The following is a 56414-nucleotide window of genomic DNA, read 5'->3' on the forward strand; positions in this document are numbered from 1 at the left end:
AACCCAGCGCATCCTTGTGCCTGCGCAGCGCTTCGCCGCACAGGCGCACGGCCTCACCGCGGCGCGGGGCAGGCGTGGTGCGCCAGACCTTGAAGGCTTCCTGCGCGCGGGCGACGACGGTCTCGTACTCGGCCTCGGTGGTCGCGCGGACCTGTGCGATCGGCTCGCCGGTGGTCGGGTTGACCGGGGTGATCAGCTCACCACTGGTCGCGCTCGACCACTCCCCGTTGCCCAGGTACGTGCCAGCGTTGATCGCGTCCAGGCCAAGGGACTTGAGCAGCTCGGAAGACATGCAGACTCCTGTGTTTCGTTACGTTGTTTGGCGCCATCGCGGGCAGGTGGGGGACGCGATGAACAGAACCGCCGATGGTAGCAGAGGGTGGTGGTTGGGCTTTGGTGCGGTGCGGGGTGGCCCCCCGGCGCCAGCGGACCGACATGAGGCGCGCAATCGCGTTCCTTTATTGACGCGAAATGACGCATGTTGATTCAAATTGACACAGTTGGGATTTTCATTTTTTTCAATGGCTTAGGTCCAACTGATGACGCCTTTCCAGGTCTGTGTCTTAACGGAATTCCTATCTTTTGGTCAAAATTTCATCCACAATTCCTCCACATTTGATTGAAACAACCTCGATGATTCCGTGCTGGCTGGGGAGTCCATGCACGTGGGCACTGGTTCCGCGCCCCCTCGAGCCGAGATATGGAGAAGTGCATTGCTACATGGATCAGTAGAAGACCTTCCCGCAGAGCGGGCCCGGGCGGGCCGCCGCCGTGTTGAAGCGCGCGCTGCCCTGGAGTTGGGGTTGCGCTTGGGCGACATGTTGTTGCTGCCGGGGATGGCAGTGCTTTCTCACTTTCTTTTGTACGGAACAGGTGCGCCGGATTCTTCCCAGCGAATCGTATTTGGTGCGGTGGTTCTCAGCGCTGTCGTTTGCTTCTCGGTCGCGCCGTTGTATCGGAACTGGCGGATGCGAGGGCTTCTCGCTGATCTCTGGCTGCTGCTGTTGGCGTGGTCTGCCACTTTTGCGCTGTTCTCGCTCTACGTCGTCCTGGTCGGGCTTGCCGATGTGGTGCCGTCGACGTGGCTGATTGGCTGGTATGCCTTTGGCCTGGGATCGATGGCGGCGCTGCGTGTGCTGCTGAGGGTGCAGTTGCATCGGCTGCGCTCGCGTGGGATGGACCGCGAACGGGTCCTGCTGGTCGGACTTCGCGCCCCGGCCCTGAAACTGCACCGCCTGCTGCGTGGCAAGCCGGAGCTGGGCAAGGAAGTCATTGGCTACTTCGCCGGTGCAGGCGATATCGCCACCCGCCGTGGCGGTGATGCGCCGCGCCGACTGGGCTTGCTGGCTGAGGTCCCGCAGTACATGGATCAGCATCGGGGTGAGTTCGATCAAGTCTGGGTGTCGATGCCGATGGGGGATGCCGCCGCGGTCAGGGACATGCTCAAGCAGATCGAGCGATTTCCGGTGCCTGTGCGTCTGATCCCTGATACCACGGGCCTGGGGGCGCTCAACCCCGGTCTGCACCAAGTGGGTGATGTGCCGATGATCGGTGTGCGGCAGGGCTTGGCAGACCACCGGTTTCGCCTGTTCAAGCGGATCGAGGACATCCTCGTGGCTGGTGTCGCGGTGGTCCTGCTGGCGCCGTTGTTTGTCGTGCTCGCCATTGGCGTGAAGCTGAGTTCGCCCGGGCCAGTGCTGTTCCGCCAGAAGCGTCACGGGCTGGGTGGCAAGGAGTTCTGGATGCTCAAGTTCCGCTCCATGCGCGTGCATGCAGAGGGAGAGGGGCAGATTACCCAGGCTAGGCGCGGTGATCCGCGAGTCACCCGGTTCGGCGCCTTCCTGCGCCGCAGCAGCCTGGACGAACTGCCGCAGTTCTTCAACGTGCTGGGTGGAAACATGTCGGTGGTCGGGCCGCGCCCGCACGCGATCCAGCACAACAACCACTACGAGCGCGTGATCGAGCGCTACATGCATCGTCACTACGTCAAGCCTGGGATTACCGGCTGGGCGCAGGTGCACGGCCTGCGTGGCGAGACGCCGGAGCTGCGCTCGATGAAGAAACGCGTGCAGTACGACATCGATTACATCCGGCGCTGGAGCCCGACGCTTGACGTGCGGATCATTGTGCTGACCGCGCTGAAGGTGCTGGGGCAGAAATCGGCGTATTAGTGCAAGGTTTGCGCCGGGATGCGTCGGTAGGCTCGTGTGGATGCATCTGGGTGGCAGCAGCGCGCTGCATTTCTCGTGTATTGAAGAACTGATGGAAACCGTTGTCCGTGTTCAAGAATATTCTGGTTGTGTGTGTCGGCAACATCTGCCGTAGCCCGTCGGCGGAAGTGATGCTGCGTGAGGCTGTGAGCGGCAAGGGCATCACAGTGTCCTCGGCCGGCCTGGGGGCCCTGGTTAACCACGGTGTGGATGCTACCGCGCAAGCACTGTTGACCGAGCATGGCCTGGATGGCAGCAGCCATCGTGCGCGGCAGATCGACCGGAGCATCCTTGCAGCTTCGGATCTGGTACTGGTGATGGAGCGCAAGCATGTCCATCGCATCATCGAAATCGCGCCGGAGGCGTCGGGCAAGACCTTCCTGCTGGGCAAGTGGCAGTCCGATCGCGAGATTCCCGATCCTTATCGCCAGCAACGTGCTGCATTCGAGCACGTTTACACTCTGATGGATGAGGGGGTGAAGAGCTGGGTGCGTTACCTCTGATTGCACAAGCCCTTGGAAATTGCGCTGCGGATGAAAGGCCGGGGGCTGTCAGGCGCCCGGCCTTTCTCATTCCCCGACGTTACGCAGATTGTCATAGAAGAAGCGTTCATCGCGGTCACCCGTCATGCCGTACAGGCCATACTTGCGGCCGAGCATGGCGCCGCCATCGCGGATCAGCGGGTTCCAATTGAAGGCCGCACGGCCGCGCGTGGAGCGTGGCAGGAATCCATCGAGCGGAATACTGAAGTAGATGCCCTTGTCGAAGCTGCCTTCGCCGAAATCGCGTGCCGATACGTTGGTCTTGGTTGCATAAGCGCCCATAGTTACGCCGTTGTCGAACACGCGGGCCAGGTCCAGAGTGGCACCCTTGTCGCCGGCCAGGTACTGGCCCACCGACAGCGAGCCGATGATGCGTTCACGGGCGTCGAAGGCATAGTAGAGCGTGGCGTGGCCGGTGGTGACCCTATAGTCGCGGAGGCCCCAGTGCTGATCGTAGTCGCGCTGCTGCACCCGGTTGAGATTCGCGCCAACCGCCCAGCGCTCGCCGCTTGGGCGATACAGCAGTTCGCCGCCGACGCCGGCATACATCCACTCCAGGTAGCCTGCGTAGGCGATGCCATACAGGTCCGGTGCCAGCCGTCCGGCGATGTTGGCCTGCAGATTGGGCAGCATGATGTCGGAGGTGGTCAGGTACTGGCGGATGTCCGTCCGCACGCGTGGCAGGCGGCTTGGGGCGTTGTACTTGAACTTGTGGTAGTTGTTGGTGACATCAGCACTGACGGTGCCGGTCAGCCAGATGTTGTCGCGCAGGAACAGGCTGCCCGAGTAATTGGCTGCGATCTGGTACAGGATGAAGCCATCAGGGCCGCCAAGATTCTGCCGGTAGCCGATGTTGAAGCCGCCGCCGAATGGGTTGCGCTTGGGCGTGTACAGCGTTTCGCGCGCGAGCGCGCCGGGCGCCTGCAGTTCCGTGCTCCGCCGCAGTACGTCTTCGCTGACTGTGCCATCCAGGTACCCCGCGAACGCATCGCGGTTGATTGACAGATCGGCGATCGGCATGCCCACGCGGGTGGTGCGCAGGGTGAACCAGTCGTAGTCATCGCCGGTCGCGTTGGCAAGAATGCGCGTCGCGCGTCCAAGGCCCTTGGCAGGATGCAGGTAGCGGGTCTGGTAACCGTCGACATAGAGTTCGTCGCCGCGGCGCGAAATGCGTTCGACACGGAACCCGGCATTGCGCTGCAGTTCGGTGCTGATTGCTGCCCAGTCGGTACTGGTGCCAGGAGCGGCACCAGAAGCGTCGCTGCTGGCGACTGATGCGCGCTGATCGGCGGCGGTTGTCGCGGGCAACAGCCGCTGCGGTGGCGGGTCGAACGGCTTCGGCGCAGCTGGCGCGTTGCCGGGATTGCCACGCAGGGTGAGCGAGAACATCGCCGCGTCGCCGCGCTCCCAGGCTGCAGTCAGTTCGACATTGCGGTTCGGCACATAGACCAGCCCCACGTTGAATGGCGTGCGCTGGCGGAGGTTGTTGTTTCGCGGTTCACGCCGGTAGTCGTTGCCGTCGTATTCCACTTTGAGCAGCAGCTCATCCATCGGCGTCTGGTAGGTGATGCCGCCGAAGATACCGACCGGCCCCTTGAACATGTTGCTCAGGCCGAACTTTCCGGACTGCGTGATGTCGCTGTTGGCAATGGAGCGCCGGTCTTTGAAACGATCATCGATGGCGCCCAGTGGGTTCGAGAAATCGCCGCGATTGCCGATGTATCCGGTGGCAAGTCCGATCGAGGCATCGATCGGGCCGAAATTCTTGTTAGCAACCAGGTATTCGCTGGAAAAGAATCCGGTGCCGCCCAGATCGCGCACACCAAAGGCAAGCTGCGGGAGCAGGCGTGATTCCTGCCACAGGCGCAGTTTGAAGTCGATCGACTTGTCCTTGTAATGCTGATCGCCGGCAATGCTAGGCCCGTACAGCAAATTGTTGACGTTGATGTAGCGGAATGAGGCCTCCAGCCACGGGAATGGCTGAAGTGTCAGGTTGTAGCGAGCGTAGGGGGCGTTGTACGACGCAGTGAAGCTCAGGTCTCCGTCGCTTGCCATGCGCGCGGTAGGTGTCTGCAGAAGACCGATCCCACCCCATTCGTTGGCAGTGGGAGGCGGTGCCTCCTGGGCATGCAGTGCGCAGGACAGCGACAACGCAAGCGCGCTCAGTGCAAAACGGGCGGGGCGCACTGGGTGCGCGCGCAGGCAGGACTGGATCATCACGGGTTGACGGGCTGGGTGGCGATGAACGCGGCGAAATCGCTGTTGAACAGCGGGTCGATGCGCTTGATCAGGGAGGCGCGCACGGGCACGAAAACCGTACCCCCGGGCGCGACAGCCTGGGAATCTGCGCGGTTCCACAGGCCGATGCCCAACTGCTGGATTCGCCCGTCGGGCTGGATCACGTAGATGTCGTTGCGGTCGGCAAGGGGACTGGGATGACAGTCACGCAGATAGTCGCGTGCATCGCGATGCGGACCGTGTGGCAGCTCGCACTCCTGCTCCACTGCGCCCATGACAGTGACGGTGCGTGGCCGTAGCGGAAACCGCAGCCTGTCACCTGTGGCTAGCACCGGGTTGTTCGCAGGCTGGACCTGGATCAGTCGCGCGGGCCCGGATATGGGCGTCCGGCCGGTGGCCGGATGTGTCTCCAGCCAGGTCTGCAATGCCTGTGCGAGCGTCACGACCTCTGCGTCGGCAGACTCTGCCAGCTGCCCGGCGCCATACTGCAGCCCCGCGCGCAGCCGCACCTGGGCCGGCAGGGCCTGCGGGCGTTCGAGACTTGCCCCCAGCAGGTAGGCGTCGGCCTTGGGACGGGCCAGCAGCAGGCCGTCGGCCAGACGGGCGCCGGTACGCAGCTCGTACTGCCCTGCTGCTTCAACGGCACCTTCGATATGTACCTGCGCGGCTTGGACGCCAGTGGCAGCGAACAGCGCGGCAAGCACTACCAGGTTGATAAATCTGAACGTCATGGCTCAGTCCTTGGCCGGGCGATAGGGTTTGAGCTGGGTCAGCTCAGCAACACGACCGGGCGCCAGATGCTGGCGGCTCTTCCAGATGAAGCCTGTGGCCGGATCGGCCCAGTAGACATTGCGGCCACTCATGCCACCGCCTTGCAGCTGCTCGTCGAACCGCCGCAGGGTCCGGCGCGAACCCAGTATCTCCACCTGCTCCAGTTCGCCCCTGCTCAGGATCCCGGTCACGGCTACGTCGACCTGGTAGGCGGGAACCCAGTCATACCGGCGCTGCACCGCAACGGGCGTGGTCACTGTACGCAGGTCATCGAACGGCGAGGGTCCATCGATACGCGCGTGCCATTGCTGCCCGAGGCCGCTGCCACCCAGCAGCAGGCCGTGGGCGTCCATTTCGAACACCGCATGTGAACCCGCGAACCACTGCTGGCGGCCTCCATCGACGTAGCCCAGAACAGCCACTGCGGTGAGGTCGGGAGTTTCCACCTGCATCTGCGGGAAGCGGTTGCTGGCCACGCCTTCTGCGGTCGCTTGTGCCGGGCGATGGGTGATCAGCCGGAAGGTATCCAGTGTGGAGCGGCTGCCGGTGGTGCACCCGGAGAACAGCAGGGCGGCGACGGCGACCAGCAACAGCGCGCCATGGGCGCGATGGTGGCAGGCCGCATCCATGCGAGCCATGTCAGTTGTCCTTGATTTCGGTTCCGGTACGCGCCGCGTTGTACAGGATATTGGTGAAGGGCAGCAGCTGATTCACGAAGCGGTTCCAACGGCTGACGCCGGCTGCGCCGACAAATACGACGTCGCCCGGCTGCAGATGGAACTGACTGCCGGCGGCAAAAGCGGTCGGAGAGCGCGCCTCCAGCTGATAGACCATCGAGGGCTCCTGTTGCAGGTCCGTGCTGCCGCGGATGACATACACGGCATTGCCGTTTGCGGTCTGTTGAAGCAGGCCGCGAGCACGGCCGAGTGCCTGGTTCAGCGAGACATCACCGGTTCGGAAGCTGTAGGCGCCGGGCTGATTCACTTCGCCCACCACGAAGATCTCTTTGCGATCAAGGTAGGGCACGAAGATGGAGTCGCCATCCTTGAGGAGTAATTGGCGGCCGCCAAACTCGCGAGCCAGGGTTTCCAGGTTGATCGTGTAAGTGATGCCTTCCCGGCTGAGCTGGATGCCCGACAAGTCGGCCTGCTGGTTGTCCAGTCCGGATTGGCTGATAGCATCTGCCAGCGTCAGCGGCGAGGTGCCCAGAGCAATCGGCGAGGATCGCTGGGCAGCGCCTGTTACCCAGACCCGCTGGCTGCCATAGGTGAGGACGGATACGTCCACCTGGGGCGATTCCACGTACTTGGCCAAGCGGGTGCTGATTTCCTCACGGAGCTGCATCGGCGTCTTTCCCGAGGCTGTGACCTTGCCGATGTATGGGTAGAACATCGTGCCGTCACTCTGCACAAGGCGCCCTGCCAGAGCACCCTGCTGCTGGGGACCGGCTGGCACGGTCAATTCGGGGTGATCCCATACGGTGACATAGAGAATGTCGCCGGCCCCGACCGTGTACGGTGCCGGCTGGTAATCGAACAACGCAGCTGGCAGTGAATTCTGCGTCCGCGCGGCGTTTTCCTGGGCGATCAGCTTCGGCGTGATGCTGACGATTTCCAGCTGACCATCGCCGCTCTTGCGGTCGACGGCAACGTCGCTGCGGCGCAGGTGCTGTCCCGGCGCAAGCGCACAGCTGGACAGTGCCAGTGCGGTCAACGCAGCGGCAAGGAGGCGAGGGGTGATGTTATTCATGGGGATGAGAGTCTGGCAGGCATAAAAAACCCCCGCCGGGCCGCGCCCGGCGAGGGCCTGAGTGGTACGCAGTGCGCTGATCAGCCGCCGGTGCCGCCTGTACCACCGGTGCCGCCCGTACCGCCCGTACCGCCGGTGCCACCCGTACCAGGGCCGCCCGGACCCGGGCCGCCCGGATCAGTGCCGCCGCCGCCGTCATTGCTGCCGCTGGTGCTGTCGCCGCCGATGCTGTACGCAACGGCCGCGGCGGCCACGCCGATTACGGTGGTGCCCACGACAGCAGCGGTCGAGACGCCTGCAGCCTCCGCTCCGGCAACTTCCGCCGCAGTGGCCTCCGTGCCGGCCGTAGCCTGCGCTTCCTGCGCCAAACTCATCATCGGGGAGGCGGACAGGGCCGCCAGTGCCACAACTGCGATCGTCTTCTTGAACATGGGAGGCCTGCTCCGTCAGGGAAAATTCCTTTCACATGTTCTTCGGATGAATCCTTGCTGTCAAGGTTTGTGATTGCTATCGCCATGATGGCCGCTGACTGGGACCGAATGGCCGCGTAGGCCGTGGCGCTCGAACGCTTGCGCGCGGCCGGACAGTGTCTTCGCCGCGGCCTTCACGAGGTCATGGGTGTGCAAGTCTGCAAGCAGTATCGGGGAGGTCACGGCGGCGGCAATGGCCAGCAGCGCGGCGCGGCCACGCACGACCAGCGTGTTGCCCAGAGTATGTCCGCCACGCAGCACCCATGCCGACGCGGCCAGGCCGAGGCTGAGTCCCATGACGATTTCGGATGGGGAGTGGGCTCGCAATGGCAGTCGAGAGTAGCCGATCGCGAGCGCTAGGCCTGCGCCCACGACGGCCCAGGCCCGCAGCTGTAGGCTGCGTCCGCTGGCCAGCAGCCAGAAGGTCACGGGATAGAGGGTGCTGGACATGGCGGCGTGCCCGGAGACGCCGGTGAAATCCAGATGCTTCAGGCCGAAACCCCAACCCATGAAGGCAATCTTGCTCGCTAGCGTGGTTGCGGCAACTACAATCATTGCCGCTGCCCAGCGCCATAGCAGGTGTCGGTGAGAAGGCGGCAGAAACAAGGCGAGTACAGCGGCAAACGGAAACAAGGCGCGGCTGTCGCCGAGTGCAGACAGGCTCTGCCAGAAGGTCATCATGCGGCGACGGCAAGTGCAGCGGGGAGATGCGCACAGATTACTGACGGTGGGCGTACTGCAGAACGCCCGGCGCTTGGTCCATTCAGCCAGACGAGGTATCCTTCTCCGCTGCCAATGGCCCCGTAGCTCAGCTGGATAGAGCGTCCCCCTCCTAAGGGGAAGGTCGCCCGTTCGAATCGGGCCGGGGTCACCATCTGCTACAGCCGCATGGCAACCGCTCGCCGGACGGCAGCGGCAGGCAGTCCTCCCCAGACAGCCCAGCGCCGCCGCCGCGCAGGCCATGACGCGAATCCACGTGGGCGTGGCTGCCGGTCACGCACCCGATCAGTCGCGAAAACACCCGCTTCAGAGGGCGGGGCAACGGGAAACGCGCCGAGGCCTTTGAACACGCGAAACCGGGCTGGGCTGGGTGCGGCGGCACACGGGGCGTGATGGCGGCGCGTCTGGAATCTATTGCCCTATGGCAGATCCCAAATGCGGCCGCGCAGCGTGTAGGCCTGGCGCAGATGACGCACCATGAACGCCATGAGCCCCCAGCTTCGCCCCGTCCAGCCGTCGCACTACGCCATCGTGGCCAACTGGCCTGAATCAGCCGAGGCGACCCGGCGCTGGGCAGGCCCCGGTGTGCCGTTTCCCCTGCTGCCGGAACGGTTTGCGCAGGTGCTCGAACTCGGGTCGCGCCCAGGCTGGGCGCTGCTGGACGAGCAGGGTACCTGCGTTGGATTCGGCCAATACTGGATGACTGACGCCCGCACCGCACATCTGGGCCGCATCATCGTTTCCCCGCTGGCACGCGGGCGCGGCCTTGGCCGGCTGCTCATGCAGGCATTGAGTGCACAGGCCCTGGGCCAAGCGGATGTGCAGCAGCTCACCCTGCGCGTCTATCGTGACAACACGGCTGCCGTGGCGCTGTACCGGGACCTCGGTTTCCAGCAGGTTGAAGCGTTCTCGACCCCCGACCTTCTGTTCATGCAGCGCACCTCGGGCTGAACGCTGCTCCGGCGTGGCGGCCTTCAGGGCACACCATTGCCCGCAGGATAATTGCAAGCCGTTGGGGCGTCAGGGATGAGGGCCGTCGAGCGCTTGACCGGCCTTCCTCAATCCTGCTTCAGCAGCTCCACCAGCTGGCGCAAACGATACGGCTTGGGCAGGAATTCCACCTGATCGGGCAGTGGCGGCAGCTGCGAGCGCGCGTATCCGGATGAGAGGATCATCCGCGCCTGCGGCTGTTCGCGCGCCACATGCTCGCTCAGCTCGATACCGGACATGCCGTTGGGCATGCTGACATCGCTGAACACCACGTCGAAACGTGCGTCGCCTTTCAGCAACGCGGCAGCTTCATGGCCGTCGGCGGTGGTGGATACCTCGATGCCGAAATCGCGCAGGGCCATGCCGATCATCTCGCGCAGATCGTTCTGGTCCTCCACCATCAGTACGCGGATCGGTTCATCGGTCATCGGTTGCATCCTCTGTTGCGGGGAGTAGCAGGCTGACCGTGGTGCCGACACCGGGGGTGGTGGACACATCGACGAAGCCGCCGCTCTGGGTAGTGAATCCGAACACCTGGCTCAGGCCCAGGCCGCTGCCCTTGCCGATGTCCTTGGTGGTGAAGAAGGGCTCGCTGGCCCGCTCGGCGATGTCGGCGGCCATGCCGTGGCCTTCGTCGCAGACGCTGAGGGTGACATAGCCGCGTTGCAGCGTGGTGTCCGCATCCGGGTCGAGGCGATGTTCCAGTGCGGTGCCGATCAGGATGCGGCCGCCATCGGCGGTGGCCTCCACGGCATTGGCCACCAGGTTCGCCAGGGCGGTCTGCAATTGCATCGCATCGGTGCTCACCTGCGGCAGGCCGGGGGTGAGATGGGCATCCAGCGTCACCGTGGGCGGGCAGGCGCGTTGCAGGTCCGGCAGCCACTGCCGCACCAGCGTATTGATGTCCACCGGTTCGCGGATCAGGGTCTGGCCGGTGCTGAAGGCCAGCAGCTGGCGGGTCAGCAGCGCGCCACGGTCAGTGGCCGCCTGCGCGGCATCCAGCAGCTCGGCGGCGCGTGCATCGTCACCGCTGACGCGCAGCGACAGCAGGTCCAGCGCGTTGCCGATGGTGGTCAGCAGGTTGTTGAACTCGTGCGACAGGCCGCGGCTGAGCCGGCCGACCGTTTCGAACTGCTGGGTATTGCGCAGCGCACGCTGGGCATCACGCAGCAGCCGTTGCGCCTGCCACTGCTCGGTGATGTCACGGGTGATCTTGACGAAGCCGAGCAGTTCGCCCGCTTCGACGACCGGCTCGATGACCACGCTGGCGCGGAACGACGACCCATCACGGCGTACCCGCCAGCCCTCGCTGGCGACATGCCCTTGTTGCGCTGCGACGCGGAGCAGGCGCTGCGGTTCGCCGGCCTCGCGGTCGGCGGCCAGATAGAAGCGGCTGAAGTGGGTTCCAACCACTTCGTCGGCTGAATAGCCTTTGATGCGTTCGGCGCCGGGGTTCCAGCTGCAGACGATGCCTTCAGGATCAAGCAGGTACAGCGCATGATCGCGCACGCTGTCGATCAGCAGTCGCAGTTGTCGGGAAGGGTCCGTCAGCACGGACGTCGTAGAGGCAGCTGCGTCCACGTGTAAATAAGTGTTACCCCTGTGAGGGACGTGAAGCTAGGCATTCAAGTGTGAAGGATGCGTGCACACCTGACACGTGCCATTTGTCCTGTGCGGCTGAATGCGACACGGAGTACCATCTTCCACCCTTTGCCTTCTGGAACCGACCTGCATGCGTCCTGGTGCGACTACGCGTGACCGCTGGATCTGGATGACGTCCGCTGTGCTGCTGGCCGCGACCATCGCGTTGGAACTGGTCGTCCCGCTCGGCTATGCCGTATGGCTGGCCTACTTCCTGGCTGTTGGCGTCACGGTGTTCCAGCGCAGCGCGCGGGCGCCGTTCGTGGTGGCCCTGCTGTCCTGCCTCCTGCTGGTCATCGGCTTCAACGTCGCGCCCGCCAGTTCCAACTCGGCGTTCTCCTTCGTCAACCGGACCATTGGCGGCTGTGCCTTCCTGATGATCGCACTGATCGTCTCGCGCGCGATCCAGGCCCGGCGCCAGGCAATGCGCGCGCTCTGGCTGCAGGAAGCCGAGAACGCGGTGGCGATGAGCCTTCGCGGTGACCTGGGGCCGGAACAGATCGCCGAGGCTGCAGCGACAAGCCTGGCCGCGCAGCTCGGCGCGGAGGTAAGTGCGGTCTACCGACTGGAAGGCGGGCGGTTGCAGCTGACCGGTGGCATCGCCTTGCCTGCGGGAACGCCAGCGTCGCTGGCCCTTCACGAAGGGCTGGCCGGGCAGGTCGCCCGTGATGAACGCATCCGCCACCTTCACGGCGATGATGCCGCCGTGCTTGAACTGCAGACCAGCCTCGGCCGGTTGCCGGTGCGCGAGCGCATCCTGGCGCCGATCAGCAGCGATGGCGCGGTGGTCGGGGTCATCGAGCTGGGTCGCGCCAAGGTGGGCGGACTGCGTGATCTGGATCGCGAACTTCTGGAGCGCTGTGCGGAGACCGTCGGCATGGCGCTGCGCGCATCGCTGCTGCGTGCGCAGCTGGTGGTGCTGCTGGAAGAGTCGCAGCGCCAGGGTGAAGAGCTGCAGGCCCAGCAGGAAGAGCTGCGCGTGGCCAACGAAGAACTGGAAGAGCAGAGCCGCAGCCTGCTGCAGTCGCAGAGCCACCTGGAAGAACAGCAGGCCGAGCTGGAACAGAGCAACGTGCAGCTGGAAGAGCGCACCCACGAGCTGGAGGCGCAGAAGCAGGCGCTGCTGGTGGCGCAGAGCCAGCTGGTGCGCAACAGCAACGAGCTGGCCGCGACCTCGCGCTACAAGTCCGAGTTCCTGGCCAACATGTCGCATGAGCTGCGCACGCCGCTGAACAGCTCGCTGATCCTGGCCAAGCTGCTGGCCGACAACAAGGATGGCACGCTCACCGAGGAGCAGGTGAAGTACGCGCGTGCGATCCTCTCGTCCAACAACGACCTGCTGGCGCTGATCAACGACATCCTGGACCTGTCGCGCATCGAGGCCGGCCACGTCGAACTGTCCGATGAAGTGGTGGTGGTCGAGAGCGCGCTGCAGCGCCTGCGCGAGACCTTCGAACCGATGGCGCGGCAGAAGGGCCTGGCGTTGCAGATCGAAGCCGACGCGCTGGCACCGACCCAGCTGGTGGTCGACAGCCAGCGGCTGCAGCAGATCCTGAAGAACCTGCTGGCCAACGCAGTGAAGTTCACCGAGCATGGAAAGGTCAGCCTGCACGTGCGTGCCGGCGGCAACGGCCGCATCCGGTTCGAGGTCTGCGACACCGGCATCGGCATTGCCCGCGAGCAGCTGGACGTCATCTTTGAAGCCTTCCGCCAGGCCGACGGCAGCACCCGCCGTCGCTACGGCGGTACCGGGCTGGGCCTGTCGATCTCGCGCGATCTGGCCGAGCGCATGGGCGGTGGCATCCAGGTCGACAGTGAGCCCGGACGCGGCAGCTGCTTCATCCTGGAGCTGCCGTTGCAGGGTGCGCCCGCCGCGAGCGCGGCTGACGCTGCCGAGGGTCCCTTGGCAGCGCCGCCGGCGGCACCGGCCGTGCTGCCAGCCGCGCCTGTGCGCGTTGCGAGCGCGGCAGCGCCGGTCACTGCGACGGCCGGCGTGGCCGACGACCGTGGTCGCCGGCAGCGCGCCGGTCGCCTGATCCTGGCGGTGGAGGACGATGCCACGTTCGCCGAAGCGCTGGTGGCGCTGGCCCATGAACTGGACTTCGACTGTGTGGTGGCGGGCACGGCGGAAGAGGCGCTGGCCTTGGCCAGCGAACTGCGCCCGAACGGCATCCTGCTCGATATCGGCCTGCCCGATGTGTCCGGGCTGAGCGTGCTGGAGCGCCTGAAGCGCAACCCGGATACCCGCCATATCCCGGTGCATGTGGTCTCGGCCACGGATCGCAGCCAGGTGGCGCGCGAGCTGGGCGCGATCGGGTTTGCGATCAAGCCGACCACGCGCGAGCGGCTGGTGACGGCCATCGAGCAGCTGGAACAGACCAGCCAACGCGACGTGCGGCGGCTGCTGATCGTCGAGGACGACAGCGAGCTGCGCCGCAACCTGGAACTGTTGCTGGGCCGCGACCAGCTGCAGATCGTCGCGGTGGGCACCTTGGCCGGCGCACTGGAACAGCTCAGCACGGTCACGTTCGACTGCATGGTGATGGACCTGTCGCTGCCCGACGGCAGTGGCTACGACCTGCTCGAGCACATGGCCGGCAACGACGATGTCGGTTTCCCGCCGGTGATCGTCTACACCGGTCGCGCGCTCAGCCGCGAGGAAGAGCAGCGCCTGCGCCGCTATTCCAAGAGCATCATCATCAAGGGCGCACGTTCGCCCGAGCGCCTGCTGGACGAGGTCACCCTGTTCCTGCACAGCGTGGAGGCCAGCCTGCCGACCGACCAGCAGCGCCTGCTGCGCGAGGCGCGCCGTCGCGATACTGTGCTCGACGGTCGGACGGTGCTGCTGGCCGAGGACGACGTGCGCAACATCTTCGCACTGTCCAGTGTGCTTGAACCGCTGGGCGTGACCCTGGAGATCGCGCGCAATGGCCAGGAAGCGGTGGATCGCCTGGCCGAGCGCGAGGTCGACCTGGTGCTGATGGACATCATGATGCCGGAGAAGGATGGGCTGGCCGCAATGCGGGAGATCCGCGCGCAACGCCACCTGCAGGACCTGCCGATCATCGCGCTGACCGCCAAGGCCATGCCGGACGATCGTGAGCGCTGCCTGCAGGCCGGTGCCAACGACTACATCGCCAAGCCCATCGACGTCGACAAGCTGGTATCGCTGTGCCGGGTCTGGTGCTCGCGGCAATGAACGAGCAGGCCCTGTTCGACCTGGAGCTGAAGGTGCTGCTGGAAGCGTTGTACCAGCGCTACCACTACGATTTCCGCAGTTACGCGGTGTCGTCGCTGCGCCGACGGATCCGCCAGGCCATGCAGCGTTATGAGTGCGGGCGGCTGGCCGATCTGCAGCACCGCCTGCTGCACGAGCCGGACCTGTTCGCGCAGGCGATGCAGTTCTTCACCGTGCAGGTCTCGGAGATGTTCCGTGACCCGGCCTATTTCCGTGAGCTGCGCGAGCAGGTAGTGCCGGTACTGCGCACCTATCCGTCGGTGAAGCTGTGGGTGGCCGGTTGCAGCACGGGCGAAGAAGTCTGGTCGCTGGCGATCCTGTTGCACGAGGAAGGCCTGCTCGAGCGCAGCATCGTCTACGCCACCGACATCAATCCAGCGGCGCTGGCCACCGCGGAAGCCGGGGCCTATGGCATCGACCGGATGGCGCAGTTCAGCCGCAACTATCTGGCGGCCGGTGGCGCCGCGTCGCTGTCCGATTACTACGCCACGGCTTACGATGGCGCGGTGTTCGACCGGCAGCTGCGCCGCAACGTGGTGTTTGCCGACCACAGCCTGGCCACCGACACGGTGTTCTCCGAAGTACACCTGGTGTCGTGCCGCAACGTGCTGATCTATTTCAACCGCGACCTGCAGGACCGCGCGGTGGGCCTGTTCCGTGAAGCGCTGGTGCACCGCGGCTTCCTGGGCCTGGGCAGCAAGGAGTCGCTGCAGTTCGGGTGCCACCACGATGCGTTCGAGGTCTGTTCGCGCGAGCATCGCCTGTACCGGAAGGTGGCCTGATGGCCACGCCGACACCCCCGGCCGTACTGGTGATCGGGGCTTCGGCCGGTGGCGTCGCGGCCCTGCAGGCGGTGCTCGGCGCGCTGCCCGCGACGCTGCCGGTGCCGGTGCTGGCGGTGCTGCACCTGCCACGTGATCGCAGCAGCCGCATCGCCGAAGTGCTGGCACCGTACTGCGCGCTGCCGGTGCGCGAGGCCGAAGACAAGCAGCCGTTGCTGCGTGGCACGGTGACCTTCGCGCCGCCGGATTACCACCTGCTGGTGGAAGACGCCGGCTCGCTGGCGCTGTCGGTGGACGCGCCAGTGCTGTTCTCGCGCCCGGCCATCGATCCGCTGTTCGAATCGGCAGCGGCCGTATTCGGCGACCAGGTGCTGGCCCTGCTGCTGACCGGCGCCAGCAGCGATGGCAGTGAAGGGGTGGCCGCAGTGCGCGGCGCCGGTGGTCGAGCCTGGCTGCAATGTCCCGAGGAGGCCGAGGCATCGATGATGCCGGCCTCCGCCCTGCAGCACGCTGGTGCCGATGCCGTGCTGTCCCTTGAACTGATGTGTCGTCGCCTGAAGGAGCTGTTTGCATGAACCTGTTGCCGCCGGACCCTGCGCAGTCGCAGTCCCCGGTCAACCTGCTGATCGTCGACGACGTGCCGCAGAATCTGGTGGCCATGCAGGCGCTGTTGCAGCGCGAGGGCGTGAACCTGCTGCTGGCCGGTTCGGGCGCGGAGGCGCTGGAGCTGCTGCTGGAGCACGAGGTGGCGCTGGCGTTGCTCGATGTGCACATGCCCGAGATCGATGGCTTCACCCTGGCCGAACTGATGCGCGGCTCGCATCGCAGCCGCACGGTGCCGATCATCTTCCTGACCGCCTCGCCGGACGATCCGCTGCGTGCGTTCAAGGGCTACGAAACCGGTGCGGTGGATTTCCTGCACAAGCCGGTGGCACCACAGGTGATCCTGAGCAAGGTCAACGTCTTCATCGAGCTGTACCAGCAGCGCCAGCTGCTGAAGGCCCGCAACGAGGCGCTCGAGCGGGCGCTGAAGCTCAACGAGACGATGGCCGCCGTGTTGACCCACGACCTGCGCACGCCGCTGTCGGCGATCCTGTTGTGTGCCGACAAGCTGGCGCTGGAGCTTCCGGCGAACAACAGCAGCGCGCAGCATACACTGGCGCATCTGGAGGCCAGTACCCTGCGCATGGCGCGGATGGTCGAGCAGTTGCTGGACTTTTCGCGGATCCGCAGTGGTGGCCTGCGGCTGCAGGCTACCGCCTGCGACCTGCGTGAGGTCACCCGTGCGGTGATCGCCGAAGCGGGCAGTGCCCACGGTCAGGAGCGCATTCGTTTCGACGCCGTCGGCGACACGCGCCTGCAAGGCGACATGGACCGCCTGGGCCAGATCGCAGCAAACCTGGTGGGCAATGCGTTGACGCATGGCAGCGAGGCACACGTGCAGCTGGATGGCAACGATGCCCGCGCGGTGGTGCTGCGGGTGAGCAATGCCGGCCATATCGATGACGTGCTGTTGCCGCGCTTGTTCGAGCCGTTCAAGGCCAGTTTCCACCAGAGCAAGGGACTGGGGCTGGGCCTGTACATCGTGGATCAGTTCGTGCGCGCGCACGGCGGCCGGATCGCGGCGCGCAACGAGGCAGGCCAGGTCGTGTTCGAGGCCGTGCTGCCGCGGCGGTGGGACGGGGCGGGCGCCATCGAAACCTGAATTCTTCAGGGAACGGGCGGGCGTATTGAGACGGGCTCGTCCGCAACTGCTACCGTGCGTTCACACCCAGCCAAGGAAGCACCATGCCATTGCGCGCCATCGCCTACATCAGCCGGGCGCTGCCGGAGCTCTCCAGCCAACGCCTGCAGGCGCTGGTCGAAGACGCTGCGCGTTTCAACAAGATGGCGGGGGTGACCGGAGTGCTGCTGCACGATGGCAATCGTTTCCTGCAGTACATCGAGGGGCCGCCGGATGGCATCGACTCGGTGTATGAGCGCATTCTCCAGGCCGGCAGTCACATCGACATCATCGAGCTGGCGCGAGGCCGCCTCGGCCAGCGCCAGTTTCCCTACTGGTCGATGCGGGCGTTGCCGGTGGAGGCAGCGCTGCTGCGCCAGTTGTCATCCAGCGACTGGGCCGGTTTCAGCCGGGCGCTGGAGGGGGATCGCGCGGCGCCGACACCGGTCGACCTGCTGGACACGGTGGTGCAGCCGGCGCTGCATGCCGGCTGACATTCAACCTCACGCCCGGCCGCAGTAGGCAGCGTGCAGGGCCTGCAGCACACCCAGCGCAGGCCCTTCGACCACCCGATAGTGGATCGCCTGTGCCTCGCGCCGGGTTGCCACGATCTTCATCGCGCGCAGTACCGCCAGGTGCTGGGACAGCGCCGACGCGCTCAGCCCGGTAAGCGCCTGCAGCTCCGCTACTGCCGCCTCGCCTTCGACCAGGCGGCACAACACCCGCAGCCGGGCGGGGTGGGCCAGGCCTTTGAGCAGCGTGGCTGCCTCTGAAGCGTGTTCGGCCATGGCTGCGCCGTCGGGCAGGGACCGGACCATGTTGACTCCTTTGTTTAGGATGATCTAATTTAGAGTAGTCTAAATTAAGGAGCAATTCCATGTGCGGTGGCGAAGAGGGTGGGGCATGAACCTGCCCTGGGGTGCGGTCACCGGCGGCGCCTTGATCGGTGCCGCTGCGGTGCTGTTGCTGGCCAGCATCGGGCGCGTGGCGGGCATCAGCGGCATCGCCGCGGTCAGCCTGCGGGCAGCCGAAGGCGAGCGTGGCTGGCGCTGGGCATTCCTGGCCGGCCTGCTGGCATCGGCGGGGCTGGTGCTGTGGTGGCAGTCGGTGCCCGCGGCATCGCCACGCGCACTGCTGCGTGATGCATTGCCGGCCTGGCAGTTGGTCGGCGCCGGCCTGCTGGTCGGCTTCGGCACCCGCTTGGGCAGCGGCTGTACCAGTGGCCACGGCGTGTGTGGCCTGGCGCGCGGTTCGAAGCGATCGTCGCTGGCGGTGCTGCTATTCATGGCGTTCGCGATGCTGACGACCTTCCTGGCCCGGCACGGTGGAGCCCTGGCATGAGTCGTCCGAGGGCTGCTGCCGCTGTAGCGGGTGCGCTGTTCGGCGCAGGCCTGGCCCTTTCCGGCATGACCGATGCGCGTCGCGTGCTCGGCTTCCTTGATGTCACCGGGGATTTCGATCCCACCCTGCTATGGGTGCTGGGGTCGGCGCTGCTGGTCAGTGCGGCCGGCCAGCGCTGGGCGCTGCGGCGCGCGCGGCCGTGGTTCGCGATGCGCTTCCAGTTGCCCACCGCGCGCGATGTCGATACGCGTCTACTGCTGGGTGCCGCACTGTTCGGTATAGGCTGGGGATGGGCCGGCTACTGCCCGGGCCCGGCCATCGCGGGGCTGGCGGCGGCATCGCGCGAGGCGCTGTGGTTCGTGCCTGCCATGGTCCTGGGCTTCTGGGCGCACGATCGGTTCGTGCGCTGAGGCTTCACTCCGGTGTCACCCTGGATCGGATCAGATCATGCATCACGGGGAAAGGAGTGTAGTGCATGGCACGGATGAACTGGAAAGGAAAGGTGATGCTGGCCGTGGCGTTGGCGTCCGCGACCACGCCGGCACTGGCCTGCACGCGTGCGGTGTACCTGGGTGACAACGGTGATGTGATCACCGCGCGCTCGATGGACTGGAAGGTCGATGTGGCGACCAACCTCTACATACTGCCGCGCGGCATTGCGCGCACCGGCCAGGCCGGCCCGAAGTCGCTGGCGTGGACCGCGCGCTACGGCAGCGTGGTGGCCACCGGCTACGACGTGTCGACCACCGACGGGATGAACGAAAAGGGCCTGGTGGCCAACCTGCTGTGGCTGGTCGAATCGGAGTATCCGCAGAAGCGTGGCAACAAGCCGGGCCTGGCGATTTCGCTGTGGGCGCAGTATGTGCTGGACAATTTCGCTACCGTTGAAGAGGCGGTCACCGCGTTGAAGCGCGAGCCGTACTCGATCGTCACCGACAAGGTGCCCGGCGAAGACCGCCAGGCGACGCTGCACCTGTCGCTGTCCGATGCCAGCGGCGACAGCGCGATCGTCGAATACATCGGCGGTCGCCAGGTGATCCATCATGACCGGCGCTACCAGGTGATGACCAACTCGCCGATCTTCGAGCACCAGCTGGCGCTGAACAGCTATTGGCAGCAGATCGGTGGCACGGTGATGCTGCCCGGCACCAACCGTTCCGCCGACCGCTTCGCCCGCGCCTCGTTCTACATCAATGCCATTCCCAAGTCCGAAGACCCGGTGATGGCGCTGGCCAGCGTGTTCAGCGTGATCCGCAATGCATCGGTGCCGTATGGCATCACCACGCCAGGCGAGCCGAACATTTCTTCCACGCGCTGGCGCACCGTAGCCGACCACAAGCGGCGGTTGTACTTCTTCGAGTCGGCGTTGACCCCGAACACCTTCTGGGTTGATCTGAACAAGGTCGACTTCGGCGGCCAGGTCCTCAAGCTGGACCTCGGCAAGGACCAGCGCAACACCTTTGCCGGCGATGCGCTGGGCCAGTTCGTACCCAGCGCACCGTTCACCTTCCTCGGCGTCGACGGTTAGTTCGACGCCTGGCTGGAAGCCGGATAGACCGCCTGGATCGTGCAGCCGCCGTGGGTGTACTGCGGCAGCGGCGCCAGTGCATCGTTGCGCAGGTCACCCTTCTCGAATCCGGCGGTAAGGATGCGATCGCCCGGATTGCCACAGATCAGGCCGTTCTGCATGCCGGAGTGGAAGCTCAGCTGTGGCGCACGGTCGAGCTGGCGGCAGTGGCTGCCAAGCTCCACGCGATAGTAGCGGTGACCACCATTGCGATGCGGATTGGTCTCCACCAGCATGCCCTGCGGGTCGGACGACCACGCGCGCACGTTGCGCGTGGCAAAGCAGTACGACGGCGAACCACCGAAACTGCGGCGGATGTCCCTGCGCTCGCGGATGGTCAGGGCGGGCAGGGTGGCCATGCGCAGGCGGTCGCTGTCGCGGGCCACGTTGGCGTAGTCGCGATCCTGCACGGGGGTCACCGCGCTGATCGCGCAGGTGCGGCCATCGACCACCACACGCTCGCTGGGGCGACCGCAGGCCCAGCCAGCGGGCGCCTCAAGTTTCAGCGTGGTGGCACCGCGGACGCCGGGGCACTCCTCGCTGAAGTCGATCCGATAAGCCTGGCCCGAGGCGGCTCGCAGGGCGATTGAACGCGGTGACGCCTGCTCCACTTCCTGGACGCCGACCGCGTCCATGCAGTGCGGCGCCGGTGGGGTACGTTCCTGCGCGGAGGCCGGGGCGGTGAGCGCCAGGCCGAGGCTGGTGGCAAGCACCAGGGACAGCTGCTGATGGGTCATGACCTGCACTCCCTGCGTTGGATGACGGACCGACTATAGCAGCGGTTTGCACGGCCGTTGTTACACGCGCACACTGCCCGGATGGGCGCCATCTTCCATCTGCGGCACTACGGGCAGGCCACCGGCCTGGACCGCCATGACTACGCGCAGTGGGTTCTGCCGCTGCAGGGCGAGCTGCAGTTCGAGATGGAAGGGCGCGGCGGTCGGCTGGACCTGCTGCAGGGGGCATTTGTTGCTGCCGGCGAAGCGCATGACCAGATGGCGGACGGCCCCAATGGTTTCGTGATCGTTGATTGTCCTCCAGGCGTGCTTGATGACGGCACGCAGGAGCATCTGTGCCGGCAGCGCTGGCTGCATCTGCCGCTGGCGTTGCGCCGGTGCCTGGCCGACGTGCAGACAGGGCAGCCGATGCCGGCGCTGCTGCCGCAGCTGCTGCAGGTGTTTGCACCGGCGGGCAGTGGCGCGCGCATGCAGGGGCTGTGTGCGGCGGTGCAGGCCGATCCCGGCCGGGCCTGGCCGGTTGCCCGGATGGCCGGATTTGTCGGTGTCAGCGAGAGCCGGTTGCACGCATTGTTCCAGCGCGAGTTCGGGCTGAGCCCGCAGGCCTGGCTCAGCGCGTGCCGGCTGCGCTGGGCCAAGCACCAGCTTCGCACCAGTACGGCGCCGATCAGCGATATCGCGCTGGCCGCAGGCTATTCCGAGCAGAGCGCACTGACTCGTGCGCTGCGCCGCGAGTGTGGCCAGACCCCGGCTGCGTGGCGCAGGAGCGCCGGCTGATCTATAGAGCCGAGCCCACGCTCGGCTGCCCTTATCTGCACAGCGGCCAATCGCAGCCGAGCAGTGGCTCGGCTCTACAGAGTTGACAAGGCAATAGCCTGGGTCAAGAGCCCCTACCGGCCAGCGCTTACACTGCGCGGCCCGTTCTCTCCCCCGAAGAACCCGAATGCGCAACAACCCGATGGCCCTGGGCATCGCCAATGGCGTTGCCGCCGGCGCACTGTGGGGCGTGGTTTTCCTCGCGCCCGCCGTGCTGCAGTCGTTCAACGCCCTGCAACTGTCGGCCGGTCGCTATCTGGTCTACGGCCTGATCGCCGTAGCCCTGCTGCTGCCGCGATGGAAGCGGCTGGCGCCGCGGCTGGGCCGTGCCGAATGGATCGGCCTGCTGTGGCTGAGCCTGGCAGGCAACCTGGTCTATTTCCTGCTGCTGGCCGTGGCGGTGCAGTGGGCTGGTGGCGCTGCAGCCTCCTTGATTGTCGGCCTGATCCCGGTGGTGGTCACCCTCGTTGGCGTGCGCGAGCAGGGGGCGGTGCCGCTGAGGCAGCTGCTGCCGGCGCTGGGCCTGTGCGTGCTCGGCGTGGGACTGGTTGGCTGGGAAGCGCTGATGTCCGAGCACCTGGCCACCCCGTGGCGGCAGCGCCTGATCGGCCTGCTGTGCGCGTTCGGCGCGCTGTTCTCGTGGGCGTTGTACTCGATCAGCAACAGCCGCTGGCTGGCGCGCCGACCGGATCTGTCCAGCCACGACTGGTCGCTGCTGACCGGCGTGACGACTGGCGGCCTGGCCCTGCTGCTGGTGCCGATGGCCTTCATCGGTCACACCGGCAGCCATTCGGCGGCGCAGTGGAGTGGGTTCTGGGCGATCAGCGCCGGTGTGGCAGTGGTGGCCTCGATCCTCGGCAACGCATTCTGGAACCGCGCCAGCCGCCTGCTGCCGCTGACCCTGACTGGCCAGATGATCGTGTTCGAAACACTGTTCGCACTGCTGTATGCCTTCGCCTGGCAACAGCGTTGGCCGTCGCTGCTGGAAGCGTTGGCCATCGTGTTGCTGATGGCCGGCGTGATGCTGTGCGCGCATGCCCATCGCACGCCGCGGGCGATCGCCGAACATGCCGGCTGAATCCGGTCGACAAGCGTGCTGATGCGCGCTTGGTCTCAGTTGCAACCAAATGTACGCACGTTAGCCGATGATCGCCGCAATGGTTTTTTGCATCGCAGCACTTGACAGCGGGCCGGCGCACAGTGTTTTCTGTGCGTCATGGTTCTTGATGCCGCCCACGCCAGCCTGATCGCCCCCGCCACTGCGGGCCGTTCGACTGCGCCGGTCGCCACCACCACCATTACCACCACCACCGTCACCACTGCCCTGGTGCGGCCCGTCGTCTTCGTGTAACTCCCGAAAACCACGGCCCCGCACCATACAGGTGGCGGGGAAACTCGACACCTGCATGCGACGGGGCCTCCTGCCGAGGTCTGCATGTCTTCCCACGCCCCCGCCCATCCCGTTGCCCCGGCCGATCTGGCTGCGCCGTCCACTGTCGTGCACAAGTTCGGCGGCACCTCGGTGGCCGATGCCGAACGCTATCGCCATGTTGCCGGCCTGCTGCTGGCCCGCCCCGAACCGCTGCAGGTCACTGTCGTCTCGGCGATGAAGGGCGTCACTGACGCGCTGATTGATCTGGCGCAGCTGGCGGCCAAGGGCGACGAAGGTTGGCGCGAGGCGTGGCATGCCCTGCGCGCGCGCCATCGCGGCGCCGCCGTGGCGCTGCTGGGCGAGCAGGTCGGCGAGACGGTCGAATGGATCGACGCCCGCTTCGATCAGCTGGCCGAAGTGCTGGCGGCGCTGGCGGTGATCGGCGAGCTGCCGCGCGAAGTGCTCGACCGTGTGCAGGGCCTGGGCGAAGTGTTTTCCGCACAGCTGCTCGGCAGCCACCTGCGTGCCCTGGGCGAAGACTGTGCGGTACTCGATGCACGCGACGTGCTGGTGGTCGGGCATGGCGAACTGGGTGTGGATGTCGACTGGGAGTCCAGCGCGGACCGCCTGGCCAAGTGGCGCCTGCGGCATCCGCAGATGCGCCTGGTCGCCACCGGTTTCGTTGCCCGTGACCGCCATGACCGCATCACCACGCTGGGCCGCAACGGCAGCGACTATTCCGGCGCGATCTTCGCCGCGTTGTTCAATGCCGATGAACTGCACATCTGGACCGACGTCGACGGCGTGCTGTCGGCCGACCCGCGGCTGGTGCCCGAGGCGGTGCAGCTGGAGTCACTGAGCTACGACGAGGCCTGCGAGCTGGCTTATTTCGGCGCCAAGGTGGTGCACCCGCAGACGATGTCGCCGGCCATCCGCCTCGGCCTGCCGATCTTCATCCGCAATACCTTCCAGCCGGCGCATCCGGGGACGCGCATCAGCGCCGAGCGCTCGCCGCGCGGTCCGGTGAAGGGCCTGACCCTGAGCCCCGGCTTGGCCCTGTTGAACCTGGAGGGCACCGGCCTGATCGGCGTGCCCGGTACCGCCGAGCGCGTGTTCGCGGCGCTGCGCCAGGCGCAGGTGTCGGTGGTGATGATCTCGCAGGGTTCGTCAGAGCATTCGATCTGCTGCGTGGTTCGCGCCGCCGAAGCGGCGCGTGGCCGTGAGGCACTGCTGCATGCGTTCGCGCATGAACTGTCGGTAGGGCAGGTGCAGCGCGTGCAGGTCAGCGAGGGCGTCAGCGTGCTGGCGGCAGTGGGCGACGGCATGGCCGGCCAGCCCGGTGTGGCGGCGCGCCTGTTCGAGGCGCTGGGACGCGCGCAGGTGAACATCCTGGCGATCGCGCAGGGCTCGTCGGAGCGCAATATTTCTGTGGCGGTGGACAGTGCCGATGCCACCCGCGCATTGCGGGCCGCACATGCGGGCTTCTGGCTGTCGCCGCAGACGTTCGCGGTCGGTGTGATCGGGCCGGGCAACGTCGGCGCGGCACTGCTGGACCAGCTGCTGGCGGCCCGCCCGCAGCTGCTGGCCAAGGCCAATGTGGAACTTCGCCTGCGCGCGCTGGCCTCGCGTTCGCGCATGCGGCTGGAAGTGGATGGCCTGCACGCCGATTGGCGGGAGGCATTGCAGGACGCGGGCGAGCCCAGCGACCTGGATCGCTTCACCGAACACCTGCTGGCCGCGCACCTGCCGCATGCGGTGGTGATCGACTGCAGTGGCAGCGCCGAGGTGGCCGAGCGCTACGAGGGCTGGCTGGCAGCCGGCATCCACGTGGTGACCCCGAACAAGCAAGCCGGTGCTGGCCCACTGCCGCGCTACCAGCGCATCCGCGCTGCTGCTGCGGCCAGTGGTGCGCGCTTCCGCTACGAAGCCACGGTGGGCGCGGGCCTGCCGGTGATCACCACGCTGCGTGATCTGGTCGATACGGGCGACGAGGTGCTGGCGATCGAAGGCATCTTCTCCGGCACGCTGGCCTGGCTGTTCAACCGCTTCGATGGCAGCCAGCCGTTCTCGCAGCTGGTCGCGCAGGCGCGGTCGATGGGCTACACCGAGCCGGACCCGCGTGACGATCTTTCGGGCGTGGACGTGGCGCGCAAGCTGGTGATCCTCGCCCGCGAGGCCGGCCACGCGCTCAGCCTGGAACAGGTACAGGTGGAAAGCCTGGTGCCGGCGCTGCTGCGCGACGGCAGCGTGGATGACTTCATGGCGCGGCTGGGCGAGTCCGATGCCAGCCTGTTGCAGCGGTTGCAGGACGCGCGGGCGCGTGGCGCGGTGCTGCGCTACGTGGCACAGCTGGGCGCTGACGGTGCCTCGGTGGGCCTGCAGGAACTGCCCGCCGACCACGCCTTCGCCAACCTTCGGTTGACCGACAACGTGGTGCAGTTCCGTACCCGTCGCTACTGCGACAACCCGTTGGTGGTGCAGGGTCCGGGCGCTGGACCGGAAGTGACGGCGGCGGGCGTGTTCGCCGACCTGCTGCGGGTAGCCGCTGGCGAGGGGGCACGCCTGTGATCGCACGTGCATTTGCGCCCGCCACGGTGGCCAATGTGGCGGTGGGCTTCGATATTCTGGGGCATGCCATCGCAGGCGTTGGCGATACGGTGAGCGTGCGGTGTATCGATGAGCCGGTGGTGCGCATCGAGGCCATCCGTGGCAGTGCGGTCGAACTTCCGCTGGATGCGGCCGGAAACACCGCAGGTGCGGCGTTGATGTCGCTGCGCGCAGGGCTGGGCCTGGACTTAGGCTTCGCGGTGGAGATCGACAAGGGCATTCCATTCGGCTCCGGCATGGGCGGCTCAGCAGCGTCGTGCGTCGCTGCGCTGGTTGCTGCCAACGCATTGCTGGATGCGCCACTCGCGCGCGAGGCGCTGTACCCGTTTGCGCTGGATGGCGAGGCCGTGGCCAGTGGGGGCCGCCATGGTGACAACGTGGGGCCGCTGCTGCTCGGCGGGCTGGCGTTGTGCACGGCCGACCGCCTGCTGCCGATCCCTGTGCCAGCCATTTGGCACAGCCTGCTGGTGCACCCGCACGCGGTGCTGGAAACCCGTCTGGCACGCCAGGCGCTGCAAGGCAGCTATGCGCTGGGTGAATTCGTGGCACAGAGTGCGAACCTTGCGCTGGTACTCAGTGGCTGCCATCGCAGCGACGCCGCGCTGGTCCGCGCAGGCCTGCGTGATGTGCTGGTGGAGCCTCGCCGCGCCGGCCTGATTGCGGGCTTCGAGGCCGCACGCGATGCGGCGCTGTCTGCGCATGCGATGGGCGCGGGCATTTCGGGCGCTGGCCCCAGCGTGTTCGCCTGGTTCGAGGACGCCGACCAGGCCCGCGCCGCTGCCGCACCGGTGCAGGCAGCATTTGCCGCCGCCGGTTTCGACAGCGATGCCTGGGTGTCGCCGCTGGATGCACCGGGAGCCCGCTTGTGCTGAATCCTTCCCCTTTACTGGATACCCAACCTATGCAATTTGTTTCGACCCGCGGCCAGTCCCCGGCCGTCGGCCTCAGTGCGGCGATCGCTGCAGGATTGGCGCCCGATGGTGGGCTGTATGTTCCGCAGGTGCTGCCGGCGCCACGTGAGCTGCAGGCCGGCGCAACGCTGGCCGATACCGCCGCCGATCTGCTGGCACCGTTCTTCGCAGGTGATGCTCTGGAGGCAGCGCTGCCTTCGATCTGCCGCGAGGCGTTCGACTTCCCGGTGCCACTGCGTGCACTCGGCGACGGTGACCATGTGCTGGAGCTGTTCCATGGGCCGACGGCGGCGTTCAAGGATATCGGTGCGCGCTTCCTGGCCGGTACGCTGTCGCGGCTGCAGGACGGCAAGGACCGTGATCTGACCATCGTCGTCGCCACCTCCGGCGATACCGGCGCCGCCGTTGCCGCGGCCTTCCATCGCCAGCCCGGCGTACGCGTGGTGGTGCTGTATCCGGATGGCCGCGTGTCACCGCGGCAGGCGCATCAGCTCGGTTGTTTCGGCGACAACATCCAGGCGCTGCGCGTGGCCGGCGCCTTCGACGATTGCCAGGCGATGGTCAAGCAGGCACTGGCTGACCGCGAACTGCAGGCGCAGGTGCCGCTGAGTTCGGCCAACAGCATCAGCCTCGGCCGCCTGCTGCCGCAGATGAGTTATTACGCGCATGCGGCGTTGTCCCATTACGCGACGCATCGTCGCCGGCTCAACCTGGTGGTGCCGACCGGCAACCTTGGCAATGCGATGGCGGCCGTGCTGGCGCGCGCGCTGGGCGTTCCGATCGGGCAGATCGTGCTGGCCACCAATGCCAATGCGGTACTGCCGGCGTACTTCAACGGTGGCGACTACCAGCCGCAGGCCAGTGTGGCCACGGTTGCCAACGCAATGGATGTGGGGGCGCCAAGCAACTTCGAACGCCTGCGCTGGCTCTATCACGGTGATGATGCCGAGCTGCGCGCTGCCTTCCGCGCGTTCTCGGTAGATGACGTGACCATCCGCGCGACGATTGCGGCGGCGCACGCCAGCAACGGCGAACTGTTCTGCCCGCATACGGCCACAGCGGTGAAGGTGCTGCAGGACCTGCGCGCGCGTGGTGCCAAGGGTGACTGGGCGGTGGTGGCTACCGCCCATCCGGCCAAGTTCGAGGCTGTGGTCGAACCGTTGATCGGCGAACCTGTGGCCGTGCCGCCTGCATTGGATGCGTTGTTGCAGCGGCCGGCGCACGCCGAACCGTTGGCCGCCGATTACGCGGCGTTGCGTGAGGTGTTGGCTCCCATGTAGACCCGAGCCATGCTCGGCTGCTGTTCGCGCACGGCGCGATGAGTCGAGCATGGCTCGACTCTACAATGCCCTTCGCGCAACACGGGTAGTGCCGGCCGCTGGCCGGCAACCCAGCCAACCGCGATGCGGTCAGATCAACCCTTCACCGGCCAGCGTGCGCAGCCCGTCCTCGTCGAGGATCTCCACCACGTTCAGGTGGGGCAGGGCAATCAGCCCCTGCTGGCGCAGCTTGGTGAAGGTGCGGCTGACCGTTTCCATGGTCAGGCCCAGGTGGTCGGCGATATCGCCACGCCCCATCGGCAGCGATACGCGCAGGCCGTCACCACCGAGCCTGGCCTCGCGCGCGGCCAGGCGCAGCAGGAAATCAGCCAGCTTCTCTGCCGGCTGCAGGCGTGCCAGCGCCAGTGCAGCGTCCTGCGCGGCATCCAGTTCCTGGCAGGCACGCTGCAGCAGCTTGCGCTCCAGGTGCGGGAAGCGGCTGCGCAGCGCCTTCATCTGCGGCAACGCGACGCGGCATACGCGGCTGTCGGCGATGGCTTCGATGTCGTAGCGGTGATGGTCGCTGCCACTCAGTCCGAGGTAGTCGCCGGGAAGCACGAAACCGTTGATCTGGCGGCGGCCGTCGGCCAGGGTGCGTACCAGTCGCAGTGCGCCAGCGGTCAATGTATAGACATGGTCGCGCTCTTCACCCGTGCGTGCCAGCGTGCTGCCCATGCTGACCTGCTGTGACACGGTGACCTGTTCCAGTGCCTGCACTTCATCGGGCGACAGCGCCGAGCACACCGCAAGGTGGCGAACCGAGCAGTGCAGGCAGTCCAGCGTGGTGCAGGACGGCGCGGCGGGATCGTTGGTGGCGGGCGGAGCGCCGGAAGGCCGTGACATGGTGCGGGGGCGTATCGCGGGCGGGGAGGGCCTTATGATACTTCAAGCGGCCGTTCGACCCTGCCCGAGGCGGGGGCGCTAGAATGTCGCCCCCTCCCACGTCCCGTTCCAGCAGGAGTTCCGCCCGTGATCAAGCCCCGTACCCCGCCCGGCACCCTTGAACTGCTGCCGCGCGAGCAGATTGCATTCCAGCGCATGCTGGACGTGATCCGCCGCAACTACGAGCGCTTCGGTTTCCTGCCGGTGGAGACGCCGGTGTTCGAACTGTCCGACGTGCTGCTGACCAAGTCCGGCGGCGAGACCGAGCGCCAGGTGTACTTCGTGCAGTCCACCGGTGCGCTGGCCAATGCGGCCGAATCGGGCGACCGTTCGCTGCCGGAAATGGCGCTGCGCTTCGACCTGACCGTGCCGCTGGCACGCTACGTGGCCGAGCACGAACACGAACTCACCTTCCCGTTCCGTCGCTACCAGATGCAGCGTGTGTACCGCGGCGAGCGTGCCCAGCGCGGCCGTTTCCGTGAGTTCTACCAGTGCGACATCGACGTGATCGGCAAGGACAGCCTGAGCGTTCGCTATGATGCCGAAGTGCTGGCGGTCATCCACGCCGTGTTCTCGGAACTGCGCATCGGTGACTTCAGCATCCAGCTGAACAACCGCAAGCTGATGCGCGGCTTCTTCGAAAGCCTGGGCGTGGCCGAAGGCGAGCGCCAGCTGGCGGTGCTGCGCGAGGTGGACAAGCTGGACAAGCGCGGCGCCGATTACGTGCGCGAGACGCTGGTCGGCGAAGGCTTCGGGATCCCGGCCGAACAGGTCGAGAAGATACTGGCCTTCGTGGCTGTGCGTTCGCAGGGCCATGCCGATGCGCTGGCGCACCTGGCCACGCTTGAAGCCGACGCCGGTTCTTCGGAGATCCTGCGTGCCGGTGTTGCTGAACTACGCGAAGTGCTGCAGCTGGTGCAGGCGCTTGGCGTGCCGGAAAGCGCCTATTGCCTGAATTTCTCGATTGCGCGTGGCCTGGATTACTACACCGGTACCGTGTACGAGACCACGCTGACCGACCACCCGCAGATCGGCTCCATCTGCTCGGGCGGCCGTTATGAAGACCTGGCCAGCCACTACAGCAAGTCGAAGCTGCCGGGCGTAGGCATCTCCATCGGCCTGTCGCGCCTGTTCTGGCAGCTGCGCGAGGCCGGCCTGATCGACGGCATCGAAGCCAGCAGCGTGCAGGCGCTGGTGGCGCTGATGGACGAGCAGGGCATGCCGCAGTCGCTGGACATCGCGCGTCGCCTGCGCGCCGGTGGGATCAACACCGAAGTGCAGATGGAGCCGAAGAAGATCGGCAAGCAGTTCCAGTACGCCGCCAAGGCGGGCATCCGCTTCGTGGTGTTGGCCGGTGAGGACGAGCTGGCGCGCGGGGTGGTGGCGGTGAAGGACCTGGTGCGCGAGCAGCAGTTCGAAGTCTCCCGCGACGAGCTGGCCAGCACTTTGCAGGTGGAGCTGGAGCAGTCGAAGGTGATGTAACGGCCATTGGCAGCATGCAGCGCTTCAACGAAACGCCCACCCACCGGTGGGCGTTGTCGTTTCCGGGCCCCGGCCGTGCCGACAGCTCGCGGCCATCTGTCGAAGGCGGGGGCGGTCCGAACCCCGCTTTGCCGCTGCTCCGGCCTGCGCGGGCGCAGGGCAGCAGCCCTGCCGCCCCCTCACCCCCCTATTTGACGCGTCGCGGAATGATGTGCTAATGTACTAACGCGCTATTACATTGATGCATGGAAACGACCCCGTGAAAGCCCGTCCCGACATTGCCGCCAAAGACCCCAGGGCCGACCTGGAAGCCCTGGCCCGGGCCTTTGCCGCCCTGCGCGAGCCGGAACAGGTCGAGGCCTTCCTGCGCGATCTGTGCACCCCCGCTGAGCTGGAAGCCATGGCCGACCGCTGGAAAGTGGTGCCGCTGCTGCAGCAGGGCGTGCCGTACCGCGAGATCCACGAGCGCACTGGCGTCAGCGTGACCACCACCGGACGGGTGGCGCGAACGCTCGAGCATGGCCATCGAGGCTATGCCGCCGCCATCGACCGCCTTGCTTCGCGCTGATCCGCGCCCCGTTCCGAACTTCGAGACCTCCCCCATGAGTGCAACCCAGGCAGCGCCGGCACGAGACCGGCTGCGTATCGCCATCCAGAAGAGTGGCCGGCTGGCCGAGCCCGCCCGCAACCTGCTCAGTGCCTGCGGCCTGAGCTGGCGCGAGAGCCGCGACAAGCTGTTCTGCTACGGCGAATCGCTGCCGGTGGACCTGCTGCTGGTGCGCGACGACGACATCCCCGGCCTGATCGCCGACGGCGTCTGCGACCTCGGCATCGTCGGCCGCAACGAGCTGGACGAACAGGCCGCGGCACGCCGCCAGGTCGGCCTGCCGGACGCCTATCAGGCGCTGCGCGGGCTGGGCTTCGGCCAGTGCCGGCTGATGCTTGCGGTACCCGAGGAGTGGCAGTGGCAGGGACCGGCGCAGCTGGCCGGCACCCGCATCGCCACCAGCTACCCGGCCATCCTCAAGCAGTGGCTGGCCGAGCAGGGGGTGGACGCACAGGTGGTCGAGCTGTCCGGTTCGGTGGAAATCGCACCGCGCCTGGGCACGGCCGACCTGATCTGCGATCTGGTGTCCAGCGGCGCGACACTGCGCGCCAATCAGCTGACCCCGGTACACAACCTGCTCGACAGCGAAGCAGTGCTGGCCGGTGCAGTGCGCGTACCGGATGATGCGCGCGCATCGCTGCGCGCGATGCTGCTGCGCCGCCTCGACGGCGTGGTGCAGCGCCAGGACCGCAAGCTGCTGATGTTCCGCGCCAGCGAGGATCGCGTCGACGCGCTGGCGCAGCTGCTGGCCGATGCCGAGCCGCTGGTGCGGCTGCCGGCCGATGGCGGCGCGCTGCGCCTGCAGACCATGTGCCCGGGCCCGCTGAGCTGGCAGCGCATGGAAGAACTCGAGCGCGCCGGCGCGCAGGGCCTGATGGTGTTGAGCGTGGAGCGGTCGCTGGCATGAACCGTCTGACCTGGTCCCGACTTGATGAAACCGCGCGCCGCGCCGCGCTGACCCGCCCGGTGCAGACCGTGGCGCAGCAGACCCGCGACGCGGTGGCTGCGTTGATCGCGCAGGTGCGTGCGCAGGGCGACGACGCGCTGCGTGCGATCACCGCGCGTTTCGATGGTGTCGAGCTCTCGTCCTTTGAGGTGAGCGAAGCCGAATTTGCCGCTGCCGAAGCCGCCGTGCCCGGCGAACTGCGCCAGGCCATGGTGGACGCGGCCGAGCGCATCGCCCGCTTCCACGCCGCCGGCATGGGCAAGGGATACGCAGTTGAAACCGCGCCGGGCGTAGTCTGCGAACGCATGCTGCGTCCGATCGGCCGGGTGGGCCTGTACGTGCCAGCCGGTAGCGCGCCGCTGCCGTCCACCGCGCTGATGCTGGGTGTTCCGGCACAGCTGGCCGGCTGCCCGCAGGTGGTGCTGTGCACGCCGCCGCGAGCCGATGGCAGCGCAGACCCGGCCGTACTGGTGGCGGCGCGGCTGACCGGCGTGCAGCGCGTGTTCAAGCTGGGCGGCGCGCAGGCGATCGCTGCGATGGCCTATGGCACCGCCAGCGTTCCGGCCTGCGACAAGCTGTTCGGGCCGGGCAACAGCTTCGTGACCGAAGCCAAGCAGCAGGTCGCGCAGGATGGCGCCGCCGCCATCGATATGCCGGCCGGTCCCTCCGAAGTGCTGGTGATTGCCGATGCTGGTGCCAATCCGGCGTTCGTCGCCGCCGACCTGCTGTCGCAGGCCGAGCACGGCCCGGATTCACAGGTGCTGCTGCTGACCGACGATGCCGCGATGCTGGCCGCGGTCGAAGTCGAGGTGGAGCGCCAGGTGGTCTTGTTGCCGCGCCAGCAGATCGCGCGCCAGGCCTTGTCGGCCTCGCGCCTGATCCAGGTCGATTCGCTGGACGAGGCCTTCGCGATCAGCAACCGCTATGCGCCGGAGCACCTGATCCTGGCACTGCGTGATCCGCGCGCGTGGTTGGACAAGGTGCAGGCGGCCGGCTCGGTGTTCCTGGGGGATTACACGCCCGAAGCACTGGGCGACTACTGCAGTGGCACCAATCACGTGCTGCCGACCGCCGGTGCGGCGCGTGCCTACAGTGGCGTCAGCGTCGCCAGCTTCCAGAACCTGATCAGCGTGCAGAGCGCCAGCGCCGCCGGCCTGGCCGCGATCGGCCGCTGCGCGCGCATCATCGCCAGCGCCGAAGGCCTGGATGCACATGAACGTGCGGTCGCAGTGCGCATGGAGGTGGCAGCATGAGCACGGTGATCGATGACGTGCTGGGGCTGGTGCGCCCCGATCTGCAGGCCTTCGCTGGCTACAGTTCGGCGCGCAGCGCGGCGGTGCAGGGCGAGGTCTGGTTGAACGCCAACGAGTCGGCCTGGGCCAATCCGGCCGACGCGGCTGGCAGCAGCCGGCGCTATCCCGAACCGCAGCCGTTGGCATTGCGTGAGGGACTGGCGGCGCTGTACGGCGTGACGCCACAGCAGCTGCTGATCGGTCGCGGCAGCGACGAAGCCATTGATCTGCTGGTGCGCGCGCTGTGCGTGCCGGGCCGCGATGGCGTGCTGGTCACGCCGCCGGTGTTCGGCATGTACGCTGTCTGCGCACGCCTGCAGGGTGCCGCATTGATTGAAGCGCCGCTGGTGGACAGCGAGGATGGCCTGCGCGCCGACCTGGATGCGGTGATCGACGCGGCCAAGGCGCAAGGCGCCAAGCTGGTGTTCCTGTGCGCCCCGTCGAACCCGGCCGGCAGTGATATCGCCCTGGATGAAGTAGAGCGCGTGGTGGTTGCGCTGCGCGGGCAGGCGCTGGTGGTGGTGGACGAGGCCTATGTCGAGTACGCAGGGCGCGCATCGGCCATCACGCTTCTGGCCGCGCACGCCAATCTTGCAGTACTGCGCACCTTGTCCAAGGCGCACGCGCTGGCTGCTGCCCGCGTCGGCACCCTCATCGCCGCCCCGGAGCTGATTGCCGTGCTGCGCCGCTGCCAGGCGCCGTACCCGGTGCCGACGCCGTGCGCGGAACTGGCGGTACAGGCGCTGCAACCCGGCGCGCTGGCCAGGACCGCCGAACGCGTAGCCACGGTGATTGCCGAGCGCGAACGCCTGCGCGTGGCGCTGCCGGGCCTGCCCGGCGTGCGTCGCGTCTACCGCTCATCCGGCAACTACCTGTTGGTGCGCTTCGCCGATGCCCAGGCCGCGTTCGATACGCTGCTGGCTGCGGGCGTGGTGGTGCGGGACCAGCGCGCCGCGCCGCAGTTGGGTGATGCGCTGCGCATCAGCATCGGCAGCCCCGAAGAGAATGACCGCGTGCTTGCGGCCCTGTCGGCGCGGAGGGCCGCAGCATGACCCCGATCCTGTTCATTGACCGCGACGGCACCCTCATCGAGGAGCCGTCCGACTTCCAGATCGACGCCTACGAGAAGCTGCGCTTCGTGCCGCAGGTGATCCCGGCGCTGCTCAAGCTGCGTGACGCCGGCTACCAGTTCGTGATCGTCACCAACCAGGATGGCCTCGGCAGCGACAGCTACCCGCGCGCCAGCTTCGATGGCCCCAACGACCTGATGCTGCAGATCTTCGAGAGTCAGGGCATCACTTTCCGTGACGTGCTGATCGACTGCAGCTGGCCGCAGGACAATGCGCCGACCCGCAAGCCGGGCATCGGCCTGATGACCGCCTACCTGCAGGACCGCAGCATCGACTGGGCGCGTTCGGGCATGGTCGGCGATCGCATCACCGACCTGCAGTTTGCCGAGAACCTCAACATCCGCGGTTTCCAGCTGCGCACCGCGCAGTTCGGTGGTCAGTGGGACTGGCCGGGCATCGCCCACGCGCTGGCCGACGCACCGCGCACCGCCGTGGTCCAGCGCAATACGAAAGAAACGAAGATCCGCGTGGAACTGGACCTGGACCGTGCCGCTGATGCACGCATCGCCACCGGCCTGCCGTTCTTCGATCACATGCTGGAACAGATCGGCAAGCATGGCGGCTTCGCGCTGGACATCCAGGCCGAGGGCGACCTGCACATCGACGAGCACCACACCATTGAAGACACCGGGCTCGCATTGGGCCAGGCACTGCGCGAGGCGCTGGGCGACAAGCGCGGCATCGGCCGCTACGGCTTCACCCTGCCGATGGACGAGACGCTGGCCAGCGCCGCACTGGATTTCAGCGGCCGGCCCTACTTTGTGTTCGAGGGCGAGTTCAAGCGCGAGCGCGTGGGCGACATGCCGACCGAGCTGGTGCCGCATTTCTTCCGCTCGCTGTGCGATGCCAGCGGCCTGAACCTCAACCTGCAGGTACGCGGCGACAACGACCATCACAAGGTGGAGGCCTGCTTCAAGGCGCTGGCACGCGCGCTGCGGCCGGCGTTGGCCCGGCAGGGCACGGCGTTGCCAACCACCAAGGGGGCGCTGTGAGTGACGTTGCGCTGATCGATGCCGGCGGTGCCAACCTGGGCTCGGTGCGCTATGCACTGGAGCGTCTGGGTGCGACGGTGCGGCTGGTGCGCGATGCGGACGGCCTGATCGGCGCGCAGCGGGTGATCCTGCCCGGTGTCGGCGCCGCCGGTCCGGGCATGCAGCGCCTGCACGCGCAGGGCCTGGTGGAACCGTTGCAGCAACTGGAGGTGCCGTTGATGGGCATCTGCCTGGGCATGCAGCTGCTGTTCGAGCGCTCCGAGGAAGCGGGTGTGGAAACGCTGGGGCTGATTCCCGGGGTGGTGCGCAAGCTGGTACCAGCCTGCGGCATCCGGGTGCCGCACATGGGTTGGAACCGCCTGCTGCCGCTACGTGAGTCGCTGCTGTTGCAGGGTGTACCCGAGCGGGCCAGCGCCTATTTCGTGCACAGCTATGCGGCGCCACTGAATACCCACACCGTTGCTGCCTGTGATCACGGCGGCCTGTTCACGGCCGTGGTGGAGCAGGGCCGCTACTACGGCGCACAGTTCCATCCCGAGCGCTCCGGCGAGACCGGCTCGCTGATGCTGCGCAACTTCCTTGAGGGCACTGCTGCATGAGTTTCATCGTCTACCCCGCGCTGGATATCCGCGACGGCCGCGTGGTGCGGCTGCGCCAGGGTGACTACGCGCAGGAAACCTCGTATGGCGACGATCCGCTGCCGCGTGCACAGGCCTTCGCTGCGCAGGGCGCGCAGTGGATGCATCTGGTCGACCTGGACGCTGCGCGTGCCGGTGGCTACACCCTTGCGCCGCTGCTCGCGTCGATCCGTGCGCAGACGCCGCTGCAGGTGCAGACCGGCGGTGGCGTGCGCGGTCGCGACGACGTGGCGCGCATCATCGATGCCGGCGCCGGTCGCGTAGTGGTCGGCTCGGTGGCCGTGCGCCGTCCCGATGAGGTGGTGGGCTGGCTGGAGGAATTCGGCGCCGAGCGCATCACCATCGCGCTGGATGCGCGTCAGGATGCCCAAGGCCAATGGCAGCTGCCGGTGCACGGCTGGACCGAGAACGCCGGGGTGACCCTGGATGACCTGGCCCAGCGCTACGCACGCGCCGGCATGCGCCACCTGCTGTGCACCGACATTGCCCGCGACGGCATGCTGGCTGGGCCCAACATCAGCCTCTACCAGCACCTGTCGGCGTTGCTGCCGGGCGTGGCCGTGCAGGCTTCCGGTGGCATCCGCGACGTGGACGATGTGGCCGAGGCCCGTGCTGCCGGCTGCGGCGGTGCCATCCTCGGCAAGGCCCTGCTGGAGCAGCGCATGGACCTGGCGGAGGCACTGGCATGTTGAGCCGCCGCATCATTCCGTGCCTGGACGTGCGTGAGGGCCGCGTGGTCAAGGGCGTGCGCTTCCGCGATCACGTCGACATGGGCGATATCGCCGAGCTGGCGCAGCGCTACCGTGACCAGGGCGCCGACGAGCTGGTGTTTTATGACATCGGCGCCAGCCCCGAGGCGCGTTCGGTCGACGTTGCCTGGATCGAGCGTATCGCGCGACTGATCGACATCCCGTTCTGCGTGGCCGGTGGCATCGACAGCGTCGAAACGGCACGCCGCGTGCTGTTCGCCGGTGCCGACAAGGTGTCGATCAACTCGCCGGCGCTGGGGCGCCCGGAACTGATCACCGAGCTGGCCGACGAGTTCGGCGTGCAGTGCGTGGTGGTCGGCGTCGATTCGGTGCGCGAGGCCGATGGGCAATGGCGGGTGCGCCGTTTCAGCGGCGACCCGGACAAGACCCAGGCGGTGCGGCTGCGCACGCTGGACTGGATCGTCGAAGCACAACGGCGTGGCGCCGGTGAGATCGTGTTGAACTGCATGGACAGCGATGGCGTGCGCCGTGGCTACGATGTCGTGCAACTGCAGCAGGCACGGGCACTCTGCCAGGTGCCGCTGATCGCCTCCGGTGGCGCCGGTGCGATGGAACACTTCGCCGAGGCTTTCGACCAGGCCGATGTGGATGGCGCGCTGGCCGCCAGCGTGTTCCACAGCGGTGCCATCGCCATTCCAGAATTGAAGCGCTACCTGCGCGGACAGCAGATCGAGGTGCGGGATGTCTATTGAAGTCAGGCCGTCGTCGGACGCATTGCAGGCGCTGGACTGGAGCAAGGGCGACGGCCTGCTGCCGGCCGTGGTTCAGGATGCCGACACCCTGCAGGTGCTGATGCTGGGCTATGTGAGTGCCGAATCGCTGGCGGCCACGCTGGCCATCAGCCACATGACGTTCTTCAGCCGCAGCAAGCAGCGGTTGTGGACCAAGGGCGAGCAGTCCGGCAACGTGCTGGTGGTGCAGTCGATCAGCGTCGACTGCGATGCCGATACTTTGCTGGTGATGGCACGGCCGGCGGGGCCAACCTGCCACACCGGTGCAGAGAGCTGCTTTGACCAGGCGCCGAAGGATTTCCTGGGCGGGCTGGGCCAGCTGGTGGCGATGCGTGAGGCGCAACGCCCGCCGGGCAGCTACACCACCAGCCTGTTCGAGGGCGGCATCCGCCGTATCGCGCAGAAGGTGGGCGAGGAGGGCGTGGAGACCGCATTGGCCGCCGTGGCGCAGGATGACGAGGCATTGCTGGGCGAGGCGTCGGACCTGCTGTACCACCTGCTGGTGCTGCTGCGCGCGCGCGGGCTGTCGCTGGATGATGCGCGCGCGGTACTGGAAAAGCGCCATCGTTGAGCGGCCGGCACGACCCGCCGGCAATGCAGCCGAGCGTGGCTCGGCTCTACAATACCGCGTCTCTTTCTGCCGGATGCCTCCCATGAAACTGCCTGCCGCCTGGCTGTGCTGCCTGTTGCTGACCTCGCCGGCCTGGGCTGCGGACACCGTGGTCAGCGGCAAGGTGTATCTGGAGCGTGACGGCAAGCCTGGCCGCGGTGCGACCGATCCGGGCCTGGCCGGGGTGCAGGTTTCCAACGGCGAGACCATCGTCAAGACTGCCGCTGACGGCAGCTACAGCCTGCCGGTGCGCGACGGCCAGACCGTATTCGTGATCAAGCCTGATGCGTATTCCTTCCCGAAAGCGGCCGACGGCCTGCCTTCGTTCTGGCGGCACTATCGCCCGAACGGTTCGCCGGCGTTGAAGTACGGCGGCATCGCCGCGACCAGCGACGTCACCCGCAACTGGGATTTCGCCCTGCAGTCGGATCGCCATGACAGTCGGCGCGGCTTCCAGATGCTGGTGTTCACCGACTCCCAGACCGCGAGCCTGAAGGACATCGGCTACTACCAGCAGTCGATCGTGGCGCCGCTGGTCGGCCAGACCAAGGCGCGCATGGGCACCACCCTGGGTGACATCGTCAACGATGACTTGACGCTCTACCCGGCGATCAACAAGGTCACCACCGGACTTGGCGTGCCGTGGTTCCATGTGCCGGGCAACCACGACCTCGATTTCGATGCGGCCAGCGACGAACACTCGCTGGACAGCTGGCGCAACATCTACGGTCCGGACACCTACGCGGTGGAAGAGGGCGGCGCCAGTTTCGTGTTCCTGGACGACGTGGTGTACGACCCCAAGGCCAGGCCGAAGTACATCGGCGGCCTGCGCGAAGACCAGTTCGCCTTCCTCGCCAGCTACCTGAAGGGCCTGCACAAGGATCGCCTGCTGGTGCTGGGCATGCACATCCCGCTGTTCGACGCGGCGCCGGGGCGCGAGACCTTCCGCCATGCCGACCGCCAGCGCCTGTTCGACCTGCTCAAGGACTTCCGCAACGTGCTCGTGCTCAGCGGCCACAGCCACACCCAGCAGCACGTCTACCACGGCAAGGCCGACGGCTGGAACGGCGACAAACCGCTGCACGAATACAACGTGGGTGCCAACTGCGGCGCGTTCTGGTCGGGGGTGAAGGATGCCGCCGGCGTGCCGGACAGCACCATGAGTGATGGCACGCCGAAGGGCTACGCATTGCTCGACGTGGCCGGCAACGGCAGCTATCGCCTGCAGTACCGCGTGGCCGGCAAGCCGGCCAGCGAGCAGATCGGCCTGCATGCGCCGAAAGTGCTGCGCCAGGGGGCTTACCCGGCGTGGGGCATCTATGCCAACGTCTACATGGGTGAGGATGCCAGCGTGGTTGAGTACCGCGTTGATGGCGGCGCTTGGCAGCCGATGAAGCAGGTCAGCCAGCCCGACCCGCGCCTGATGGTGGAGAACGTGGCCGACGATCTGGCTGACAGCCTGCGTGGCTACGACCGCTCGCCGGAGGCCACCGCGTCGCCGCACCTGTGGCGTGGCGCGCTGCCGACCGACCTGGCCGTGGGCAGCCACAAGGTCGAGGTACGCTCCACCCAGCCCGATGGCGCGGTGTTCACCGCCACCACCCGCTACAGCCTGCAGACGGCCCAGCCCTGACACGCCGCAAGGCCTCTCCAGCGAAAGGACCCCGCATGGATATCCGCTTCATGGCCGGCACCACGCCGGTGACCCTGAGCCGCCACTGGTTCACCGGCGCGATGCTGCTGCAGAGCGCCACCGAGAAGGTCTGGGTGCAGCATCCGCTGCATCCGGGCACGCACTTCTCCTTCTCGCTGGTACAGTCGTGGCTGCGCCACATCGCCGGCCACGAAGTGCTGGTCGAGCGCACCCGGCCGCTGCTGTTTGCCGGCTTCCGCCCGCAGCGGCTGCGCGTGCTGGTGGATGGCGTGCAGGTGGCCGAACAGGAAGGCATGTAGGCCAACCTGAACCGCCGGCGCGCTAGGCAAAGCCGCCCCGATGCCTGAGAATCGGGGCGATTCAATCGATCCAAGCAGGCCAGCGTGACCATCGCAGCAGCGTCCCCGGTTTCCTCCGACTCCGCCCGCGGCGGTCTTCCGCGCAGTCTCGTTGTCGCCGATGTCGGCGGCACTTTCGCCCGTTTGGCGCTGGCTGAAGCGCAACCCGGCCACGCACCACGGCTGGGCAGCCACCGCACCTATGCCTGCGCCGAGCACCCCAGCCTGGCGGCGATCCTTGCTGATTTCACCGCTGGCCTCGGCCAGCCGGTGCAGACCGCGGTGGTCGCCATCGCCGGCCTGCTCGATGGCGATGTACTGATCAATTCCAATCTGCCGTGGACGGTCTCGCTGTCGGCCACCCGCGCGCAGTCCGGGCTGCATGAGCTGCAGTTGATCAATGATTTCGAAGCGGTGGCGCTGGCCATTCCCTACCTGCAGCCTGACACCCTGGTGCCGCTCAATGGCGATGCTGACCCGGCGCAGGCGTTCCCGGCGCTGGTGCTGGGCGCCGGTACCGGCCTGGGCGCGGCACTGCGTTTCGCCGATGGCGAGCGCCCGGTGCTGGCCAGCGAGATCGGCCATGCCGCGCTCGGCGCCGGCAACGCGCTGGAACTGCAGGTGCTGGGCAAACTGCTGCAGCGCTGGGCGCACGTGGACAACGAGCGCGTGCTGTCCGGCAGTGGCCTGATGAACCTGTACCCGTGCCTGTGCGAGCTGCGCGGCGTCACCCCGGTGTGGACCAGTACCGAAGCACTCATCGGTGCCGCCCGCAGCGGTGAAGACGCGCTGGCGGTGGAGACGCTGCAGGTGTTCTGCGCCTGGCTGGGCAGCCTGGCCGGCGACGCAGCGATCGCCGTCGGTGCGCGCTCGGTGTACCTCGCCGGAGGTATTTCCGCGCATGTGCAGGATTTCCTGGCCGATGGCCGCTTCCGTGAGCGCTTCCTCAACAAGGGCGTGCTGACCGAGGTGCTGCGCCAGGTGCCGGTATGGCGCGTGGAGCACGGCCAGTTGGGCGTGCTCGGCGCAGCGGTCTGGCACGCCGCACGGCAGCCCACGCACGACTGATCGGCATGACCGGCATCGTGCCGGCCGTGCATTGCAGACTGGGAGGGGAAGATGGTGGATCGCAGGCAGTTCCTGCAGGCCGGTGCACTGGCTGCAGGCATGGCGGCTTTGCCGGGCGTGCAGGCGCGCACGCAGGGTGGGGCCAGGGTGGTTTCGACCTGGGACTTCGGCGTACCGGCCAACCAGGCCGCGTGGAAGGTGCTGGCGCAGGGCGGCAGCGCGCTGGATGCGGTGGAAGCAGGCGCACGCTGGGCCGAGAGCGAGCTGTGCAACCCCACCGTCGGCCATTGTGGCAACCCCGATCGCGACGGCGTGCTGAGCCTGGACGCGAGCATCATGGATGGCGATGGCCGTTGTGGCGCAGTGGCCGCGCTGGTCGACATCCTGCATCCGGTGTCGGTGGCCCGCAAAGTGATGGAGAACAGCCCGCACGTGCTGCTGGTGGGCGAGGGCGCGCAGCAGTTCGCGATGCAGCAGGGTTTCGAGCGCAAGCACCTGCTGACGCCGCAGGCCGAAGCGGCCTGGCGCGAGTGGCTGAAGACGGAGAAGTATCAGCCGCAGATCAACGCCGAGCGCCGTGGTATTCCCGGCAACAGCGACAACCACGACACCATCGGCATGCTGGCGCTGGATGCCAAGGGCCACCTTGCCGGTGCCTGCACCACCAGCGGCATGGCCTGGAAGCTGCACGGCCGGGTCGGCGACAGCCCGATTATCGGTGCCGGCCTGTATGTCGACAACGACGTGGGCGCGGCCACTGCTTCGGGCGTGGGTGAAGAGATGATCCGCAACGCCGCTTCGTTCCTGGTGGTCGAACTGATGCGCCAGGGGCGCTCGCCGGCACAGGCCTGCCGCGAAGCGATCGACCGTGTGGTGCGCAAGCGGCCGGAGGCGAGCAAGACCCTGCAGGTGTGCTTCCTGGCCATGAACAAGCAGGGCGAGGTGGGCGCCTGCGCGTTGCATCGCGGCTTCGTCTACGCGGTGTGCGATGCGCAGCGCCAGGATGACCTGCGCGACTCGCCGTCGATCTACACGAGCAGCCAGGCGTGAGCACGCGGCTGACCCTGGAGGTCGCCAGCAATTCGCTGGCTTCGGCACTGGCCGCGCAGGCCGGCGGCGCCGACCGCATCGAGCTGTTCGACAACCTGGCCGAGGGTGGCACCACGCCATCGTTTGCCACCATCGCGATTGCCCGCGAACGCCTGTCGATTCCGCTGTTCGTGCTGGTGCGGCCACGCCCGGGTGACTTCCACTACGACGCGCTGGAAACCGAACTGATGCTGCGTGACATCGCGCAGTGCCGCGCGCTGGGCTGCGATGGCGTGGTGATTGGTGCATTGGACGTGCAGGGCGGCGTTGACGTGGCGTTGTGCCGTGAACTGATGCAGGCGGCCGGGCCGTTGCAGGTGACCTTCCACCGCGCCTTTGATGCTGCCCGCGACCTGCCGGCGGCGCTGGAGCAGGTGATCGGGCTGGGCTGCCAGCGCGTGCTGACCTCGGGCGGGCAGGTCAGCGCCGAGGCCGGTGCCGAAGTGCTGGCGGGCCTGGTGACCCAAGCGAAGGGACGCATCAGTGTGATGGCCGGCGCGGGGCTGGGCCCGGCCAATATCGCCGCCATTGCGCGACGGACCGGCTGCACCGAACTGCACGCCTCAGCCAAGGGCCTGCGCCGGTCGGTGATGCAGTTCCAGAACCCGGCGCTGCGCGGGCTGGACCCGGACTGGAGCCAGACCGCCACCGCCACTGTTGCCGCGCTGCGGCAGGCGCTGGACGGCGCAAGGTAGCCCGCTTCTTCTGTAGAGCCGAGCCCATGCTCGGCTGCTTTTCGCGGCGAACAACAGCAGCCGAGCGCGGGCTCGGCTCTACAACGACCCGCTGCCGGCCGCACGCTTGCCGCGGACAAAACCGTTCCGCGCGCGGTTGTCGTGATCGTGTCACTACTTCGTGCGCCGTTCTCTCTGTTATGTGTCGCAACTATTTGATTGTTATGGATGTCGGCGGCCGCTAGCGGCATTCCGCCGGCTGTTGCTGCGCCGCCGCATGCCGGGCGTGGTTCAGCTGTGCTTTAGTTTGGATCGATCCACAGGGGAGGTGCCATATCGGTCGTGAACCGATCCAAGCGCCTGGATCCGTCGTAGTGCCGCGCCACCGTCCGCCCGTGCGTCCACATCTTCGAAGAGCAACCACCATGGCTCAGATCGTCCACAAGCGTCGCCACCTGCTGTCCCAGGCCCTGATCCTGGCCCTGCTTCCCCTGGCTGCCAATGCGCAGCAAGCCTCAAGCTCGTCTACCAAGGATCTCGACGCGGTCACCGTCACCGGCTCGCGCATCAAGCGCGCCAGTGTCGAAGGCCCGGCCCCGGTCAACGTGATCACCGCGCAGCAGATCCAGAAAGAGGGCTTCGTCAGCGTGTATGACGCGCTGAAGACGCTCACCGAAGCGACCGGCACCGTTGAAGCCGCCTCGCAATGGGGCTCGCACACGCCCAACGCCAGTGGCCTGAACCTGCGCGGGATGGGCCCGAACCGTTCTCTGCTGCTGGTCAACGGCCGCCGTGTAGCCGACTACCCGCTGCCCTACGGCGGCGAAACCAATTTCTCCAACTACGGCAACATTCCGGCCGCAGCAGTGGAGCGCATTGAAGTGCTGACCGGCGGCGCCTCGGCCATCTACGGTTCGGATGCGATCGCCGGCGTGGTCAACGTCATTCTCAAGACCAACTACGACGGCGACGAAGTGCGCGTGCGTGGCGGTACCTCCACAGAAGGTGGACGAGATACCTGGGACCTGTCCTGGGCCGGCGGCAAGACCGGCGACAACTGGAGCGTGACCTACGCGCTGCAGTACACCAAGCGCGATCCGCTGTTCGGACGCGACCGACCGCAGATGGACGACGCCGACGACGCACCGGATCCCTCCTGGAACATGGAGCAGCGCAAGGTCGGCTTCCGCCCCACCTCGGGCCTGGCATTGATCGACCCGACCAACGGCCAGCGCCTGGCACCGCCTGCAGGCACCTGCGAGAAGTTCGACGGCGAGTACTACACTGCCGATCGGCTGGTCTACAACTACGCTACCAACACCATCACCAACACCGGCCGCCTGTGCGGCATGAGCGCCGACTACGCAAACTGGCTGCTCACCGGCGGCGCCGAGAATGTTTCCGGCAACCTCTACGCCACCTTCGATTTCAGCAGCGACCTGCAGGCCTGGACCAACCTGGCGGTGTACCACTCCGAAGCGATCTGGGGCACCAATCCGCCCAGCGTCTCGCTGATCGACGACGACAACGGCTATTACTGGGATGCCAACCGCAACCGCCCGATCCTGGGCGTGCGCCAGTTCACTCCGAACGAAGTCGGTGGCCTGGATACCCTGCGCAACACCAACCGCGAGCTGTCCTGGGACTGGAGCGCAGGCCTGCGTGGCCGCCTTGCCGATCGCTTCGACTGGAGCGCCTCGGTGGGCCGTTCCTACTACCGCGTGGAAGAACGGCAGAACGTGGTGGACGAGCAGAAGTCGTACGACTACTTCCTCGGCCCGCGCCTGGGCACCACCCCCGATGGCGAGGCGATCTACGCGTTGAACGAATCGCGCTGGTGGAATCCGCTCACGCCGGACCAATACTGGCAGATGGGCACGGTGGCCAGGAACCGCGCGTCATCGTGGGTCAACCAGGCCTCGGCGGATATCACCGGCGAGCTGTTCCAGGGCTGGGCAGGCCCGATCTCGTTCGCAGCGGTAGCTGAAGTCGCGCAGCAGGGCTACCACCTCGGCCCGGACCCACGCGCCGGCATCGATTTCGACCTGCAGAACGTCGACCGCGGTGGTGGCGAGCGCACCCGGTATTCGGCGGGCGTCGAGTTCAAGATCCCGCTGCTGGAGAGCGTAACGGCCACCGCGGCCGCGCGCTACGACCGCTATGGCAACTACAAGGCCGATGACAGCAGTGAAGCGTTGGATATCGGCAGCCAGAAGGAAACCACCTGGAACGTCGGCCTGGAATGGCGCCCGGTCGAATCGCTGCTGGTGCGTGGCTCGTATGCCACCAGCTTCCACGCGCCGGACATGCACTACCTGCTGGGCCAGCCGAGCAGTTCCGAAGTGCAGACCTATGATCGCCTGCGCTGCATCCAGAGCGGTGCCTACCTGGTCAACAACTGTGGCGTGGGCAACACCGATGTCTGGTACACCTTCGACGTGAACCGCCGTGGCACGCCGCTGCTGCGCTCGGAAACCGGTGATTCGTGGACGGTCGGCTTCGTCTGGGACGTGATGCCCAACCTGTCGGTCAGCGCCGACTACTGGGCGATCAAGCTGGAAGACATGATCGTCGACGTCGGCGCCGACGAGGTGCTGGCCAGCGAGGCGGGCTGCCTGACCGGCAAGAACATCGACGGCACGCCATGGGCCAATCCGGCCGGTGGCGACTACTGCGCCGGCATCCTGGCGCGCGTGAACCGTGACAGCAGTGGCCGGCTGGTGTCGATCGAGCGCGGCCCGTTCAACCTGGCCAGCCGCGAGGTGCGCGGCATCGACCTGACCGCGCGCTACCGTCTGGAGACCGCGCAGTGGGGCAGCTTCCAGATGGGTGTGAACTACACCAACCAGATCTCCACCAAGGAACAGCGCTACGCCAACGACCCGAACCCGGAACGCCGCGACCGCGACCTGCGCAGCAAGCTGCGCGCGAGCCTGGCCTGGCAGCGCGGCAACTGGAATGCCAATGTCTATGCCGACCGCGTGGGCTCGGTGCCTGGCGTGCGCTACCACTGGGGCACCGACCGCCTGGACAACCCCGGCGGCTGCCTGCCGTTCGCCGATGGCTACGTGCCCAGCGACAGCCCGTCGCTGAACTGCCTGGAGCCGGCAACGCGTCCGGATGGCTCGCCGAACCCGAACCCCAATGCCGGGCAGCAGACGGCGCGCTACTACGGTCGAGTGGGGCCGTTCATCACCTGGAACTTCAACGTGGGCTACCAGGTGACCGAACACGCGAAGGTAAACGTGTACGTCAACAACGCCTTCAACTCCGCCAGCTGGAACCACAAGGATCCGTACAAGCTGGACTATGACTTCGCCCCGACCCGGTTGCTGAGCGCGGTCGGCCGTGAGTTCGCATTGGAGTATGTGTTCACGTTCTGAAGAGACCGACCTCGCCGGTAGATCCACGCCACGCGTGGATGCGGAAACGGAACGCCAGGGGCGGCCCCCCCCCCTTCAGGCATGCGGACAGGCTGGATTTGACCTTCCCACGATGGCAAGGTTTAGCCTGTCCGCATCCAGAAGGAACCCCGGGAATCCGATCATGAGCACGCCCCGCGCCGCTGCCGCCTCCGCAAGTCCTGCCACCATCAGCCTGCCCATCGAGGGCATGACCTGCGCCAGCTGTGTCGGCCGGGTCGAGGCGGCGCTGTCCAGGGTCGAAGGTGTGGGCAGTGTTTCGGTCAATCTGGCCACCGAGCGCGCGGATATCCGCCCGTCCGGCCCGGTCGATCGGGCCGCGCTGATCCAGGCGGTGGAGCGGGTGGGCTACGACGTACCTGCCGCCACCGTTGAACTGGCCGTGGAAGGCATGACGTGCGCCTCCTGCGTGGGCCGCGTGGAGCGCGCGCTGCTGGCGGCGCCAGGCGTGAGCCAGGCCAGCGTGAACCTGGCCACGGAGCGTGCGACCGTGCGCGGCGTGGCTGATACGGCCGCCTTGGTTGCGGCCATCGACAAGGTCGGCTACGCCGCCCGCCCGATCGAGGCCGGTGTGCAGTCCGATGATGAAGCCGCTGAAAAGAAGGATGCCGAGCGCGCCGAACTGAAGCGCGACCTGACCGTGGCGACCGCGCTGGCGCTGCCGGTGTTCGTGCTGGAGATGGGCTCGCACCTGATTCCCGGCATGCACGAATGGGTGATGGCCACCATCGGCATGCAGGCCAGCTGGTACCTGCAGTTCGTACTGACCCTGCTGGTGCTGGCCATTCCCGGCCGCCGTTTCTACCAGAAGGGGTTCCCGGCACTGCTGCGGCTGGCGCCGGACATGAATTCGCTGGTGGCGGTGGGCACCGCCGCAGCGTTCGGTTATTCGGTGGTGGCGACCTTTGCACCGCGGCTGCTGCCGCCGGGCACGGTGAACGTCTACTACGAAGCGGCCGCGGTCATCGTCGCGCTGATCCTGCTCGGCCGCTTCCTCGAGGCCCGCGCCAAGGGCCGTACCTCCGAAGCGATCAAGCGTCTGGTCAACCTGCAGGCCAAGGTCGCCCACGTGATCCGTGACGGCCGCACCGTCGATATCCCGGTCAATGAAGTGCAGAGCGGCGACGTGGTGGAAGTGCGGCCAGGCGAGCGTGTGCCGGTCGATGGCGAGGTGGTTGAAGGCCGCAGCTACATCGACGAATCGATGATCAGCGGCGAGCCGATCCCGGTTGAGAAGCAGCCGGGCAGCAACGTGGTGGGCGGTACGGTCAACCAGAAGGGCGCACTGACGGTACGTGCGACGGCGGTGGGCGCGCAGACCCTGCTGGCGCAGATCATCCGCATGGTCGAACAGGCGCAGGGCTCGAAGCTGCCGATCCAGGCGGTGGTTGACAAGGTCACGCTGTGGTTCGTGCCGACGGTGATGCTGGCCGCGCTGGCGACCTTCCTGGTCTGGTTGATCTTCGGTCCGTCACCGGCGCTGAGCTTCGCGCTGGTCAATGCGGTGGCGGTGCTGATCATTGCCTGCCCGTGCGCGATGGGGTTGGCGACCCCGACCTCGATCATGGTCGGGACCGGCCGTGGCGCTGAAATGGGCGTGCTGTTCCGCAAGGGCGAGGCGCTGCAGCTGCTGAAGGACGCGCAGGTGGTGGCGGTGGACAAGACCGGTACGCTGACCGAGGGCCGCCCGCGCTTGACCGATCTGGAGATCGCCAGCGGTTTTGATCACGGCACGGTGCTGGCGGCGGTGGCGGCGGTGGAGTCGCGCTCGGAGCATCCGATTGCCCGCGCCATCGTCGATGCAGCCACCGAGCAGGGCATCGCGCTGCCGTCGATGGTCGATTTCGAATCGGTCACCGGCATGGGCGTGCGTGCCAACGTTGATGGTGCGCGGGTGGAGGTCGGTGCCGATCGCTTCATGCGCGACCTGGGCGTGGACATCACTTTGTTTGCGACGCTGGCGGCAGAGCTGGGCACCCAGGGCAAGTCGCCGCTGTATGCCGCCATCGACGGCCGCCTGGCCGCAATCATCGCGGTATCCGATCCGATCAAGCCGAGCACGCCGGCCGCAATCGCGGCACTGCATCAGCTTGGCCTGAAGGTGGCGATGATCACCGGTGACAACGCTGGTACCGCGCAGGCGATCGCGCGCCAGCTCGGCATCGACGAAGTGGTGGCCGAGGTGCTGCCGGAAGGCAAGGTCGACGCGGTGCGCCGCTTGAAGGCCACGCATGGCCATGTCGCCTTCGTCGGCGACGGCATCAACGATGCGCCGGCACTGGCTGAAGCCGATGTCGGCCTGGCCATCGGGACCGGCACGGATATCGCAGTTGAATCGGCCGATGTGGTGCTGATGTCGGGCAACCTGCAGGGGGTGCCGAATGCCATCGCGCTGTCGAAGGCGACGCTGGGCAACATCCGGCAGAACCTGTTCTGGGCCTTCGCCTACAACACCGCGTTGATTCCGGTGGCCGCCGGCGTGCTGTACCCGGTCTGGGGCGTGCTGCTGTCACCGGTGTTCGCGGCCGGTGCGATGGCCCTGTCCAGCGTGTTCGTGCTGGGCAACGCGCTGCGCCTGCGCCGCTTCCAGCCACCGATGGCGGATGCCGCCGCCGTCACTCATTGAAGGGAATACCCATGAACATCGGTGAAGCCGCCAAAGCCTCCAGCGTGTCGGCGAAAATGATCCGCTACTACGAACAGATCGGCCTGATTCCCGCCGCTGATAGAACCGAGTCGGGCTACCGGGCGTATTCGCAGGCGGACATCCACCGCCTGCGTTTCATCCGCCGCGCACGCGATCTGGGCTTCCAGGTGGCCGAGATCACCGATCTGCTCGGCCTCTGGAACGATACCTCGCGGCACAGCGCCGACGTCAAGCACCTGGCCGAGCAGCACATCGCCGATCTGGAGCAACGCATCGAGCACATGCGGCAGATGGCCGACACGCTGAAGTCGCTGATCAGCTGCTGCGCGGGCGATGAGCGCCCGGAGTGCCCGATCCTGGAGCGGTTGGGTGAGGACGATGGGACGCTGGTACCGGTCGATACCGCGAAGACTGGTGCGGTGCGGCGGCGTACGCACAAGCATTGACTCGATATCGCATGCATGAAAAAGCCCGCCGGGTGCTGTAGTACCCGGCGGGCTTTTCAGTATGGGACAGGACAGGGGATCAGGCAGTACGCGGCGGGAAGCCGGCATCGGTCAGTGCCGCCACGATCTGCGCTTCGCTGGCCGAGGTCTGCACCTGCACTCGGCGGCTGGCCGGATCTGCCTGCACGCTGGCCTGCGGATCGACCAGTTCGATCGCCTTGGTCACGCTGCGCGCGCAACCGCCGCAGGTCATGCCTTCAACATGGAATTCCATCCGTAGCTCCTTGGGTGCTCTTGGGGTCGAGTCAGTGTGCACCTTCCAACGATGGCAGGGTCAAGTGCCGGGCTGAACGACAGGCAAGGCGGGAAAAAAAACGGCAGCCGCCTGTACCAGCGCGGCTGCCGTGGAGGAACGTCCCCGCCAGGGCGGGGCGTGGGTTGCACCGGGGCGCGCCCGGGCAACCCGGTGTTGCCTTAGAACTTCCAGGTAGCGCCGAAGTACAGCTGGCGGCCTGCATAGGTATTGGAGATCAGGCGTGCCTTGGTGTCGCTTCCCAGGTGCACGCGCTGCTCGGACTTGGTGGCGTTGATCACCGAGGCGGTCAGGGTCCAGTCCGGGGTCAGGTTGTAGGCAACATTCAGATCCAGCTGGTCATACGGTTCGGTGTAGACGGTGAGGCCATTGTTGAGCCCGCCGACCACTTGGCCGCGACGGTTGAACGAAGCGCGCGCGAGGAACTTCTCGTTCTCGTAGAAGACCGTCACGTTGGCCTGGTTCTTGGCGCTGCCGACCAGCGGCGAGGAGCCGATTTCCTGCCCGTCCAGAACAATGGAAGCCAGGTTGGTGTCGTTGTAGGTGTAGTTGGCCTGCACGCCGAAGCCGAAATCGAAGGTGTACTGGCCATACAGTTCGACGCCCTGCGACACACCATCGCGGCCATTGGCCTGGGTCTCGTAGCGCTGCACGTTCACCGCTTCACCGTTGATGACCATCGGCGTGTCGCGCACCACCGGCAGGGTGAAGTTGTCCACGTTCTTGCGGAACAGGCTGACGCCGGCGACCGCGCCCGGCTGGAAGTACCACTCCAGGCCCAGGTCGAACTGGGTGGCCTTGAACGGCTCCAGCTGCTTGTTGCTGCCCTGGCCGACCCAGCCTGCGGTCGATGCGCCACCGGCAACGCGGCGATCATTGACGTACTCCTCGCTGTAGTAGCTCAGTGCGCCCGGTGCTGCGATGTCGGTGTAGCCAGGGCGGGCGATCACCTTCGATGCGGCACCACGCAGCACCAGCGTGTCGGTGATGTCCCATGCGATGTTGAAACTCGGCAGCACGTCGGTGTAGGTGCGGTCCACGCCGATCAGGCTGTAGGTCTTGCTCTGCGCCAGGTCATGCGGCAGGCGCACGAAGCCGCTCTCGCAGCTGTAGGTCGGGTAGGCCGCAGCGGCGGGGTCGGTGCACGCCATCGGCGCGCCGGACGCGTTGTCCAGGAAGTAGTCGTTGAACTTCTCGATCGAGTCGGAAGACTGCGCGAACTGCTTGGTGCGCACCACGCGCACGCCGACATTGCCGCGCACGCGCTCGGTGCGGAAGTTGGCCTGGAAGTAGCCGGAGTAGATCTTCTCGTTGACGTTGTAGACGAAGTCTTCCTCGGTACGGTTGTGCGAACCACCGTAGGTCTTGTTCAGATAGTCGATGTACGCCGGGTAGTTGATGCCCGGGAACACGTTGGCATTGAAGCCACCGGCAATGTTGCTGATCGGATTGGACAGGAAGAAGCCGGGCTGCGCATCGCCGGCAGTCGGATCGCAGCCACTCTGGTAGCGGCTGTTGTCATAGTCGGCCGGGTCACGGCCGGGGCACACCCAGTAGGTGTTGCCGGTGTTGCGGTGCACCTTGCCGTCGCGGTATTTGGCACCGAACTGGATTGAATCCAGCCAACCGGACTCGAACAGCTTGGTCACGTCGGCCTGGAAGTAGTTCTGCTTGACCTCGGTGCGCTTCCACGACGAATCGGTCGAGCCGGTGTCGACTTCGGCGATGCCGTTCATCAACTGCTGCTGCAGGTCGGGCGAGAAGGTGGCGGACGGCGTGCCGGTCAGGTCCCATGCGCTGTACTGGTTACCGGACAGGTAGTCGTTGCCGACCTTGCGGCGCGGCTTGGCCGACATGCGGAAGTTCATCGACGGACCACCTTCGGACCAGGTGCGGCCACCGGTGAACGAGGCCTTCCACAGCGGGCTGATGTCCCAGTCGATGGTCAGGTCGGCGGTCTGCGACAGCGCCTTTTCCTTGCTGTAGCCACCGGTCAGCTGCGGTGTCGGAATCGTGCAGTCGTCCGGGCCCCAGCCGCCGGGCTTGAGGCCGGCGGCCTTGGCCTGGTCTTCGCTGCAGTAGTAGGTCTTTCCAGCCAGCTTTTCGAATTGGGCACCCGTGACGGTGTTGCCGCTGGCATCGAAGTCCAGGCCATTGAGAAGGCGGCCTCCGGCCCAGTTGCCGTCCTGGTTGTAGCGCGCCATGCTCCATTCCGGAATCTTCAGCATGTTCTGGGTGTAGTCACCCTGCAGCTCGAAGCGGAAGTAGTTGGCGGTCATCGTGACGTTGTCGACCGGCTTGAACTGGAAGGTCAGCTGGCCGCCCTTGCGCTCGCGCTTTTCTTCCTTCACCGCGAAGTTGACCGAGGTCGGCATGAAGAAGTCGCTGTAGTTGCCGCCGGTCTGGTTGTTGAAGCCGGACTTGCCCCACCAGTAGTGGATGCCATCCTGCTGCTGCACGTTGCCATAGGCGTCACGTGCCCTGCCGGCGCCGTACCACTGGTAGTCCTCGGTGCTGGCTTCCATGGTACGGGTCGTGCGCTTCTGCTGCGTCACGCCGACCAGCACGCCGAAACGCTCATCCTTGCTGTGCCACGAATACAGGGCCGAGGCCTGCGGGTCGATATCGTGGTGGGTATCGGAGGAGGTGCCCTCGAGCGTGACGAAGCCCGAGTTGGACTCCATGTCCAGCGGACGGCGGGTGTGCAGGATGACCGTGCCGCCGATGCCGCCTTCGTCGATGCGTGCTTCCGGCGACTTGAACAGCTCGGCGCTGGACAGCATGTTCGACGGCAGCAGGGTGTAGTTGAACGAACGGGTGGCTTCGTCGTTGGTTTCCGACGTGGCCACGTAGTTGCCATTCAACTGGGTCAGGGTCAGGTCCGGCGCAAGGCCGCGCACGCTGACACTCTTGCCTTCACCACCGCTGCGGGTGATGACCACGCCGGGCACGCGCTGCAGTGCGTCGGCCACGTTCTTGTCGGGGAACTTGCCGACGTCCTCGGCGGTGATCACTTCGACCACGGCGTTGGCATCGCGCTTCTGCTCAAGGCTCTTTTCAATGGCATAGCGGTAGCCGGTGACCTGGACGCTGTCCAGAGTCGTGGCGTCCTGCGAGCTGGTGGTCGTGGCCTGCTGCGCGGCGGCGCCTGCCGGAATGACGGCGGCGGCCAATGCCAGCGCGATGGCCAGCGACAATGCGTCCTGGCCGTGCGTACGTGTTGAATGCTTCATTCCCATCTCTCCCTCTCTCCTGGATTGATCCGGTGACGTGGCACGGACAACTTGAATCGATCTAATTTGAAGTGAATTTGTCGCTGTCGCCATGCAGTGGCAGTAGCACCGCACGCGTGGCCTGGTGTACGTCCTGTTGCTGCTCCCCCAACTCCGGGCCATCGCAGTGTCGTTCTTGGATCGATCTAAGCGATGGGCGGGCGATTTTTAGCACGGGTCGCCCGTGGGCGCATGCTGCTGCGCAATATGGTACTGGCGTGGCGAAGGGATGACGGTTTGCTGAAATCAGTGAAATCGTTTTCGTGCGCAGGGGAAGGGTGGGTCGGCAGGGCTGCGCCCTGCACCTGCGGTAGTGCCGGCCGCTGGCCGGCAACAGCCAACGCCAAAGCCAAAGCCAAAGCCAAAGCGGGTCTGGGTTGTCTGTGGCTTGGCGGAGCGGTGTGGGCTGGCAGGACACGCCGTAAACCCCGCTCCGCGGTCCGGCCCAGCCGCTGGCGGCTGGGCGTTCGGGCGCTTGCGAAGCAGTGCTTCGCAAGCAAAGCGCCCTCACCCCTGGGGGCTCGATGGCGCCATCCATGGCGCCAACGGTCCTGCCAGCCCACACCGCCCCACCTTTGACAGTTTCCCGGTGACGGTTGGATTGATCTTGGTGCGGCATGGGGTCATGGGGTCAGATCCGTTTTCCGTTGGAAAACGGATCTGACCCCGATTGATTTCGATATCCGACAGAGATTCATCCACGCATGGCGTGGATCTACAGATCGCGGAAATCTGTCGAAGGCGGGGTGGGTCCGGTTGCGGGGGCGTGAGCCGCATGGATGCGGCGACCGAGCTTACATGGACGTACTTGCAGCGTCCCCCGCAACCGGACCCAGCCCGACTCCCCACAGGAAACCAGCTTCTGCTGTTGCGGTTGCTGTTGCTGTTGCTCCAGCTCGGAGCGGTGCAGGGCGCAGCCCTGCCGAACACCCCCTCATGCTGCGCCGCAGAATGCATTCGGCTGAAGCCGCATGCTCTACTTGAATCGATCTAAATCCACGGTCTGGTGGGTCGGGCGTCATTCCAGGGGGAGCTCTCTGCCAGTCACGGCGGGACTCAGCGGAACGGTGCCGAACGACCCCGGCCGTCTGCCTCCGCGTCATCGACTACAGGAACCCGACATGCGCCCAGTGCCGTCCGCTCCCGCCGTCCCATCGACCTCGCGCCCGCTGGCGCGCCTGGCCTGCCTGTTGGCACTTTCGGCCATGCCGATGCTGTTGCAGGCCGCGCCGGCAGCGCTGGAGCGGGAGGTCAATACATTCATCGGCAGCAAGGACGACGGCAATACGTTCCCGGGCGCGTCGGCGCCGTTCGGCCTGATCCAGGTCAGCCCGATCGGCAGCCACTATTCGGGTTGGCGCTATGACGACGAGAAGATCCGTGGCTTTGGCCACTCCTTCATCTCCGGTGCCGGCTGCTGGGAACAGGGCGGCCAGGTGTCGGTGCTGCCGGTGACCGGCTCGATCGGCCCGGGCGGCGATTTCGATACCGGAAACCCCAAGAAGTTCGACCACAAGACGTATGCCTCGAACTACACCCATGACGGCGAGATCGGCCAGGCTGGCTACTACAAGGTGCGCCTGACCAGCTACGGCGGCATCGATGCCGAGGCGACCGCGCGCACCCGTGCCGCAGCCGAGCGCTACACCTTCAGCCAGCGCAGCGGCGATGGCCACGTCCTCGTCAATGTCGGCCAGGCCAACGAACGCCATTCAGTGATCGGCAGCGTGGTCGATGTGGTCGGCGACCGTGTAGTCGAGGGCAAGCTGGTGACCAAGAGCTTCTGTGGCGGTCATCAGTACACCACCTGGTTCCGCATCGAGTTCGACCGTCCGTTCAAGGCGCATGGCACCTGGGGCGAGGGCGGTGGCCTGCCGGGTGCGCGGCACAGCATGGAAGGCGAGCAGAAGCCGAACGGTGCCTGGCTGACCTTCGACCTGGCCAAGGGCCAGTCGGTGACGGCGGTCAGCGCAATCTCGCACGTGGATGCCGAAGGCGCGCGCATCAATCTGCGCGCAGATGGCATGCAGGGTGGAGCGCTGCTCGGTTTCGACCGCATGCGTGCGTTGTCCCAGCAGTCGTGGCGTGAGCAGCTGGGCCGGGTGCGTGTGCAGGGCGGCAACGCCGACGACCGCGCGGTGTTCTACAGCGCGGTCTACCACGCGCTGCTCCAGCCGATGACCGGCAACGACGCCGACGGCCGCTACCGTGGCTATGACGATGGCATCCACCGTGCCGACGGCTGGACCTACTACGAGTACTTCTCGCTGTGGGATACCTACCGCGCGCAGAACCAGTGGCTGGCACTGACCCGCCCGGACGTGGCGCGTGACATCGGCCGTACCCTGCTGGTGATCGACGAGCAGGGCGGTTGGCTGCCGCGCTGGGGCTATGCCAATTTCGAGACCAACATCATGACCGGCGATCCGGTTACGCCGTTCATGGTCGATCTGTGGCGCTTCGGCGCGCTCAAGGGCCGTGAATCGCAGGCCTGGGATGCGCTGCGCCGCAACGCGTTCGGCACGCCGCCGCTGGACTCGCGCATGGCTGGCCGCTCCGGCAACCCGACCTATCTGGACAAGGGCTACGTGGTCTACGACCGCGCGTTCCCGTCCAAGGGCATGGACGTCGATCCGCATCACGGCGGTTCGGCGACGCTGGAATACGCGCTGGCCGACTGTGCGCTTTCGCAGATGGCCGATGGCCTCGGCCATGCGCAGGACGCGGCGACGCTGCGTGAGCGCGGCCGCAACTGGCGGAAGGTGTGGGACCCGCAGGTGCGTGACGCCGAGACCGGCTTCACCGGTTTCCCCCGCCCGCGTACCGAGGATGGCCAGTGGTACACCCCGGCCGATGGCCACTACAGCCCGCGCTCGCATCACGGTTTCCATGAAGGCACGGCGTGGCAGTACCAGTGGCTGGCGCAGCAGGACGTGCCGGGCCTGGTCGAAGCCATGGACGGCCGCGAACAGGCCGGCCGCCGCCTCGATGCGTTCTTCGCGATGGACGCGCTGCAGGCCGACCCGCTCAATGCCGCCCGCAAGGCGTGGGTGGTCGGGCCGTACAGCTATTACAACCAGTTCCGCTACAACCCGAACAACGAGCCGGACCTGCACGCGCCGTGGCTGTACACACTGATCGGCCAGCCGTGGAAGACCGCCGCCGTGGTGCGTGCGGCGCAGCAGCTGTTCACCAATGCCCCCAACGGCGTGACCGGCAACGATGACCTCGGCACGATGTCGGCCTGGTACCTGTTCAGCGCCATCGGCGTGTACCCGGCGGTGCCGGGCAGTGGCCAGTTCCTGCTGCACACCCCGCGCTTCAGCAAGGTGGAAGTGGACATGGGCAATGGCCGCACGCTGCGCATCGACGCGCCGGGTGCCGATGGCCGCCGTCTGCAGTATGTGCAGGGCGTGCAGGTCGATGGCCAGCCGCATGCGCCGGTTTGGCTGGACTGGAACCAGCTGCAGCAGGGCCCGCGCCTGCAGTTCGCGCTCGACGCGAAGGCGCCGGAGCAGGGCTGGGGCACTGCGGTGAAGGACCTGCCGGTATCCTGGTGCGCGGCACCGGGTAGCCAGCTGCGCTGAGACGGACTGTGCCGTTCGCGGTGACCCAGCGAACGGCACGGCACGACAGGTCCCTGATCCATTAGGCTTGAGCATCCAGC

At 66.7% G+C, this 56414-nt stretch carries 50 protein-coding genes and 1 tRNA gene (1 of these 51 only partly in view); 36 read left to right on the forward strand and 15 right to left on the reverse strand.

What is annotated here, in order from left to right; translation table 11 throughout:
* Window positions 1–292, reverse strand: partial view of an L-piperidine-6-carboxylate dehydrogenase gene (amaB, locus tag AC5P65_RS15780; protein ID WP_111099074.1) — the 5' portion only. It extends 1241 nt beyond the left edge of the window; only the first 292 of its 1533 coding nucleotides appear in the window; it begins with the start codon at window positions 290–292; its stop codon lies off the left edge, out of view.
* 526 nt (window positions 293–818) lie between these two features.
* Here amaB and AC5P65_RS15785 point away from each other — a divergent pair.
* Complete coding sequence (locus tag AC5P65_RS15785; RefSeq protein ID WP_227844668.1) at window positions 819–2171, forward strand: undecaprenyl-phosphate glucose phosphotransferase; 1353 nt, start codon at window positions 819–821, stop codon at window positions 2169–2171.
* A 107-nt stretch (window positions 2172–2278) separates the two neighbouring features.
* Window positions 2279–2713 carry a low molecular weight protein-tyrosine-phosphatase gene (locus tag AC5P65_RS15790; protein WP_058982710.1) on the forward strand — a complete coding sequence of 145 codons (435 nt, stop codon included), beginning with the start codon at window positions 2279–2281 and terminating at the stop codon, window positions 2711–2713.
* A gap of 66 nt (window positions 2714–2779) precedes the next feature.
* Here AC5P65_RS15790 and AC5P65_RS15795 read toward each other — a convergent pair whose 3' ends face one another.
* The 6 genes from AC5P65_RS15795 to AC5P65_RS15820 all read right to left on the reverse strand — a co-directional run bounded on the left by AC5P65_RS15795 (window position 2780) and on the right by AC5P65_RS15820 (window position 8661).
* Window positions 2780–4969 (reverse strand): YjbH domain-containing protein, encoded by a 2190-nt coding sequence (locus AC5P65_RS15795; protein ID WP_188249957.1) that lies wholly within the window; start codon window positions 4967–4969, stop codon window positions 2780–2782.
* The gene (locus AC5P65_RS15800) at window positions 4969–5721 is read right to left on the reverse strand and encodes a capsule biosynthesis GfcC family protein (protein WP_111103721.1); all 753 of its coding nucleotides are present in this window, start codon (window positions 5719–5721) and stop codon (window positions 4969–4971) included. The genes AC5P65_RS15795 and AC5P65_RS15800 overlap by 1 nt, the downstream gene beginning before the upstream one ends.
* 3 nt (window positions 5722–5724) lie before the next feature.
* A complete protein-coding gene (locus tag AC5P65_RS15805) occupies window positions 5725–6399 on the reverse strand; it encodes a YjbF family lipoprotein (RefSeq protein WP_227844622.1) in 675 nt (224 codons plus the stop codon).
* 1 nt (window position 6400) lies between these two features.
* Window positions 6401–7510 (reverse strand): polysaccharide biosynthesis/export family protein, encoded by a 1110-nt coding sequence (locus tag AC5P65_RS15810; protein WP_058982655.1) that lies wholly within the window; start codon window positions 7508–7510, stop codon window positions 6401–6403.
* A gap of 80 nt (window positions 7511–7590) precedes the next feature.
* Window positions 7591–7941, reverse strand: a complete 351-nt coding sequence (locus tag AC5P65_RS15815) for a hypothetical protein (RefSeq protein WP_495215715.1) — start codon at window positions 7939–7941, stop codon at window positions 7591–7593.
* Window positions 7942–8001: 60 nt separating this feature from the next.
* Complete coding sequence (locus AC5P65_RS15820; RefSeq protein WP_111103719.1) at window positions 8002–8661, reverse strand: phosphatase PAP2 family protein; 660 nt, start codon at window positions 8659–8661, stop codon at window positions 8002–8004.
* Between the two features lie 116 nt (window positions 8662–8777).
* Here AC5P65_RS15820 and AC5P65_RS15825 point away from each other — a divergent pair.
* Window positions 8778–8854 (forward strand) — tRNA-Arg (locus AC5P65_RS15825).
* A 332-nt stretch (window positions 8855–9186) separates the two neighbouring features.
* Window positions 9187–9651 carry a GNAT family N-acetyltransferase gene (locus AC5P65_RS15830; RefSeq protein ID WP_111099126.1) on the forward strand — a complete coding sequence of 155 codons (465 nt, stop codon included), beginning with the start codon at window positions 9187–9189 and terminating at the stop codon, window positions 9649–9651.
* 107 nt (window positions 9652–9758) lie between these two features.
* On the opposite strand, the gene AC5P65_RS15835 is transcribed toward AC5P65_RS15830, so the two are convergent.
* Both AC5P65_RS15835 and AC5P65_RS15840 read right to left on the reverse strand, forming a co-directional pair.
* Window positions 9759–10118 (reverse strand): response regulator, encoded by a 360-nt coding sequence (locus AC5P65_RS15835; RefSeq protein ID WP_021202849.1) that lies wholly within the window; start codon window positions 10116–10118, stop codon window positions 9759–9761.
* Window positions 10108–11271: a two-component system sensor histidine kinase NtrB gene (locus tag AC5P65_RS15840; protein ID WP_425423335.1), complete on the reverse strand. Its 1164-nt coding sequence runs from the start codon at window positions 11269–11271 to the stop codon at window positions 10108–10110. Before AC5P65_RS15840 ends, AC5P65_RS15835 begins: the two co-directional genes overlap by 11 nt.
* A gap of 151 nt (window positions 11272–11422) precedes the next feature.
* Between AC5P65_RS15840 and AC5P65_RS15845 the strand changes: the two genes are divergently transcribed.
* The 5 genes from AC5P65_RS15845 to AC5P65_RS15865 all read left to right on the forward strand — a co-directional run bounded on the left by AC5P65_RS15845 (window position 11423) and on the right by AC5P65_RS15865 (window position 17568).
* Window positions 11423–14530 (forward strand): response regulator, encoded by a 3108-nt coding sequence (locus AC5P65_RS15845; protein WP_329867242.1) that lies wholly within the window; start codon window positions 11423–11425, stop codon window positions 14528–14530.
* The gene (locus AC5P65_RS15850) at window positions 14527–15351 is read left to right on the forward strand and encodes a CheR family methyltransferase (protein WP_019661396.1); all 825 of its coding nucleotides are present in this window, start codon (window positions 14527–14529) and stop codon (window positions 15349–15351) included. The genes AC5P65_RS15845 and AC5P65_RS15850 overlap by 4 nt, the downstream gene beginning before the upstream one ends.
* A complete protein-coding gene (locus AC5P65_RS15855; protein WP_111103713.1) occupies window positions 15351–15926 on the forward strand; it encodes a chemotaxis protein CheB in 576 nt (191 codons plus the stop codon). Before AC5P65_RS15850 ends, AC5P65_RS15855 begins: the two co-directional genes overlap by 1 nt.
* On the forward strand, window positions 15923–17056 hold the full coding sequence (locus AC5P65_RS15860; RefSeq protein ID WP_188249768.1) for a hybrid sensor histidine kinase/response regulator: 1134 nt from the start codon (window positions 15923–15925) through the stop codon (window positions 17054–17056). Before AC5P65_RS15855 ends, AC5P65_RS15860 begins: the two co-directional genes overlap by 4 nt.
* Window positions 17057–17139: 83 nt before the next feature.
* Complete coding sequence (locus AC5P65_RS15865; RefSeq protein ID WP_019661399.1) at window positions 17140–17568, forward strand: BLUF domain-containing protein; 429 nt, start codon at window positions 17140–17142, stop codon at window positions 17566–17568.
* 9 nt (window positions 17569–17577) lie between these two features.
* On the opposite strand, the gene AC5P65_RS15870 is transcribed toward AC5P65_RS15865, so the two are convergent.
* Entirely contained in the window at window positions 17578–17892 is a 315-nt protein-coding gene (locus AC5P65_RS15870) for an ArsR/SmtB family transcription factor (RefSeq protein ID WP_019661400.1), read from the reverse strand.
* A gap of 85 nt (window positions 17893–17977) precedes the next feature.
* Here AC5P65_RS15870 and AC5P65_RS15875 point away from each other — a divergent pair, with 85 nt between their 5' ends.
* The 3 genes from AC5P65_RS15875 (at window position 17978) to AC5P65_RS15885 (ending at window position 19943) form a co-directional block, all read left to right on the forward strand.
* On the forward strand, window positions 17978–18415 hold the full coding sequence (locus tag AC5P65_RS15875; protein WP_495215716.1) for a YeeE/YedE family protein: 438 nt from the start codon (window positions 17978–17980) through the stop codon (window positions 18413–18415).
* Window positions 18412–18825, forward strand: coding sequence for a DUF6691 family protein (locus tag AC5P65_RS15880; RefSeq protein ID WP_019661402.1), 414 nt, complete (start codon window positions 18412–18414; stop codon window positions 18823–18825). Before AC5P65_RS15875 ends, AC5P65_RS15880 begins: the two co-directional genes overlap by 4 nt.
* A gap of 65 nt (window positions 18826–18890) precedes the next feature.
* A complete protein-coding gene (locus tag AC5P65_RS15885) occupies window positions 18891–19943 on the forward strand; it encodes a linear amide C-N hydrolase (protein ID WP_134731445.1) in 1053 nt (350 codons plus the stop codon).
* Here AC5P65_RS15885 and AC5P65_RS15890 read toward each other — a convergent pair.
* Window positions 19940–20719 (reverse strand): DUF6491 family protein, encoded by a 780-nt coding sequence (locus AC5P65_RS15890; protein WP_021202844.1) that lies wholly within the window; start codon window positions 20717–20719, stop codon window positions 19940–19942. The two genes, AC5P65_RS15885 and AC5P65_RS15890, sit on opposite strands and share 4 nt — an antisense overlap.
* Before the next feature lie 81 nt (window positions 20720–20800).
* Here AC5P65_RS15890 and AC5P65_RS15895 point away from each other — a divergent pair, with 81 nt between their 5' ends.
* Together AC5P65_RS15895 and AC5P65_RS15900 are read left to right on the forward strand one after the other, a co-directional pair.
* On the forward strand, window positions 20801–21496 hold the full coding sequence (locus AC5P65_RS15895) for a helix-turn-helix transcriptional regulator (protein ID WP_021202843.1): 696 nt from the start codon (window positions 20801–20803) through the stop codon (window positions 21494–21496).
* A 166-nt stretch (window positions 21497–21662) separates the two neighbouring features.
* Complete coding sequence (locus tag AC5P65_RS15900) at window positions 21663–22613, forward strand: DMT family transporter (RefSeq protein ID WP_495215717.1); 951 nt, start codon at window positions 21663–21665, stop codon at window positions 22611–22613.
* Between the two features lie 60 nt (window positions 22614–22673).
* Here the strand turns inward: AC5P65_RS15900 and AC5P65_RS15905 are convergent, their stop codons facing one another.
* Window positions 22674–22943 (reverse strand): hypothetical protein, encoded by a 270-nt coding sequence (locus AC5P65_RS15905; RefSeq protein ID WP_171952063.1) that lies wholly within the window; start codon window positions 22941–22943, stop codon window positions 22674–22676.
* A gap of 27 nt (window positions 22944–22970) precedes the next feature.
* On the opposite strand from AC5P65_RS15905, the gene thrA reads away from it, so the two are divergent.
* From thrA to thrC, 3 genes are read left to right on the forward strand one after another with little or no spacing between them, the layout of a single operon-like run.
* Window positions 22971–25475, forward strand: a complete 2505-nt coding sequence (thrA, locus tag AC5P65_RS15910; RefSeq protein ID WP_111099130.1) for a bifunctional aspartate kinase/homoserine dehydrogenase I — start codon at window positions 22971–22973, stop codon at window positions 25473–25475.
* Complete coding sequence (locus tag AC5P65_RS15915; protein ID WP_495215718.1) at window positions 25472–26386, forward strand: homoserine kinase; 915 nt, start codon at window positions 25472–25474, stop codon at window positions 26384–26386. The genes thrA and AC5P65_RS15915 overlap by 4 nt, the downstream gene beginning before the upstream one ends.
* A 29-nt stretch (window positions 26387–26415) precedes the next feature.
* Complete coding sequence (thrC, locus tag AC5P65_RS15920; RefSeq protein WP_021202838.1) at window positions 26416–27705, forward strand: threonine synthase; 1290 nt, start codon at window positions 26416–26418, stop codon at window positions 27703–27705.
* A gap of 129 nt (window positions 27706–27834) precedes the next feature.
* On the opposite strand, the gene AC5P65_RS15925 is transcribed toward thrC, so the two are convergent.
* The gene (locus tag AC5P65_RS15925; RefSeq protein ID WP_021202837.1) at window positions 27835–28587 is read right to left on the reverse strand and encodes a Crp/Fnr family transcriptional regulator; all 753 of its coding nucleotides are present in this window, start codon (window positions 28585–28587) and stop codon (window positions 27835–27837) included.
* Window positions 28588–28713: 126 nt separating this feature from the next.
* Here AC5P65_RS15925 and hisS point away from each other — a divergent pair, with 126 nt between their 5' ends.
* From hisS to cueR, 18 genes are all read left to right on the forward strand, one after another.
* Window positions 28714–30108: a histidine--tRNA ligase gene (gene hisS, locus AC5P65_RS15930; protein WP_021202836.1), complete on the forward strand. Its 1395-nt coding sequence runs from the start codon at window positions 28714–28716 to the stop codon at window positions 30106–30108.
* A gap of 259 nt (window positions 30109–30367) precedes the next feature.
* Entirely contained in the window at window positions 30368–30676 is a 309-nt protein-coding gene (locus AC5P65_RS15935; protein WP_180832226.1) for a YerC/YecD family TrpR-related protein, read from the forward strand.
* Between the two features lie 34 nt (window positions 30677–30710).
* Window positions 30711–31622, forward strand: a complete 912-nt coding sequence (hisG, locus tag AC5P65_RS15940; RefSeq protein ID WP_059034314.1) for an ATP phosphoribosyltransferase — start codon at window positions 30711–30713, stop codon at window positions 31620–31622.
* A complete protein-coding gene (gene hisD / locus AC5P65_RS15945) occupies window positions 31619–32914 on the forward strand; it encodes a histidinol dehydrogenase (RefSeq protein ID WP_495215719.1) in 1296 nt (431 codons plus the stop codon). The genes hisG and hisD overlap by 4 nt, the downstream gene beginning before the upstream one ends.
* Window positions 32911–34005: a histidinol-phosphate transaminase gene (gene hisC, locus AC5P65_RS15950; protein WP_495215720.1), complete on the forward strand. Its 1095-nt coding sequence runs from the start codon at window positions 32911–32913 to the stop codon at window positions 34003–34005. Before hisD ends, hisC begins: the two co-directional genes overlap by 4 nt.
* Complete coding sequence (gene hisB, locus AC5P65_RS15955; protein ID WP_495215721.1) at window positions 34002–35075, forward strand: bifunctional histidinol-phosphatase/imidazoleglycerol-phosphate dehydratase HisB; 1074 nt, start codon at window positions 34002–34004, stop codon at window positions 35073–35075. Before hisC ends, hisB begins: the two co-directional genes overlap by 4 nt.
* Window positions 35072–35674 (forward strand): imidazole glycerol phosphate synthase subunit HisH, encoded by a 603-nt coding sequence (gene hisH / locus AC5P65_RS15960; RefSeq protein WP_495215722.1) that lies wholly within the window; start codon window positions 35072–35074, stop codon window positions 35672–35674. The genes hisB and hisH overlap by 4 nt, the downstream gene beginning before the upstream one ends.
* Complete coding sequence (hisA, locus tag AC5P65_RS15965) at window positions 35671–36405, forward strand: 1-(5-phosphoribosyl)-5-[(5-phosphoribosylamino)methylideneamino]imidazole-4-carboxamide isomerase (RefSeq protein ID WP_495215723.1); 735 nt, start codon at window positions 35671–35673, stop codon at window positions 36403–36405. The genes hisH and hisA overlap by 4 nt, the downstream gene beginning before the upstream one ends.
* Window positions 36399–37175 (forward strand): imidazole glycerol phosphate synthase subunit HisF, encoded by a 777-nt coding sequence (gene hisF, locus AC5P65_RS15970; RefSeq protein WP_206621937.1) that lies wholly within the window; start codon window positions 36399–36401, stop codon window positions 37173–37175. The genes hisA and hisF overlap by 7 nt, the downstream gene beginning before the upstream one ends.
* Window positions 37165–37785 (forward strand): bifunctional phosphoribosyl-AMP cyclohydrolase/phosphoribosyl-ATP diphosphatase HisIE, encoded by a 621-nt coding sequence (gene hisIE, locus AC5P65_RS15975; protein WP_021202827.1) that lies wholly within the window; start codon window positions 37165–37167, stop codon window positions 37783–37785. Before hisF ends, hisIE begins: the two co-directional genes overlap by 11 nt.
* Window positions 37786–37867: 82 nt before the next feature.
* Window positions 37868–39457, forward strand: coding sequence for a calcineurin-like phosphoesterase C-terminal domain-containing protein (locus tag AC5P65_RS15980; protein ID WP_058982388.1), 1590 nt, complete (start codon window positions 37868–37870; stop codon window positions 39455–39457).
* 35 nt (window positions 39458–39492) lie between these two features.
* The gene (locus tag AC5P65_RS15985; RefSeq protein WP_005409434.1) at window positions 39493–39777 is read left to right on the forward strand and encodes a hypothetical protein; all 285 of its coding nucleotides are present in this window, start codon (window positions 39493–39495) and stop codon (window positions 39775–39777) included.
* 84 nt (window positions 39778–39861) lie between these two features.
* Entirely contained in the window at window positions 39862–40884 is a 1023-nt protein-coding gene (locus AC5P65_RS15990; protein ID WP_495215724.1) for a glucokinase, read from the forward strand.
* 51 nt (window positions 40885–40935) lie between these two features.
* The gene (locus tag AC5P65_RS15995) at window positions 40936–41934 is read left to right on the forward strand and encodes a glycosylasparaginase (protein ID WP_180832222.1); all 999 of its coding nucleotides are present in this window, start codon (window positions 40936–40938) and stop codon (window positions 41932–41934) included.
* Window positions 41931–42668: a copper homeostasis protein CutC gene (locus tag AC5P65_RS16000; protein WP_495215725.1), complete on the forward strand. Its 738-nt coding sequence runs from the start codon at window positions 41931–41933 to the stop codon at window positions 42666–42668. The genes AC5P65_RS15995 and AC5P65_RS16000 overlap by 4 nt, the downstream gene beginning before the upstream one ends.
* Window positions 42669–43072: 404 nt before the next feature.
* Window positions 43073–46030, forward strand: coding sequence for a TonB-dependent receptor plug domain-containing protein (locus tag AC5P65_RS16005; protein ID WP_495215726.1), 2958 nt, complete (start codon window positions 43073–43075; stop codon window positions 46028–46030).
* Window positions 46031–46193: 163 nt separating this feature from the next.
* Window positions 46194–48695: a heavy metal translocating P-type ATPase gene (locus AC5P65_RS16010; RefSeq protein WP_495215727.1), complete on the forward strand. Its 2502-nt coding sequence runs from the start codon at window positions 46194–46196 to the stop codon at window positions 48693–48695.
* A gap of 11 nt (window positions 48696–48706) precedes the next feature.
* Window positions 48707–49162 (forward strand): Cu(I)-responsive transcriptional regulator, encoded by a 456-nt coding sequence (gene cueR, locus AC5P65_RS16015; protein WP_019661429.1) that lies wholly within the window; start codon window positions 48707–48709, stop codon window positions 49160–49162.
* Between the two features lie 79 nt (window positions 49163–49241).
* Here the strand turns inward: cueR and AC5P65_RS16020 are convergent, their stop codons facing one another.
* A complete protein-coding gene (locus tag AC5P65_RS16020) occupies window positions 49242–49436 on the reverse strand; it encodes a heavy-metal-associated domain-containing protein (RefSeq protein ID WP_021204511.1) in 195 nt (64 codons plus the stop codon).
* A 200-nt stretch (window positions 49437–49636) separates the two neighbouring features.
* On the reverse strand, window positions 49637–52714 hold the full coding sequence (locus AC5P65_RS16025) for a TonB-dependent receptor (protein WP_021204510.1): 3078 nt from the start codon (window positions 52712–52714) through the stop codon (window positions 49637–49639).
* 1154 nt (window positions 52715–53868) lie between these two features.
* Between AC5P65_RS16025 and AC5P65_RS16030 the strand changes: the two genes are divergently transcribed.
* Window positions 53869–56334 carry a GH92 family glycosyl hydrolase gene (locus tag AC5P65_RS16030; RefSeq protein ID WP_495215728.1) on the forward strand — a complete coding sequence of 822 codons (2466 nt, stop codon included), beginning with the start codon at window positions 53869–53871 and terminating at the stop codon, window positions 56332–56334.
* Window positions 56335–56414 lie beyond the last annotated feature (80 nt).

It is taken from the genome of Stenotrophomonas sp. YJH_SMC_48-3 (assembly GCF_059369375.1).

Excerpts from the sequence above, each read along its gene's own strand:
- AC5P65_RS15785 (WP_227844668.1), top strand. The coding sequence starts at position 819 with ATGTTGTTGCTGCCGGGGATGGCAGTGCTTTCTCACTTTCTTTTGTAC.
- AC5P65_RS15795 (WP_188249957.1), bottom strand. The coding sequence starts at position 4,969 with ATGATCCAGTCCTGCCTGCGCGCGCACCCAGTGCGCCCCGCCCGTTTT.
- AC5P65_RS15800 (WP_111103721.1), bottom strand. The coding sequence starts at position 5,721 with ATGACGTTCAGATTTATCAACCTGGTAGTGCTTGCCGCGCTGTTCGCT.
- AC5P65_RS15805 (WP_227844622.1), bottom strand. The coding sequence starts at position 6,399 with ATGGCTCGCATGGATGCGGCCTGCCACCATCGCGCCCATGGCGCGCTG.
- AC5P65_RS15810 (WP_058982655.1), bottom strand. The coding sequence starts at position 7,510 with ATGAATAACATCACCCCTCGCCTCCTTGCCGCTGCGTTGACCGCACTG.
- AC5P65_RS15815 (WP_495215715.1), bottom strand. The coding sequence starts at position 7,941 with ATGTTCAAGAAGACGATCGCAGTTGTGGCACTGGCGGCCCTGTCCGCC.
- AC5P65_RS15820 (WP_111103719.1), bottom strand. The coding sequence starts at position 8,661 with ATGATGACCTTCTGGCAGAGCCTGTCTGCACTCGGCGACAGCCGCGCC.
- AC5P65_RS15830 (WP_111099126.1), top strand. The coding sequence starts at position 9,187 with ATGAGCCCCCAGCTTCGCCCCGTCCAGCCGTCGCACTACGCCATCGTG.
- AC5P65_RS15835 (WP_021202849.1), bottom strand. The coding sequence starts at position 10,118 with ATGACCGATGAACCGATCCGCGTACTGATGGTGGAGGACCAGAACGAT.
- AC5P65_RS15845 (WP_329867242.1), top strand. The coding sequence starts at position 11,423 with ATGCGTCCTGGTGCGACTACGCGTGACCGCTGGATCTGGATGACGTCC.
- AC5P65_RS15850 (WP_019661396.1), top strand. The coding sequence starts at position 14,527 with ATGAACGAGCAGGCCCTGTTCGACCTGGAGCTGAAGGTGCTGCTGGAA.
- AC5P65_RS15855 (WP_111103713.1), top strand. The coding sequence starts at position 15,351 with ATGGCCACGCCGACACCCCCGGCCGTACTGGTGATCGGGGCTTCGGCC.
- AC5P65_RS15860 (WP_188249768.1), top strand. The coding sequence starts at position 15,923 with ATGAACCTGTTGCCGCCGGACCCTGCGCAGTCGCAGTCCCCGGTCAAC.
- AC5P65_RS15865 (WP_019661399.1), top strand. The coding sequence starts at position 17,140 with ATGCCATTGCGCGCCATCGCCTACATCAGCCGGGCGCTGCCGGAGCTC.
- AC5P65_RS15870 (WP_019661400.1), bottom strand. The coding sequence starts at position 17,892 with ATGGTCCGGTCCCTGCCCGACGGCGCAGCCATGGCCGAACACGCTTCA.
- AC5P65_RS15875 (WP_495215716.1), top strand. The coding sequence starts at position 17,978 with ATGAACCTGCCCTGGGGTGCGGTCACCGGCGGCGCCTTGATCGGTGCC.
- AC5P65_RS15880 (WP_019661402.1), top strand. The coding sequence starts at position 18,412 with ATGAGTCGTCCGAGGGCTGCTGCCGCTGTAGCGGGTGCGCTGTTCGGC.
- AC5P65_RS15885 (WP_134731445.1), top strand. The coding sequence starts at position 18,891 with ATGGCACGGATGAACTGGAAAGGAAAGGTGATGCTGGCCGTGGCGTTG.
- AC5P65_RS15890 (WP_021202844.1), bottom strand. The coding sequence starts at position 20,719 with ATGACCCATCAGCAGCTGTCCCTGGTGCTTGCCACCAGCCTCGGCCTG.
- AC5P65_RS15895 (WP_021202843.1), top strand. The coding sequence starts at position 20,801 with ATGGGCGCCATCTTCCATCTGCGGCACTACGGGCAGGCCACCGGCCTG.
- AC5P65_RS15900 (WP_495215717.1), top strand. The coding sequence starts at position 21,663 with ATGCGCAACAACCCGATGGCCCTGGGCATCGCCAATGGCGTTGCCGCC.
- AC5P65_RS15905 (WP_171952063.1), bottom strand. The coding sequence starts at position 22,943 with ATGCAGGTGTCGAGTTTCCCCGCCACCTGTATGGTGCGGGGCCGTGGT.
- thrA (WP_111099130.1), top strand. The coding sequence starts at position 22,971 with ATGTCTTCCCACGCCCCCGCCCATCCCGTTGCCCCGGCCGATCTGGCT.
- thrC (WP_021202838.1), top strand. The coding sequence starts at position 26,416 with ATGCAATTTGTTTCGACCCGCGGCCAGTCCCCGGCCGTCGGCCTCAGT.
- AC5P65_RS15925 (WP_021202837.1), bottom strand. The coding sequence starts at position 28,587 with ATGTCACGGCCTTCCGGCGCTCCGCCCGCCACCAACGATCCCGCCGCG.
- hisG (WP_059034314.1), top strand. The coding sequence starts at position 30,711 with ATGAGTGCAACCCAGGCAGCGCCGGCACGAGACCGGCTGCGTATCGCC.
- hisD (WP_495215719.1), top strand. The coding sequence starts at position 31,619 with ATGAACCGTCTGACCTGGTCCCGACTTGATGAAACCGCGCGCCGCGCC.
- hisC (WP_495215720.1), top strand. The coding sequence starts at position 32,911 with ATGAGCACGGTGATCGATGACGTGCTGGGGCTGGTGCGCCCCGATCTG.
- hisB (WP_495215721.1), top strand. The coding sequence starts at position 34,002 with ATGACCCCGATCCTGTTCATTGACCGCGACGGCACCCTCATCGAGGAG.
- hisA (WP_495215723.1), top strand. The coding sequence starts at position 35,671 with ATGAGTTTCATCGTCTACCCCGCGCTGGATATCCGCGACGGCCGCGTG.
- hisF (WP_206621937.1), top strand. The coding sequence starts at position 36,399 with ATGTTGAGCCGCCGCATCATTCCGTGCCTGGACGTGCGTGAGGGCCGC.
- hisIE (WP_021202827.1), top strand. The coding sequence starts at position 37,165 with ATGTCTATTGAAGTCAGGCCGTCGTCGGACGCATTGCAGGCGCTGGAC.
- AC5P65_RS15980 (WP_058982388.1), top strand. The coding sequence starts at position 37,868 with ATGAAACTGCCTGCCGCCTGGCTGTGCTGCCTGTTGCTGACCTCGCCG.
- AC5P65_RS15985 (WP_005409434.1), top strand. The coding sequence starts at position 39,493 with ATGGATATCCGCTTCATGGCCGGCACCACGCCGGTGACCCTGAGCCGC.
- AC5P65_RS15995 (WP_180832222.1), top strand. The coding sequence starts at position 40,936 with ATGGTGGATCGCAGGCAGTTCCTGCAGGCCGGTGCACTGGCTGCAGGC.
- AC5P65_RS16005 (WP_495215726.1), top strand. The coding sequence starts at position 43,073 with ATGGCTCAGATCGTCCACAAGCGTCGCCACCTGCTGTCCCAGGCCCTG.
- AC5P65_RS16010 (WP_495215727.1), top strand. The coding sequence starts at position 46,194 with ATGAGCACGCCCCGCGCCGCTGCCGCCTCCGCAAGTCCTGCCACCATC.
- cueR (WP_019661429.1), top strand. The coding sequence starts at position 48,707 with ATGAACATCGGTGAAGCCGCCAAAGCCTCCAGCGTGTCGGCGAAAATG.
- AC5P65_RS16020 (WP_021204511.1), bottom strand. The coding sequence starts at position 49,436 with ATGGAATTCCATGTTGAAGGCATGACCTGCGGCGGTTGCGCGCGCAGC.
- AC5P65_RS16025 (WP_021204510.1), bottom strand. The coding sequence starts at position 52,714 with ATGGGAATGAAGCATTCAACACGTACGCACGGCCAGGACGCATTGTCG.
- AC5P65_RS16030 (WP_495215728.1), top strand. The coding sequence starts at position 53,869 with ATGCGCCCAGTGCCGTCCGCTCCCGCCGTCCCATCGACCTCGCGCCCG.